The sequence below is a fragment of the Sinobaca qinghaiensis genome (genome assembly GCF_003610495.1).
Classification (GTDB): domain Bacteria; phylum Bacillota; class Bacilli; order Bacillales; family Marinococcaceae; genus Sinobaca; species Sinobaca qinghaiensis.
Map to the genome: position 1 here is coordinate 1 of NZ_RAPK01000010.1, position 55,830 is coordinate 55,830.

General features: G+C 43.5%; 61 protein-coding genes and 1 rRNA gene (1 of these 62 only partly in view). 15 read left to right on the forward strand and 47 right to left on the reverse strand.

Annotated elements, in window-relative coordinates; all coding sequences use genetic code 11:
* A 16S ribosomal RNA gene (locus ATL39_RS11990) occupies window positions 1-204 on the reverse strand; the annotation flags it as partial.
* A 417-nt stretch (window positions 205-621) separates the two neighbouring features.
* On the opposite strand from ATL39_RS11990, the gene ATL39_RS11995 reads away from it, so the two are divergent.
* Window positions 622-978, forward strand: a complete 357-nt coding sequence (locus ATL39_RS11995; protein ID WP_120193598.1) for a YgzB family protein — start codon at window positions 622-624, stop codon at window positions 976-978.
* Between the two features lie 30 nt (window positions 979-1,008).
* Here ATL39_RS11995 and perR read toward each other — a convergent pair whose 3' ends face one another.
* From perR to bcp, 4 genes are all read right to left on the reverse strand, one after another.
* Window positions 1,009-1,446: a peroxide-responsive transcriptional repressor PerR gene (perR, locus tag ATL39_RS12000; RefSeq protein WP_120193967.1), complete on the reverse strand. Its 438-nt coding sequence runs from the start codon at window positions 1,444-1,446 to the stop codon at window positions 1,009-1,011.
* A gap of 108 nt (window positions 1,447-1,554) precedes the next feature.
* The gene (locus ATL39_RS12005) at window positions 1,555-1,848 is read right to left on the reverse strand and encodes a cyclic-di-AMP receptor (protein ID WP_120193599.1); all 294 of its coding nucleotides are present in this window, start codon (window positions 1,846-1,848) and stop codon (window positions 1,555-1,557) included.
* An 11-nt stretch (window positions 1,849-1,859) separates the two neighbouring features.
* Window positions 1,860-2,822, reverse strand: coding sequence for a D-2-hydroxyacid dehydrogenase (locus ATL39_RS12010; protein WP_120193600.1), 963 nt, complete (start codon window positions 2,820-2,822; stop codon window positions 1,860-1,862).
* Complete coding sequence (bcp, locus tag ATL39_RS12015) at window positions 2,815-3,291, reverse strand: thioredoxin-dependent thiol peroxidase (RefSeq protein ID WP_120193601.1); 477 nt, start codon at window positions 3,289-3,291, stop codon at window positions 2,815-2,817. The genes ATL39_RS12010 and bcp overlap by 8 nt, the downstream gene beginning before the upstream one ends.
* A 206-nt stretch (window positions 3,292-3,497) precedes the next feature.
* Here bcp and ATL39_RS12020 point away from each other — a divergent pair, with 206 nt between their 5' ends.
* Both ATL39_RS12020 and ATL39_RS12025 read left to right on the forward strand, forming a co-directional pair.
* Window positions 3,498-4,793, forward strand: a complete 1,296-nt coding sequence (locus ATL39_RS12020) for a glutamate-1-semialdehyde 2,1-aminomutase (protein WP_120193602.1) — start codon at window positions 3,498-3,500, stop codon at window positions 4,791-4,793.
* 88 nt (window positions 4,794-4,881) lie between these two features.
* On the forward strand, window positions 4,882-5,970 hold the full coding sequence (locus tag ATL39_RS12025; protein ID WP_120193603.1) for an FUSC family protein: 1,089 nt from the start codon (window positions 4,882-4,884) through the stop codon (window positions 5,968-5,970).
* A gap of 31 nt (window positions 5,971-6,001) precedes the next feature.
* On the opposite strand, the gene ATL39_RS12030 is transcribed toward ATL39_RS12025, so the two are convergent.
* From ATL39_RS12030 to fabL, 3 genes are all read right to left on the reverse strand, one after another.
* Window positions 6,002-7,792: an ABC transporter ATP-binding protein gene (locus ATL39_RS12030; protein ID WP_120193604.1), complete on the reverse strand. Its 1,791-nt coding sequence runs from the start codon at window positions 7,790-7,792 to the stop codon at window positions 6,002-6,004.
* Window positions 7,789-8,316, reverse strand: a complete 528-nt coding sequence (gene ntdP / locus ATL39_RS12035) for a nucleoside tri-diphosphate phosphatase (RefSeq protein WP_120193605.1) — start codon at window positions 8,314-8,316, stop codon at window positions 7,789-7,791. The genes ATL39_RS12030 and ntdP overlap by 4 nt, the downstream gene beginning before the upstream one ends.
* 65 nt (window positions 8,317-8,381) lie before the next feature.
* Window positions 8,382-9,134, reverse strand: coding sequence for an enoyl-[acyl-carrier-protein] reductase FabL (fabL, locus tag ATL39_RS12040; RefSeq protein WP_120193606.1), 753 nt, complete (start codon window positions 9,132-9,134; stop codon window positions 8,382-8,384).
* 147 nt (window positions 9,135-9,281) lie between these two features.
* Here fabL and ATL39_RS12045 point away from each other — a divergent pair, with 147 nt between their 5' ends.
* Together ATL39_RS12045 and ATL39_RS12050 are read left to right on the forward strand one after the other, a co-directional pair.
* Window positions 9,282-10,436 carry an aminotransferase class I/II-fold pyridoxal phosphate-dependent enzyme gene (locus tag ATL39_RS12045; protein ID WP_120193607.1) on the forward strand — a complete coding sequence of 385 codons (1,155 nt, stop codon included), beginning with the start codon at window positions 9,282-9,284 and terminating at the stop codon, window positions 10,434-10,436.
* A 63-nt stretch (window positions 10,437-10,499) separates the two neighbouring features.
* Window positions 10,500-10,820, forward strand: a complete 321-nt coding sequence (locus ATL39_RS12050; protein WP_120193608.1) for a hypothetical protein — start codon at window positions 10,500-10,502, stop codon at window positions 10,818-10,820.
* Between the two features lie 110 nt (window positions 10,821-10,930).
* On the opposite strand, the gene ATL39_RS12055 is transcribed toward ATL39_RS12050, so the two are convergent.
* The 4 genes from ATL39_RS12055 to ATL39_RS12070 are packed head-to-tail and all read right to left on the reverse strand — an operon-like array spanning window position 10,931 to window position 14,747.
* Window positions 10,931-12,544, reverse strand: a complete 1,614-nt coding sequence (locus tag ATL39_RS12055; RefSeq protein ID WP_120193609.1) for a gamma-glutamyltransferase family protein — start codon at window positions 12,542-12,544, stop codon at window positions 10,931-10,933.
* 12 nt (window positions 12,545-12,556) lie between these two features.
* Window positions 12,557-13,315 carry an SDR family NAD(P)-dependent oxidoreductase gene (locus ATL39_RS12060; protein WP_120193610.1) on the reverse strand — a complete coding sequence of 253 codons (759 nt, stop codon included), beginning with the start codon at window positions 13,313-13,315 and terminating at the stop codon, window positions 12,557-12,559.
* A 1-nt stretch (window position 13,316) separates the two neighbouring features.
* Window positions 13,317-14,411, reverse strand: coding sequence for an A/G-specific adenine glycosylase (mutY, locus tag ATL39_RS12065; protein ID WP_120193611.1), 1,095 nt, complete (start codon window positions 14,409-14,411; stop codon window positions 13,317-13,319).
* 21 nt (window positions 14,412-14,432) lie between these two features.
* The gene (locus ATL39_RS12070) at window positions 14,433-14,747 is read right to left on the reverse strand and encodes a hypothetical protein (protein WP_147419357.1); all 315 of its coding nucleotides are present in this window, start codon (window positions 14,745-14,747) and stop codon (window positions 14,433-14,435) included.
* 123 nt (window positions 14,748-14,870) lie between these two features.
* Between ATL39_RS12070 and ATL39_RS12075 the strand changes: the two genes are divergently transcribed.
* A complete protein-coding gene (locus tag ATL39_RS12075; RefSeq protein WP_120193613.1) occupies window positions 14,871-15,857 on the forward strand; it encodes a metal-dependent hydrolase in 987 nt (328 codons plus the stop codon).
* Window positions 15,858-15,872: 15 nt separating this feature from the next.
* Here the strand turns inward: ATL39_RS12075 and ATL39_RS12080 are convergent, their stop codons facing one another.
* Genes ATL39_RS12080 through recX form a run of 3 tightly spaced genes read right to left on the reverse strand, consistent with a single transcriptional unit; the run spans window position 15,873 to window position 17,279 of the window.
* Window positions 15,873-16,142 (reverse strand): YfhJ family protein, encoded by a 270-nt coding sequence (locus tag ATL39_RS12080; RefSeq protein WP_120193614.1) that lies wholly within the window; start codon window positions 16,140-16,142, stop codon window positions 15,873-15,875.
* Complete coding sequence (locus ATL39_RS12085) at window positions 16,135-16,458, reverse strand: YfhH family protein (RefSeq protein ID WP_120193615.1); 324 nt, start codon at window positions 16,456-16,458, stop codon at window positions 16,135-16,137. The genes ATL39_RS12080 and ATL39_RS12085 overlap by 8 nt, the downstream gene beginning before the upstream one ends.
* A gap of 11 nt (window positions 16,459-16,469) precedes the next feature.
* Window positions 16,470-17,279: a recombination regulator RecX gene (recX, locus tag ATL39_RS12090; protein WP_120193616.1), complete on the reverse strand. Its 810-nt coding sequence runs from the start codon at window positions 17,277-17,279 to the stop codon at window positions 16,470-16,472.
* A gap of 107 nt (window positions 17,280-17,386) precedes the next feature.
* On the opposite strand from recX, the gene ATL39_RS12095 reads away from it, so the two are divergent.
* The 4 genes from ATL39_RS12095 to ATL39_RS12110 all read left to right on the forward strand — a co-directional run bounded on the left by ATL39_RS12095 (window position 17,387) and on the right by ATL39_RS12110 (window position 21,029).
* Window positions 17,387-18,292 carry a TIGR01777 family oxidoreductase gene (locus ATL39_RS12095; protein ID WP_120193617.1) on the forward strand — a complete coding sequence of 302 codons (906 nt, stop codon included), beginning with the start codon at window positions 17,387-17,389 and terminating at the stop codon, window positions 18,290-18,292.
* 376 nt (window positions 18,293-18,668) lie between these two features.
* Window positions 18,669-19,184, forward strand: coding sequence for a diaminobutyrate acetyltransferase (ectA, locus tag ATL39_RS12100; protein ID WP_245960984.1), 516 nt, complete (start codon window positions 18,669-18,671; stop codon window positions 19,182-19,184).
* Between the two features lie 116 nt (window positions 19,185-19,300).
* A complete protein-coding gene (ectB, locus tag ATL39_RS12105; protein ID WP_120193618.1) occupies window positions 19,301-20,587 on the forward strand; it encodes a diaminobutyrate--2-oxoglutarate transaminase in 1,287 nt (428 codons plus the stop codon).
* A gap of 55 nt (window positions 20,588-20,642) precedes the next feature.
* Window positions 20,643-21,029 carry an ectoine synthase gene (locus ATL39_RS12110; protein WP_120193619.1) on the forward strand — a complete coding sequence of 129 codons (387 nt, stop codon included), beginning with the start codon at window positions 20,643-20,645 and terminating at the stop codon, window positions 21,027-21,029.
* A gap of 387 nt (window positions 21,030-21,416) precedes the next feature.
* On the opposite strand, the gene ald is transcribed toward ATL39_RS12110, so the two are convergent.
* From ald to ATL39_RS12140, 5 genes are all read right to left on the reverse strand, one after another.
* A complete protein-coding gene (ald, locus tag ATL39_RS12120) occupies window positions 21,417-22,547 on the reverse strand; it encodes an alanine dehydrogenase (protein ID WP_120193621.1) in 1,131 nt (376 codons plus the stop codon).
* Between the two features lie 111 nt (window positions 22,548-22,658).
* Complete coding sequence (locus ATL39_RS12125) at window positions 22,659-23,882, reverse strand: PucR family transcriptional regulator (protein ID WP_120193622.1); 1,224 nt, start codon at window positions 23,880-23,882, stop codon at window positions 22,659-22,661.
* 12 nt (window positions 23,883-23,894) lie between these two features.
* Window positions 23,895-24,614, reverse strand: coding sequence for a hypothetical protein (locus ATL39_RS12130; RefSeq protein ID WP_120193623.1), 720 nt, complete (start codon window positions 24,612-24,614; stop codon window positions 23,895-23,897).
* Window positions 24,615-24,653: 39 nt separating this feature from the next.
* Window positions 24,654-26,057, reverse strand: a complete 1,404-nt coding sequence (rlmD, locus tag ATL39_RS12135; protein ID WP_120193624.1) for a 23S rRNA (uracil(1939)-C(5))-methyltransferase RlmD — start codon at window positions 26,055-26,057, stop codon at window positions 24,654-24,656.
* A 13-nt stretch (window positions 26,058-26,070) separates the two neighbouring features.
* Window positions 26,071-26,949 carry a DNA-3-methyladenine glycosylase family protein gene (locus ATL39_RS12140; RefSeq protein WP_170146917.1) on the reverse strand — a complete coding sequence of 293 codons (879 nt, stop codon included), beginning with the start codon at window positions 26,947-26,949 and terminating at the stop codon, window positions 26,071-26,073.
* 359 nt (window positions 26,950-27,308) lie between these two features.
* Here ATL39_RS12140 and ATL39_RS12145 point away from each other — a divergent pair, with 359 nt between their 5' ends.
* Window positions 27,309-28,844, forward strand: coding sequence for an AbgT family transporter (locus tag ATL39_RS12145; protein WP_120193626.1), 1,536 nt, complete (start codon window positions 27,309-27,311; stop codon window positions 28,842-28,844).
* A 64-nt stretch (window positions 28,845-28,908) separates the two neighbouring features.
* Here the strand turns inward: ATL39_RS12145 and ATL39_RS12150 are convergent, their stop codons facing one another.
* From ATL39_RS12150 to ATL39_RS12175, 6 genes are all read right to left on the reverse strand, one after another.
* Window positions 28,909-29,508 carry a histidine phosphatase family protein gene (locus ATL39_RS12150; RefSeq protein ID WP_120193627.1) on the reverse strand — a complete coding sequence of 200 codons (600 nt, stop codon included), beginning with the start codon at window positions 29,506-29,508 and terminating at the stop codon, window positions 28,909-28,911.
* On the reverse strand, window positions 29,508-29,708 hold the full coding sequence (locus ATL39_RS12155; protein WP_120193628.1) for an SE1561 family protein: 201 nt from the start codon (window positions 29,706-29,708) through the stop codon (window positions 29,508-29,510). Before ATL39_RS12155 ends, ATL39_RS12150 begins: the two co-directional genes overlap by 1 nt.
* A 25-nt stretch (window positions 29,709-29,733) precedes the next feature.
* On the reverse strand, window positions 29,734-31,098 hold the full coding sequence (locus ATL39_RS12160; protein ID WP_120193629.1) for an MATE family efflux transporter: 1,365 nt from the start codon (window positions 31,096-31,098) through the stop codon (window positions 29,734-29,736).
* A 32-nt stretch (window positions 31,099-31,130) separates the two neighbouring features.
* Window positions 31,131-31,517, reverse strand: a complete 387-nt coding sequence (locus ATL39_RS12165) for an OsmC family protein (protein ID WP_211326989.1) — start codon at window positions 31,515-31,517, stop codon at window positions 31,131-31,133.
* Window positions 31,518-31,655: 138 nt separating this feature from the next.
* Window positions 31,656-32,456: a VLRF1 family aeRF1-type release factor gene (locus tag ATL39_RS12170; protein ID WP_120193630.1), complete on the reverse strand. Its 801-nt coding sequence runs from the start codon at window positions 32,454-32,456 to the stop codon at window positions 31,656-31,658.
* 83 nt (window positions 32,457-32,539) lie between these two features.
* A complete protein-coding gene (locus ATL39_RS12175; protein ID WP_120193631.1) occupies window positions 32,540-33,010 on the reverse strand; it encodes a hypothetical protein in 471 nt (156 codons plus the stop codon).
* 489 nt (window positions 33,011-33,499) lie between these two features.
* Here ATL39_RS12175 and ATL39_RS12180 point away from each other — a divergent pair, with 489 nt between their 5' ends.
* A complete protein-coding gene (locus tag ATL39_RS12180; RefSeq protein ID WP_120193632.1) occupies window positions 33,500-33,649 on the forward strand; it encodes an FbpB family small basic protein in 150 nt (49 codons plus the stop codon).
* 52 nt (window positions 33,650-33,701) lie between these two features.
* Here ATL39_RS12180 and ATL39_RS12185 read toward each other — a convergent pair whose 3' ends face one another.
* The 20 genes from ATL39_RS12185 to ATL39_RS12275 all read right to left on the reverse strand — a co-directional run bounded on the left by ATL39_RS12185 (window position 33,702) and on the right by ATL39_RS12275 (window position 50,556).
* Window positions 33,702-34,136: a ferritin-like domain-containing protein gene (locus ATL39_RS12185; RefSeq protein ID WP_120193633.1), complete on the reverse strand. Its 435-nt coding sequence runs from the start codon at window positions 34,134-34,136 to the stop codon at window positions 33,702-33,704.
* A 121-nt stretch (window positions 34,137-34,257) separates the two neighbouring features.
* Entirely contained in the window at window positions 34,258-34,689 is a 432-nt protein-coding gene (gene msrB / locus ATL39_RS12190; protein WP_120193634.1) for a peptide-methionine (R)-S-oxide reductase MsrB, read from the reverse strand.
* Complete coding sequence (msrA, locus tag ATL39_RS12195; protein ID WP_120193635.1) at window positions 34,686-35,219, reverse strand: peptide-methionine (S)-S-oxide reductase MsrA; 534 nt, start codon at window positions 35,217-35,219, stop codon at window positions 34,686-34,688. Before msrA (ATL39_RS12195) ends, msrB begins: the two co-directional genes overlap by 4 nt.
* Before the next feature lie 125 nt (window positions 35,220-35,344).
* Window positions 35,345-35,857 (reverse strand): type 1 glutamine amidotransferase domain-containing protein, encoded by a 513-nt coding sequence (locus ATL39_RS12200; protein ID WP_120193636.1) that lies wholly within the window; start codon window positions 35,855-35,857, stop codon window positions 35,345-35,347.
* An 84-nt stretch (window positions 35,858-35,941) separates the two neighbouring features.
* A complete protein-coding gene (locus tag ATL39_RS12205) occupies window positions 35,942-36,940 on the reverse strand; it encodes an LLM class flavin-dependent oxidoreductase (RefSeq protein WP_120193637.1) in 999 nt (332 codons plus the stop codon).
* A 24-nt stretch (window positions 36,941-36,964) separates the two neighbouring features.
* A complete protein-coding gene (gene rnhA, locus ATL39_RS12210; protein ID WP_120193638.1) occupies window positions 36,965-37,558 on the reverse strand; it encodes a ribonuclease H in 594 nt (197 codons plus the stop codon).
* A 15-nt stretch (window positions 37,559-37,573) separates the two neighbouring features.
* Entirely contained in the window at window positions 37,574-37,957 is a 384-nt protein-coding gene (locus ATL39_RS12215; protein ID WP_120193639.1) for a hypothetical protein, read from the reverse strand.
* A gap of 139 nt (window positions 37,958-38,096) precedes the next feature.
* Window positions 38,097-38,240, reverse strand: a complete 144-nt coding sequence (locus tag ATL39_RS17440) for a hypothetical protein (RefSeq protein ID WP_170146918.1) — start codon at window positions 38,238-38,240, stop codon at window positions 38,097-38,099.
* 77 nt (window positions 38,241-38,317) lie between these two features.
* Window positions 38,318-39,622: a lysine N(6)-hydroxylase/L-ornithine N(5)-oxygenase family protein gene (locus ATL39_RS12220; RefSeq protein WP_120193640.1), complete on the reverse strand. Its 1,305-nt coding sequence runs from the start codon at window positions 39,620-39,622 to the stop codon at window positions 38,318-38,320.
* A 33-nt stretch (window positions 39,623-39,655) separates the two neighbouring features.
* Complete coding sequence (locus ATL39_RS12225; protein ID WP_120193641.1) at window positions 39,656-40,951, reverse strand: Na+/H+ antiporter family protein; 1,296 nt, start codon at window positions 40,949-40,951, stop codon at window positions 39,656-39,658.
* Between the two features lie 76 nt (window positions 40,952-41,027).
* Complete coding sequence (locus tag ATL39_RS12230) at window positions 41,028-41,258, reverse strand: hypothetical protein (protein ID WP_120193642.1); 231 nt, start codon at window positions 41,256-41,258, stop codon at window positions 41,028-41,030.
* A gap of 1 nt (window position 41,259) precedes the next feature.
* Window positions 41,260-42,015, reverse strand: coding sequence for a tryptophan-rich sensory protein (locus tag ATL39_RS12235; protein ID WP_120193643.1), 756 nt, complete (start codon window positions 42,013-42,015; stop codon window positions 41,260-41,262).
* A gap of 46 nt (window positions 42,016-42,061) precedes the next feature.
* Entirely contained in the window at window positions 42,062-43,426 is a 1,365-nt protein-coding gene (locus ATL39_RS12240) for an MATE family efflux transporter (RefSeq protein WP_120193644.1), read from the reverse strand.
* Between the two features lie 38 nt (window positions 43,427-43,464).
* Complete coding sequence (locus ATL39_RS12245) at window positions 43,465-45,150, reverse strand: M20/M25/M40 family metallo-hydrolase (protein WP_170146919.1); 1,686 nt, start codon at window positions 45,148-45,150, stop codon at window positions 43,465-43,467.
* Window positions 45,151-45,235: 85 nt separating this feature from the next.
* Window positions 45,236-45,694, reverse strand: coding sequence for a precorrin-2 dehydrogenase/sirohydrochlorin ferrochelatase family protein (locus ATL39_RS12250; protein WP_120193646.1), 459 nt, complete (start codon window positions 45,692-45,694; stop codon window positions 45,236-45,238).
* Window positions 45,687-46,457: a sirohydrochlorin chelatase gene (locus ATL39_RS12255; protein ID WP_120193647.1), complete on the reverse strand. Its 771-nt coding sequence runs from the start codon at window positions 46,455-46,457 to the stop codon at window positions 45,687-45,689. Before ATL39_RS12255 ends, ATL39_RS12250 begins: the two co-directional genes overlap by 8 nt.
* 23 nt (window positions 46,458-46,480) lie before the next feature.
* Window positions 46,481-47,914, reverse strand: coding sequence for a uroporphyrinogen-III C-methyltransferase (cobA, locus tag ATL39_RS12260; RefSeq protein WP_120193648.1), 1,434 nt, complete (start codon window positions 47,912-47,914; stop codon window positions 46,481-46,483).
* A gap of 127 nt (window positions 47,915-48,041) precedes the next feature.
* Window positions 48,042-48,650 carry an adenylyl-sulfate kinase gene (cysC, locus tag ATL39_RS12265; protein WP_120193649.1) on the reverse strand — a complete coding sequence of 203 codons (609 nt, stop codon included), beginning with the start codon at window positions 48,648-48,650 and terminating at the stop codon, window positions 48,042-48,044.
* 31 nt (window positions 48,651-48,681) lie between these two features.
* Window positions 48,682-49,827, reverse strand: a complete 1,146-nt coding sequence (sat, locus tag ATL39_RS12270; RefSeq protein WP_120193650.1) for a sulfate adenylyltransferase — start codon at window positions 49,825-49,827, stop codon at window positions 48,682-48,684.
* Window positions 49,828-49,851: 24 nt separating this feature from the next.
* Window positions 49,852-50,556 (reverse strand): phosphoadenylyl-sulfate reductase, encoded by a 705-nt coding sequence (locus ATL39_RS12275; RefSeq protein WP_120193651.1) that lies wholly within the window; start codon window positions 50,554-50,556, stop codon window positions 49,852-49,854.
* A 590-nt stretch (window positions 50,557-51,146) separates the two neighbouring features.
* Here ATL39_RS12275 and lplA point away from each other — a divergent pair.
* Together lplA and mreBH are read left to right on the forward strand one after the other, a co-directional pair.
* The gene (lplA, locus tag ATL39_RS12280; RefSeq protein ID WP_120193652.1) at window positions 51,147-52,142 is read left to right on the forward strand and encodes a lipoate--protein ligase; all 996 of its coding nucleotides are present in this window, start codon (window positions 51,147-51,149) and stop codon (window positions 52,140-52,142) included.
* Between the two features lie 137 nt (window positions 52,143-52,279).
* On the forward strand, window positions 52,280-53,287 hold the full coding sequence (mreBH, locus tag ATL39_RS12285; protein WP_120193653.1) for a rod-share determining protein MreBH: 1,008 nt from the start codon (window positions 52,280-52,282) through the stop codon (window positions 53,285-53,287).
* A 36-nt stretch (window positions 53,288-53,323) separates the two neighbouring features.
* Here the strand turns inward: mreBH and msrA (ATL39_RS12290) are convergent, their stop codons facing one another.
* Window positions 53,324-54,451 (reverse strand): peptide-methionine (S)-S-oxide reductase MsrA, encoded by a 1,128-nt coding sequence (gene msrA / locus ATL39_RS12290; RefSeq protein ID WP_120193654.1) that lies wholly within the window; start codon window positions 54,449-54,451, stop codon window positions 53,324-53,326.
* Window positions 54,452-54,708: 257 nt separating this feature from the next.
* Here msrA (ATL39_RS12290) and treP point away from each other — a divergent pair, with 257 nt between their 5' ends.
* Window positions 54,709-55,830: the 5' portion of a PTS system trehalose-specific EIIBC component gene (treP, locus tag ATL39_RS12295; RefSeq protein ID WP_120193655.1), read on the forward strand. Its footprint extends 297 nt past the window's final position; 1,122 of the gene's 1,419 nt are visible here — the first part of the coding sequence; its start codon is at window positions 54,709-54,711; the stop codon falls past the right edge of the window.

Genomic DNA, 55,830 nt, shown 5'->3' on the forward strand with positions numbered 1-55,830 from the left:
GATCTGCTTGATTATCGGGTATTAGCTCCGGTTTCCCGGAGTTATCCCCGTCTAGAGGGCAGGTTGCCCACGTGTTACTCACCCGTCCGCCGCTCAATTCCCCGGTTTCCCTCCGAAGAGGTCCGCCGGGTGCATGCGCTCGACTTGCATGTATTAGGCACGCCGCCAGCGTTCGTCCTGAGCCAAGATCAAACTCTCCATGAAAGTTGATGCTTAGTTCTTGCTGGTCTTACCTTGCGCAGCAGGCCTTGCCTGCCGCGACTTGTTGTTCGCGCGTTGTTTTCATTCCATTTTCAAAGGACACGTGTTTTGCTGCCGTCGTGTTTTGGCGACTTTTATAAGATACCATTTTCAATTGTTAATGTCAATGATATTTATAAAATTAATCTGCTGTGTTTCTTTAGAGCAGGAAGCCGTTCGGCGACAATGTGTAATATACCATTATATAAAATAGATAGTCAACAGATATCAATAAAATTATTATAGAAAAATGATTCTGAATAATCCACTTCTATTCGATTCACTATTTATTTCTATAACACAGCTTCTATTATCATGTGAGAAGACAGTTTTTGCAAGCACTTTCATGTGATATAATCATTATATCCGGGAGGTAATAAAATGGCGCTGAAGGCTTCAAATAAAATCAACCGCATTAGAACGTTTGCTTTATCACTAGTTTTCGTTGGTATTTTTATTATGTATATTGGTATCTTTTTCAGAACTTCTCCTATTATAATGACGATTGCTATGATATTAGGCTTTATTTTTGTTATTTCCAGCAGCGTGGTTTATTTCTGGATTGGAATGATTTCCACTAGTACTGTGCAGGTAACCTGCCCCAACTGCAATAAAACGACAAAGATTCTCGGCAGAGTGGATGCATGCATGTACTGTGATGAACCACTGACTCTTGATAAAACACTGGAAGGAAAAGAATTCGATTCGGCTTATAATAGAAAACACACAAAAAGCTGACCCAATAACGGGTCAGCTTTTTGTGTGTTATTAATGTCTTGAAATCGGCGCGCAGTCAGGACACTTACCGTAAATCTCCATACGGTGGGTGTTAATCTGAAAACCGGTAACATGTTCTGCCAATGACTCTACTTCGTCAAGACCGGGATAGTGAAAATCAACGATCTTTCCGCAGTCCGAGCAGACAACATGGTAATGATCAGACGTAACACAGTCAAAACGGCTTGAAGAGTCCCCGTAGGACAACTCTCTTACTATACCTACTTCTTTGAAAACACGAAGATTATTATAGACAGTAGCAACGCTCATATTCGGGAATTTTCCTTCGAGGGCCTTATATATATCATCTGCGGTCGGATGGCTCATCGAATCATATAAAAACTCCAAAATAGCATGACGTTGCGGAGTCATGCGAATCTTCGTACTCTTCAAAGAATGCACTACTTCCTGAAGACGTTCATTCGCCATCGTCATGCACCCCACTTTCTTTTATAAAACAATTCTTTAATTATAATTCTTATAATTAAATATTATCCGAATTATAGATTGGTTGTCAAACATTGTCCCTTTAAGGTTTTACAGCACCGGCAGTCCGGAGGCATTTTTCGCATCTATCAGGAAACTGATAAATCGATGCGTACGTTCCTCCTTTTTTCCTTTTTTCTTTTCATAGTCCAAACATATACTTTTTAAGGATTCAGTAAGTACATCTACTTCTTTTTCAGGTATTCCAAATAAAAATGTAGTACTTCCTTTTCGAAGAAAGCTTCCACTGCTGGACAGTTTTGTCATCCGGTAGCCTAATCTTTTGGTGCGGTTCTCAATTTCATCCGCATAAAAATCATCTGCAATACATATCATTAGTTTCATACAGCCGCCCCCTAATATCCTTTTTTAACGTCTACTGTATTAATCATAGATTCCGGGTGACGCAGAAATGCTTTTAGATTTTTTTCAAATATATCCATAGCTCTAGGTACGTATCCTGAAGAAATACCTGAAATGTGAGGAGTTACGGTAACATTCTCCATTTCCCAGAACGGATGGCTCTCACCGAGCGGCTCCTGATTGAATACGTCCAGAACCGCGTGATGAATGGCTCCCTTTTTCAGTGCATCTATAAGATCCTGTTCCTGCACAGTGGCACCTCGTCCTATATTAATAAACACCGCTTCTTCTTTCATTGCTTCAAATATATACTTGTCTATTACATTTTCCGTTTCTTCTGTTAAAGGGAGAACATTTACTACGTAATCCGCTGAAGCTACTGCTTCTTTAAGCTGAGAAGCATTGAACATCTCATCAAAAAAAGAGGCTGTCTCTCCTTTTGTGTTCACTCCTGTTGTATGCATATCAAACCGCTTAACCGCTTTTGCCGTTTCTGTTCCAATAGATCCTGCTCCGAGAATGGTTACGTTTCTGCCTTCTACTTCAACGGGCACAGCCCGGCGGCTCCATATCTTCTGCTGTTCCTGCTTGTAGTAATGTTTTCCCTGCCTTGCATGCTGGAGTATTGCAAAAATGGTGTATTCTGCCATCGGCTTCCCATGTATTCCTTTAACGTTAGTTACTTTTATTCCCTTTTGCTCTATTGCTTTAAACGGCATTTTATCCATTCCTGCTGATATCACCATGATCCATTGCAGCCGGGGAGCAGCGTCTATATCTTCTTCAGTCAAGTCCTCTCCATAAGTAAGCAGGATATCCGCCTCATGAAGGTGCCCCCTCGCCTCTTCGATTGATTTGGACCAGACAAATACAGCTTCCGGGAACGATTCGTTTAAATGTTCTTTAATAGCTGATTTCATTTTAGTTGTGGAAACGATAACTGGTTTATCATTCATGACCGGATGACTCCTTTAATGAGTTCAGTACCTGATCTGCGTGATTTTTCACACGGACATTTCTCCACTCTTTAATTAAGACGCCTTCTTTATTAATAAGAAAAGTAGAGCGTACGATTCCCATGTATTCTTTACCAAATGTTTTTTTCAGCTGCCAGACATTAAATGCTTCAGCCGCAGTTTTATCTTCATCGGACAGCAGAGGAAACGGAAGACCGTATTTCTCAATAAAAGCCTGATGTTTTTTTATCGGATCCGGGCTGATTCCCAGCACGACAGCATCGGCTTTCTCCCAATCTTCCGATAAATCCCTGAAATCGCAGGCTTCCGTTGTGCAGCCGGGCGTCATGTCTTTTGGATAAAAGTAGAGTACAATGTTTTTTCCTTTATAGTCTTCCAGGGATATTTCATTTCCACTGCTTGCAGGAAGCGTAATGGACGGCACTTTTTCTTCAATATGTATAGTCAATAGTGTTCCTCCTCTTAAGTCTTTGTATGTAAATTATTACAGCAACCTCCGTTTTTCGCAACATCAGGAAAAAGAATATGGAAAATTTTTCATTTATATATCCTTTTTCACTTATTATATAGATAAAAAGAGGAAAAGTAAGATAAAATAGAAAGTTGAACCGTATGACTGCAAACTAAAACCATTTATCAAAAGGATGAGTAAAAATGAAAGAACGCATAGAATCTGAAGCTTTATACAATGAAGCAAAAAACATTATACTGGGCGGAGTAAACAGCCCGTCCCGCTCTTTCAAAGGTGTTGGAGGAGGTACACCCGTTTTTATGAAAAACGGGAAAGGCGCCTATTTATATGATGAGGACGGAAACAAATACATCGATTATCTAGCAGCCTACGGTCCTATTATTACAGGGCACGGGCACCCAGCGATTACGCAGGCTATTACAGAGGCTGCTGAAAACGGCACGCTCATTGGTACACCAACAAAGCTGGAAAACCAGTTTGGAAACCTCCTCCGCGATGCCATCCCTTCCCTGGAAAGAGTGCGTTTTGTTAATTCCGGCACCGAAGCCGTTATGACCACCATCCGCGTAGCACGCGCCTACACCGGAAGAAATAAAATTATAAAATTTGAAGGGTGCTATCACGGACACTCTGACCTTGTACTGGTGGCTGCCGGATCCGGGCCCTCCACCCTTGGTTCTCCCGACTCCGCCGGCGTCACTAAAAACATCGCAGAAGAAGTCGTTACCGTGCCTTTTAACGATCTGGAGAGCCTCCAGGCCGCTTTGGATTATTGGAAAGATGAGATTGCTGCTGTAATGGTGGAGCCTATTGTAGGAAACTTCGGCATGGTTATGCCGGAACCAGGATTTTTGGAGGGCGTGAATGACTTAACCCACCAGGCTGGCGCTCTCGTTATTTATGATGAAGTGATTACAGCATTTCGCTTTATGTACGGCGGGGCCCAAAACCTGCTGGGTGTCACACCCGACATGACAGCGCTCGGAAAAATTATCGGCGGCGGCCTGCCAATCGGCGCATACGGAGGCAGACAGGATATTATGGAAGAGGTAGCTCCAATGGGTCCCGCTTATCAGGCAGGAACGATGTCCGGTAACCCCGCTTCCATGAGTTCAGGTATTGCCTGCCTGGAGCTGCTGAAACAGCCGGGTCTATATGATAATCTTGACCATCTTGGCGAAAAACTTGAAAAAGGACTTCAGGAAGCTATCGATCAATACAATATTCCAGCTTCCATCAATAGGATAAAAGGCGCTCTTACGCTTTACTTCACTCCCGATAAAGTGAAAAATTATCAGGATGCAAAAAAAGGGAACGATGTTTTATTCTCCGCCTTTTTTAAAGGTATGCTCGACAAAGGCATTCATCTGGCCCCCTCTAAATACGAAGCCTGGTTTTTAACAACAGCCCATACGGAAGCTGATATTGACGCTACTATAAAAGCTGCCAAAGAGGTTCTTGCTTCCCTTGCCCCTTGATGAAGCCTGAATTATTGTGTATAGTATCGAATGGCTGAAAGATAAGTCATCAAATACAGTTCTATAAAGAAAGGAATTATTCATTTCCATGAAATTAGGAGCACGTATTTTTAAAACCGGGCTCGCCATCGTTATTGCTATTTACATTGCTACATGGGCCGGTATTGAGCCTACATTTTTTGCAGCCATTTCGGCTACTTTTGCTATACAGCCTTCTGTTTTCCGATCCTACCAGACTATTCTCGAACAGATTCAGGCTAACATTATTGGAGCCGGGCTCGCCATCATTTTTGCACTTACTTTTGGGTTTGAACCGGTTATCATCGGCGTTACGGTAATGGTTACAATCGCCATCATTCTAAAGATAAAACTTGATGCTTCTTCTATTCCTATAGCTTTAGTTACTGTTATTATCATTATGGGAAATCCGGCTTCGCAGACGAACTTTCTTATCTTCGCCGGAGAGCGGTTTCTGCTTATTTTAATTGGAGTACTGTCGGCCTTCCTTGTGAATTTAATTTTTCTGCCGCCTAAGTATGAAACCAAGCTTTATCATAAAATATCTGACCATACTGTTGATATAATACGCTGGATTCGCTTAAAGACAAGATTTGAGACGAATCACTATTCCTTAAAAAAAGATCTGCCGGTCATGAACGAAACGTCATTAAAAATAGATAACTTATTTGCACTTTATAAAGAGGAACGGACGTACTTCTTAAAAAGCAAATGGAGCAAAGCACGAAAAATTGTCTTATTTAAAGAAATGATTTCCGCTCATCGAAAGGCTCTTTCCATATTAAAAGCGCTGGATAAACATGAACACCAGCTTCAGGGAATGCCTGAGGATATGCAGACTTTCATTCAAAGGCAGCTTGATCATTTAACAGAATACCACGACCGTATTTTAATGCGGTACGTAGGCAAAGTGAATGTGCAGCTGACAGACCGCATGGAAGAAGAAGTCGAATCAGGGGAAAACCGCCTGACTGACTCCTTTATGGATTTGTATGACCAGCAGTATGTAACAAGAGATGAATGGCTTCATCTACTGCCGGTCGTCTCGCACATTGTAGAATACAACGAGCAGCTTGATCACCTGGCTACATTAGTAGAGAGTTTCTTTAATTTTCACCAGAAAGAAAACACAGTAGCTATTAAAGATCCGGAAGAATAGGAAAAAGCACGCCCTCATAGAGGCGTGCTTTTTACGTATGCTGTACATTATACAGCTTGTGATAGGCTCCATGGGCATTCATAAGCTCCACATGAGAACCGCTTTCGCTCACTTTTCCATTTTCAATAACGACAATTCTGTCCGCATGGGTAATCGTAGATAAACGGTGCGCTACAATAAACGTTGTTCTATCTTTGGATAATAGGCCCATCGCTTCCTGGATAAGGTGTTCGCTTTCCAGATCAAGAGCTGATGTTGCCTCATCAAATATAAGCATGGGAGGATCTTTAAGAAAAACACGTGCAATAGCCACTCTCTGTTTTTGGCCCCCGGAGAGTTTAACACCGCGTTCTCCTACCGGCGTGTCATACCCCTGCGGCAGATTCATAATGAATTCATGAGCGTTTGCTGCTTTTGCCGCAGCAATCACTTCTTCATCTCCCGCATCCGGATTCCCCATCAGAATATTTAATTTGACAGAGTCGCTGAATAAAATATTATCCTGAAGCACGATGCCGATTTTATCGCGGAGCGAATGTATCGTATAGTCGCGGATGTCGGTGCCATCCAGCTTTATCGATCCGCTGCTCACATCGTAAAATCTTGGCAGCAGGCTGACCAGCGTGCTTTTGCCGCCGCCGCTCATTCCCACCAGAGCGATCGTCTCTCCCATTTTCACCTGAAGATTGATATCTTTTAATACTTCTTCTCCACCTTCTTCATAAGCGAAGGTCACATGGTCAAATTGAATTTTCCCATCTGTTCTGTGGAGGATTTCAGCATCTTTTTTATCTTTTATATCATATTTTTCATCTACAAATTCAAATACTCTATCCATAGAAGCAATAGACTGCGTAATGGTCGTTGAAGAGTTTACGAGTCTTCGCAGCGGGCCGTAAAGCCTTTCAATATAAGCGATAAAAGCTACCATTTCTCCTACCTGCAGCCCTCCGTTTATAACGAGATAACCAGCTGCCAGAATCACGATTAATGGAGCGATATCAGTAATTGTATTAACGACTGCAAACGTTTTTGCATTCCATTTGGAATGATCAATCGCTTTATCAAGAAAGTTTGAGTTCCGTCTGTTGAACTGGCCCTGCTCATAATCTTCCAGCCCAAAGCTTCTAATTACGTTCATGCCCTGCACCCGTTCGTGAAGGTGTCCCTGCACGTCCGCGAGCGCCTGGGACCTGACTTTTGTCAAATGGCGGAGTCTGGAGTAAAAATATTTAATGGAAATACCATAAAGCGGAAAAAGCGATATGGCAACAAGCGTCAGCCACCCGTTCATCGTAAGCATAATAATGATAACGATAATAATCGTAACCAGATCCAGCCATACGTTCATCAGCCCGGTGATTACAAAGTTTTTCGTCTGCTCCACATCATTAATTACTCTTGAAATCACTTCGCCTGCTTTTCTATTGGAATAAAAGCGGAGACTAAGCTTTTGAATATGTGCAAACAGTTGGTCCCGTATATCATAAAGCACCTTACTGCCGGTCCATTGGGCAAAATACTGGCGGTAGTACTCAACGGGAGGACGTATAATCAGAAAGACGACAATAGCTCCGCCCAAAAGCCATAAGAGCGTATTTGTTTTTTCTGCATTGCTTATGCCTTCTGCTAAAATTAAATCGTCAATAACATAAGCCATAATCAGAGGGGTTAGAAGAGGAATGCCAAATTTCAGTACTCCAATTAATATAGTAAACACAATGATCCATTTGTATGGCTTAACGAAAGTTAAATAACGGCTGATGCTTCCTTTGACTTTTTGCTTTTTTGGTATGTCCCTTTTGCGTGTTCCGGTTTTCATCGAAAGAATAGATACCTTTCATACCACTGCTCCACAAACTGCGGGGCAAATGGCCCTTTTCCCTGGTAAATCCAGGACTGCAGCTCTCTTACCCCATTCCAGACTTTTTCATCAACCATAGCGGGATAATTCATTATTCTGCTGTGTTCTTTATATTCTTCTTCATCAAGTAAATTATAGGTCATATCCGGCAGTACCTTAATATCCAGATCGTAATCAATATACTTTAATGCCTCTTCATCCCACACAAAAGGCGTGCCGACATTGCAGTAATAATGGATACCGTCCGAGCGGATCATTCCAATCACATTAAACCATTTTTCCCAGTGGAAGTAACAGATGGCCGGCTCTCTCGTCCGCCAGACCCTGCCGTCTGACTCATGCACTAGAATTCTATCATTACCGCCGATAATTTCTTTAGATGTGCCTTTTAAAATAAGGGTCTCTTCCCAGACACGATGAAGCGTTCCATTATGCTTATAGCTTTGTATTTCAATTGTTCTTCCGGTTGCGGGGAATTCCATGCATTTCTCCTTCCTATAGCTTCCATAAATATATTTGTCCTTTGTTGATTGATGGCCGAAGGACTTTATGTGAGCAGCGATATACCTCCATCAATAATAATGGTCTGCCCGCGGATCATTGAGGCCTCTGGTGAAAGCAGGAACATGACTCCGTTTGCAAGGTCTTCTTTATCTACCATCCGTCCGGCAGGTGTTCTTTTTTTGGCATCTTCAAGCATTTCCTCCTGATTGGGAAAATGATTTAATGCATCTGTATCGACTACGCCGCCGGATACAGCATTAACTACGATGTTTTTTGGAGCAAGCTCGACTGCCAGGTAACGGGTAAGCGATTCGACCGCTGCTTTGGATACACCAACCGCCGTATAGTTATCGAGCACTCTCTGCGCTCCCAGTGAACTAAGACTGACAATGGATCCGCCATCCTCTTTTTCCATCAGCTTTGCTGCTTCCTGGCCGCAGAATAAAAGGGCTTTGCTGTTAATTCCCATAGTCCAGTCCCAGTGGTTTTCTTCCAGCTCCATAAGCGGCTTTAGTACGCCGGAAGCTGCGTTGTTTACAAATACGTCCAGCCTTCCGAAATGCTGATCAATTTCCGCAAACAATTCTTTTATTTTCTCCACTTTACCGACGTTTGCTTTAACAACAAGTACTTCGACGCCTTTTGCACGCAGCTCTTCTGCCGTTTCTTCTGCCGCCTTCTTGCTTCGCGCATAATTAATGACTATATTATATCCTTTATCTGCCAGCTTATGGGCAATGTGCTTTCCAATTCCTCTGCTGCTCCCTGTTACTAACGCTACCTTATGACTGTTCATCTTTTCTCCTCCATTTTACAATAACACTTTATCCTTACACAGTATAACGTATTTCCTCTTCAAGCAAAAACACCCGTCTTTTTGCCTTTCCTCTTTTTACCGTTTTCTTTTATACTTAATGCAGTATGCAAAAGGAGGACATCTATTATGATTCAACCAGCTGAACGAACAAAATCGCTTGGAGCCAGCGTTTTCACTGAAATGGCCCGCCATAAGAAAAAAGCAGCCTCTAAGGGTAAGGATATGATTGATTTAAGCGTAGGAAGCCCCGATCTGCCGCCTCCGTCCGGAGTGCGTTCTATTTTGTCGGAAGAAACGCTGGAAAAAGACAATTACGGATATGCGCTGCAGGGTTTGGAAGCCTTTAATGAAGCTGCTTCCGGCTATTGCAGCGAACGCTTTAATATTTCCCTCGATTCTTCTGAAGTACTCCAGCTGCTGGGCTCCCAGGATGGCTTATCGCACCTGGCGCTGGCCTACTTAAATCCGGAGGATTATATTATCATTCCTGATCCCGGTTACCCAATCTATTCTGCCTGCGCTGATCTTGCCGGTGCCTATACATATCCTGTGTCCCTTAATGAAGAAAACCAGTTTATGCCTGATATAACCGCAGTACCCTCCCATGTGCTGGAACGGACAAAAATTCTTATTATGAATTATCCCGGCAACCCTGCCTCAGCCCGGGCAACTAAAGATTATTTTGAAAAGGTCGTCGCGCTTGCGCTGGAACACTCCATTCTTATAGTCCATGATTTTGCTTATGCAGAGCTCGATTTTACCGAAGATAAACCGCTCAGTATTTTCCATATAGACGGGGCAAAAGAAACGGCGCTTGAATTTCACTCTCTTTCGAAAAGCTTTAACATGGCTGGAGCACGCATAGGTTTTGTTACCGGCAGAGAAGATCTGTTAAAACCACTTGCCGATATTAAATCCAATATCGATTATGGTGTTTTTTACCCTGTTCAAAAAGCAGCCATTCATGCTCTCACATATGAGCAGCCTTTTCTGTCTACACAAAAGCAGACCTTTCGAAACCGGCGCGATGTGTTCTGCCAGTCACTTCATGAAAAAGGATGGCACGTTACCATCCCGGACGGGGGAATGTTTGTATGGGCAAAGCTTCCTCCTTCCTATACGTCGATGGGCTTTGCGTTAAAAGCACTCGAAGCTGGAGTCGTTGTGACTCCCGGCCATGCTTTTGGCCTGGAAGGAGAAGGCTATGTCCGGATTGCCCTGGTACAGGAGGAAGAAAGGCTTAAAGAAGCAGCCAATCGTCTGGCCTCTATTATTTTTTAGTGTACTTCTTCTGCGCAATGGGTAAAGAGAGAATAAAGCGCTTTACTTAAAGGAGAGAGATGAATGCAGAAAAAACGCTATTACGTGGACATGGAACAATCGGGCATGGGTATTTCTGAAGTACAGACCGGCGAAAACACTATCCAATACGCGGTGGACGTTACACCGGAAGAAAAAGAAGAGCTCGAAAAGCAAATCGATGAAGTAAAACACGAAGATGCTTCCGGCGGAGAAATTTTAGCCAGGGCAGTTGATGAAAGAAACGCTGATGCAGCCAAAGATAAAATGCAGGTAAAAATGGATAGCCTATATAAAAAAATCTTTGAAGTAGGCACGCCGGAAACGAAAGATTTCATCCGCGAAATTAGAAGCGACCTTGTTTAATTTGATTTTCAAAATAAAATAAATACTATTTGATCAGCAGATATATTTTCACTAAAAAACGGCCCCCTTTATTTTAAAGGGAGTCGTTTTTTTAAATCGGCAACTATCTGCTACCAGGCTGATATGCTGCCGTCCGTTCTTGATTCCGTACCAGCGGCATAAACTCCTGAGGCTTTATCCTTCCAGATAATCTGTCCGCGTCCAAAACTGCCGGAATGATGAGCGGTTTCCATTTGATGCCCGCGGGCTGCAAGCTGTTGAATGGTGGAAGACGGAAAAGCATGCTCTATACTTACCTTTTTTCCACTTATCCACTGCCATCTTGGGGCATCCAGCGCGGCCTGCGGATTCATATTAAAGTCGATTGTATTCATTACGACCTGCATATGCCCCTGCGGCTGCATAAATCCTCCCATTACTCCAAAGGGGCCAATCGCTTCCTTTCCCTTTGTGAGAAAGCCGGGAATAATTGTATGAAATGTTTTCCTGCCGCCTTCCAGCGCGTTATCATGACCGGGATCCATAGAAAAATTATGGCCTCTGTTCTGCAGAGCTATTCCTGTATCAGGAACAACCACTCCCGAACCGAATCCCATATAGTTACTTTGGATAAACGATACCATGTTTCCCTCATTATCTGCAGCTGCCAGATAAACGGTCCCTCCTTTTGGAGGAGTACCGGCCTGAGGATCCACAGCTTTTTCTCCAATAAGTTTCGTTCTTTCTTTTATATACTCTTCAGATAAAAGAGCGGCGGTGCTTTGTTTCATTTTGGCAGCGTCTGTAATATATTCCAGACCATCAGCAAATGCCAATTTTAACGCTTCTATTTGTTTGTGCAGGGTCTCTTCATTGTCTCTTTCTTTCAGAGAATGGCTTTCGATCATTTTTAAAGCCTGCAGCGCAACGAGCCCCTGGCCGTTTGGCGGAATTTCCCATACTTCATATCCTTTATAAGAAACGTGAATCGGCTCCACCCACTCCGCCCGGAAAGAGGCGAGGTCCTCTTTTGAAAGAAAACCGTCATGTGCAGCGGAAAAATCCGCTATCTCTTCGGCAATACTGCCTTCATAAAAAGAACGGTCCCCTTCTTCAGCCAGGCGTCTCAGCGTCCTCGCATGCCCCGGCGATTTCCATACTTCCCCGGCCCGGGGAGCTTTTCCTTCCGGCATAAAAATACGGAACCACTCTTCGAACACTTTGCCTTCCAGCTTTTGCTCAAAAGCGGCAGCTCCTTTATTCCAAAATTCTGCCAGCACCGGTGATAGTGGATATCCGTTTTCAGCATAATCGATTGCCGGCTGCAGCAGATCAGAGAACGGCAGCCTGCCAAAGCGCCGGGAGAGTTCTCCCCAGGCAGAAGGGGCGCCGGGAACGGTAACCGGAATCAGGCCGTGTACAGGAATTTCTGACAGCCCTCTTTTTTTCAATGCACCAATTGATAAAGAGGCAGGCGCCGGACCGCTTGCATTTAAACCGTGCAGCTTGTCTTTTATCCAAACCAGGGCAAAGGCATCCCCGCCAATTCCGTTTGAAGTCGGCTCCACAACAGTAAGGCACGCGGCTGTGGCAATAGCGGCATCAACTGCATTTCCGCCTTTTTTTAAAATATCCAGGCCGGCCTGGGAAGCAAGCGGCTGGGAGGTGGCTACTACGCCGTTTTTAGCATAAACTGTAGAACGTTTGGAAGCATATGGATTATAGCCCGCATCAAAAGTTAGCATATAAGTCTCCTTTTACATATTCATATTGGACTGCCCGCCGTCTACGTTAATACTTGCCCCTATAATCCAGGAGCTTTTTGGTGAAGCAAGAAATAACGCCGTGTTGGCAATTTCTTCAACCGTGCCGAAGCGGCCGGCCGGTATTTCCTGCTTTACAAATGCTTTCATTTTTTCCGGATCTGCGTCTATCCGCTTCTGCCAGTTTCCGCTTGGATGAAGGATCGATCCGGGAGCAATGGAATTAACGCGGATGCCCTTTTTCACTGCTTCATCTGCTAAAGATTTAGTAAAGCTTATTAAAGCCGCCTTTGCGTTATTATATGTAGGCTTTCCGCCTGATTCTCTTCCGAAAATGGAAGTAATCTGCAGAATGACCCCTTCCTGCTTTTTTATCATCTGCTCGTAGGCAAGCTTGCTTAAATGCACAGCTGAAAAATAATTCCATTCCATCGCATGATAGAAATCCTCCATATCGGTCTCCAGAACAGAAGTGCCGTTACTGCCTCCCAGATTGTTTACGAGAATATCAATGTCTCCTGCCTCGTCCAGAAAAGTCTGAAATACGGCTTCCCGCTGCTTCTCATCCGTTAAGTCGCCAGCTAAAGGAATAATGGCCTCCTGCTTTGCTGCCATTTCATTTAGGATATCCGTTGACCGGGCGGCTGCCCCGACTATGGCTCCCTCTGCAGCAAATGCCTCTGCAATACCGCGCCCGATTCCTTTGGAGGCTCCAGTGACGAGTACTTTTTTTCCTGTTAGTTCCAGATCCATATTACTTCCCCTCTCCTTTTTGCTGATGCAGTATTTTTTGATGCGATACTGGAAATGCGTACCTTTCCGCCTCTTCAAGCGTCATCCATTTCCAGACACCCTCCTGAGGGGTGGATACATCGGTACTTACGGTCTCTGCTTCATATACGGTAATATTCCAGATTAAGTGGGAAAATGCGTGCTCCACATACTGAACAGGTTCTATATTAACTGCCTTTTCTCCTATGTGTTCATGAATAAACACCTGCACCTGTTCAGCCTGCGATTCTTCCTGTTTTGTTCCTGCATTTGGGAATTCCCACATTTTAGCGAGAAGTCCCTTTTCTTCTCTTTGATGAAAAAGAAAACGTCCATCCGGGGATTTTAGCACTACAGCCGCCATTTCACGGGCTTTGGCAGCTTTCTTTTTTTCTTTAATCGGAAGCATCTGTTCTTTTCCCTGCATACGTGCTTCACAGAATTCCTGCACCGGGCAGAGGAGACATCCGGGTGACCTTGGCGTACAAACCATCGCCCCAAGTTCCATAACAGCCTGATTAAACTGGGAAGGCGGCACGTTTTCCAAAAACGTAGGAAGAGCGGCTTCGAATGTTTTTCTTGTTTTTGCTTTGCCAATATCCTCTTCAATACATAAAAGCCTGGAGAATACCCTCATTACATTACCGTCCACCGCCGGTTCCGGCAGTTCGTAGGCTATGCTCATCACGGCGCCTGAGGTATAGGGACCTACTCCTTTTAATGAAGAAAATAACTTCGGGTCTGCAGGTACTCTGCCTTCGTATTTCTCATGTACTTCTTTTACCGCATGCTGTAGATTCCGCACCCTCGAATAATAACCGAGTCCCTCCCAGGCTTTAAGCACCTTTTCTTCTTCCGCTTCCGCCAGATCTTTAATAGAAGGAAATTTCTCCATGAAGTTATTAAAATAAGGGATGACCGTGTCTACTTTCGTCTGCTGAAGCATCACTTCAGAGACCCATATTCGATAAGGATCCTGGTTTTCCCGCCATGGAAGGATTCTTTGATTGTGACTGTACCACTCGAGCAGCTGCTCCTGAAAATTTTCTATATCTGTACTATTCCATTTCTCTGTCATTATATCCTCCTGCTGTTGCCGTTACTTTTTATTAAGCCGGGAAAATGCCCAGCAGTTCATCCCCGCTGTCCCTTTTTCAAGTAAAGGCAGAAGCCCGCCAAATGCTGCATCAGCTGGATCGCTCCGCCTTTCTTTTATGTATTCATACTGCTTCATGGAAGAAACTTCTATCATTTCCACATAAAGCCCTTTCTGATCAGCGGCTTCATACCATTCAACAGGTCCGGCTTCCAAAGCCTCCATTTCTTCTATCACTTTTTTCATTTTAGTCAGATAGGTTTCGGTGCTTTCTTCCTTTACTTTATACTCCATGAAAATTACGATAGGTTTCTGCATAAACCCCTGTCCTTTCTGCATGCTGAGGCATGTTATCTATAAAAGATCATGTTATAATTCTAAATAGACTTTTTTATATTACAATGAACGTTCTAGAAGGAACCGTTCCTGAAGGAGGTACCCTTGGATACTGCAACGCACGTTGTTATGGGTGTGGGGATCGGCGGGCTCGCTACCATGGATCCTGTAATTGCTGAAAATCCAGCTGCTCTTCAAACCGTAATGGCAGCCGTCATTATAGGGTCGCAGGCTCCTGATTTCGACACCATACTTAAGCTGAAAAATAACGCGGTTTATATTAGATACCACCGCGGGCCTACTCATTCTATTCCGGCCGTTTTAACCTGGCCGCTTCTTATATCCGGATTCTTTTATATGTTTAATCCGGAGATTTCCTTTTTGCATTTATGGCTGTGGACGTTTTTAGCAGTATTTCTGCATGTATTTGTGGATATTTTTAATGCCTACGGCACACAGGCACTCTCCCCTTTTAACAAAAAGTGGATCGGGCTCGGCGTTATCAACATATTCGATCCATTTATTTTCTTTGCCCATATTTTCGGATTTATCGCCTGGAGCTACGGCCTGGACCCTGGATGGACCTTTCTAACCGTTTACGCCATTTTAATTATTTATTACATTTGGCGCTATAAAGTACGAAATGATGTGCTGAAAAAAGCTGCCTATTTTCATCCGGACGCTACACACTTTTTCATATCCCCTACCTATAATTGGAAAAATTTCCATTTGGTTGTGCGGACAAAAGAAAAGCTGCACGTTACTGAATCAAAAAATAAAGTCGTTCGTTATCTGGAAAGTTATCCATTTGAGCCGATTCCGTCTGACCCTGTCATTGATGCGGCGCTTCACGACCACAACTTGTCTTCCTTCTTATCTTTTTCACCAACCTATCGATGGCTGGTCAGAGAACTTGATAATGGGTGGGAAGTAAAGTTTATTGATCTGAGGTACCGGAGTAAGGGGTTCTATCCTTTTGTAGCCGTCGTGCGGATGAACAAAGATTTAGCACCGTATACGTCTTATACCGGCTGGATTTTCTCTACAGAAACACTTGAAAAAAAATTAAAACAGGGAGAGCGGCTACGCTAGCATGCCGCTCTTTTTTTAATGTTTTGGCTCGTCAGGTTCATTCATCATTCCGGAAAACTTCTCGTTTGTCGGATTATAGTTATGAAGATGAGGGCCGTATTGGCTGATCCACTGCAGCACGATTTTTTCCGTCATTTCTTTTCCCTGGTATTCTCTGCCGGACTTCGCGCGCGTTGCTTCAAAATCTTCCCACAAATACTCCACCCACATTTTTGCTTTTGCAGTCGACAACTTATCGTTTCTGCTTAGCAGCACATTTGTCAGCCTCATGATGTGATCATCCATTTTGTTCCACCTCGTTTCCAAGAAGAGACAAAGGAAGTGCCTCTAATTCCTCACTGCCTTTACGGAAGCCCCACGCAAACACCCCGTTAAAGTAATCAATATAAAACGTCGTGTCTTCATTCTTTACTTCATAAGCACTTCCTTTGGAAAATGCTTCCGGATTCACCATATACGCTTCTGCCAGTGTTTTTTTGCGTTCGTACACGGCAAGTTCACTGACCATCCCCATCTGCTCTGCTTTTTTTGCTTTTTCATTCAACTCGGCTATCGCCGTTCTAATTTCATGTTCTGTCATTTGGCTGTATCGTTTTTCCACTATTCATTCTCCTATTCCCCGGACACTTTTTGGTCCAGAAACCGCTGAATAAGCTGCATGTTAAAGCCTTTTCTATACAGCTGTTCTTTTACTTTCTGCTGGAGGGTCCGTCCTTCTGCTTTCTTTTCCCACTTACGCAGAATCTTATCTCCATGTGCTTCGAGCCTTTCCCACTCTTCCTCTTCATCGGGAACGATAGCTGCCTCTTCCCAGGCAATGGTGAAAATCTCCGTGTCATAGCCTTTTTGGCGGAGCGCATCCATCATCTTCTTTTTAAAAATAGTATGAGCATCCTTTTGGCGGTCTGCTTTTTTTTGAATAATTTTTACGCCTTTATCAATCTGCCGTTCTTTCGTAAATTGCAGCAGTGCCTTTTCAGCCAGATCCGGACCGATTCCTTTTTGTCTCAAATCACCGGTAATAATTTTCGGTCCTTTATCCGTTGTGTTTATTTTGGTGCGTACGAATGCTTCCGCAAAAGCGGCATCATCCAGAAACTTGTAGTCCAGTGCGCGATTTACTGCTTCTTCCACCGCAGCCGGTGCATATTCTTTTTCAAGCAGATACTGCTCCACCTGCCATTTGGTCCGCATGGAAAACGACAGATAATGAAGAACCGCGTTCCAGGCCCTGCGCTTTTGATCAAACGCTTCGATCGCTTCAAGCTCTGTATCACTGAGCTCCAGTCCTTTTTTCAGACCAAATTCGACAATAGCCGATTCATCCACGCTGAAGGCATATTTATCTTTTCCCTGTTCTTCCGAAAAGATATTGTACCGCTGGCTGTTCTTCTGCTGGGTAGTAATTTTTGCAACTTTCATTTTCCACCTCCACTGCCTTTATAGTGATTAATCTATTTCATTAAAGGGTAACTGTTGTGTAATATCCTTTTCATTTACTATAAACGATCAAGAAATGAGGGTTCCACATGAATATTGCGATAAGCGGCGGAACCGGATTGGTCGGGTCTGCTTTGACCGGCTACTTTACCGCCCAGGGACACCATGTATATATCTTAACAAGAAATACTGAAAACAAACAAAATAAAGAGCGTATTACTTTCGTAGAATGGCTGGGCTCCTCAAGCGCCCCTGAAAAAGAGCTGCCCAACCTTGATGCTGTCATTAACCTGGCAGGCGCGTCCATTCAAAAACGCTGGACGGATGACCATAAAAAGGCCATTCTTCAAAGCAGGCTGTCCGCTACCGAAGAAATAGAACGTATCATCGGCGCGGTGCCTTCCAAACCTGAAGTGCTCATAAACGCCTCTGCTGTCGGCTATTATGGTATATCTGAAGAAGCTGTATTTACAGAATCAAGCCAGCCGGCCGAACGGAACTTTCTGCAGGAAGTCTCCGAGCAGTGGGAAGAAAAAGCACGCAGCGTCGAAAAACATGGAGTTCGTCTGGTGCTGGCAAGATTCGGCCTCATTTTAGACGGGGAAGAAGGAGCATTTCCCATGATGATGCTTCCTTATAAGCTATTTGCAGGCGGACCAATTGGCAACGGCCGGCAGTGGTATTCCTGGATACATCTGCGAGATGTAGTGGAAATGACGGCTTTTGCTATTGAAACAAAGAAAGTAACAGGACCTATGAACGTGACTGCGCCAGAGCCTATGCGCATGGATGAATTCGGCCGGACTCTCGGAACCGTTATGAAAAGACCCCATTGGCTCCCGGTACCGGGCACCGCTCTTCAGAAAACACTTGGTGAAATGAGCGTGCTTATTGTAAACGGTCAGAAAGCCCTTCCGGAAAAAGCTCTGGAAGCCGGCTATACCTTTTCCTACTCCAAACTAAAACCAGCTCTCGAAGATCTCGTTAATAAATAAGATAAGAAAGCTTCTCTTTGAAGAGAGGCTTTTTAATTTGTCCATTTCTCCGTATATTCCTCTGTAAGGCATACTATACTGAAGGAATCTATAAGCGCAGTACGTCCTATACTCTTCTATCCCTTATAAGCCGGATTAATACCGTTTAATCGCATCCATTGCCGTTTGATCTTTGCAGAAAACATCCGTATGATGAAAATATACTAATAGAGACGGTTAATATCGCATTGTGGCTTGGCCCCGCCAAGTCATATTTTGTGAGATTTCCTGCTGAACACCTCCAAAAAATAACCATTTAAAACAAGGTTTATGTTTGAAATAATCAAGGTATAGAAATATAAGGCAACTACTAACTTTAATAAGGGTGGTATACGAGATGGAAGCTAAAATGACGGAGACGACTAATGTGATTGATTCATTAACTTTTGATAAACCCATGGTCGAAGACGGAGCAGACATGTGGGAATTAGTTAAAAACTCTACACTTGATCTAAACTCTTCTTATAAATACATTATGATGTGCGAGTTTTTCGCTGAAACCTGCGTGGTGGCAAAAGAAAATGATGAATTAGTTGGGTTTGTAACTGCTTTTATCCCGCCTGAAAAGCAAGATACAGTTTTTGTATGGCAGGTTGGCGTTGATCCTTCCCAAAGAGGAAAGGGCCTTGCTGTCAGACTTCTTGATGCTGTGCTCGAAAGAGAAGCATGTAAAGACGTGAAATATATGGAAGCTACAGTAACTCCTTCCAATGAAGCATCTAAAGGATTGTTCAAAAAAGTAGCCAGAACACATGAAACTGAATGTGAGGTTTTTGAAACATTCGCTGAAGACTTATTTCCGGATGATGAACATGAAGCTGAGCTTACGTTTAAAGTAGGACCGCTTAAATAACAGGTGTTTTCCTTCTGCCATTCCTTGAATGCAGAAGGCGGTATATATAGATGTTTCTGAATAATAAGTTAATACTAATCTAATTGATACCCTTTTAAGGAGGAGTAATAAAAAGCATGAATACAAATGACTTGAGCAGTTTTAATAATTATGAATCTGAAGTAAGAAGCTATGTTAGAGGATTTCCTACTGTGTTTCACAAAGCAAAAGGCTACAAGCTCTGGGATATGGATGGAAAAGAGTATGTAGACTTTTTCTCCGGTGCAGGTGCTTTAAATTATGGACATAATGACGAAAAAATGAAGCAGAAGGTTATTGAATATATTCAGGAAGACGGCGTTATTCATTCGCTGGATATGGCTTCAAAAGCAAAAGCTGAATTTCTGGAAGCTTTTCACGATATTATTCTTAAACCACGCAGCCTGGATTATAAAATAATGTTTCCAGGGCCAACCGGCACAAACACAGTGGAAGCTGCACTGAAGCTTGCACGCAAAGTTACCGGCAGAACAAATGTGGTCAGCTTTACCAACGGTTTCCACGGTATGACAATCGGTGCCCTTTCCGTAACAGGTAATGCATTTAAGCGTAAAGGCGCAGGAATTCCGTTAAATCATACTGTATCTATGCCTTACGATAAATACCTTGGTGCAAATGACCTTGGTCTTGAATATTTTGAGCGTTTCCTCGAAGACGGTGGAAGCGGGCTTGATAAGCCTGCAGCGGTTATTCTGGAAACGGTACAGGGTGAAGGCGGCCTTAACGCTGCACGCATGGAATGGATCAAAGAAGTAGACCGCATATGTAAAGCACATGATATCCTTCTTATTATTGATGACGTTCAGGCAGGTGTTGGAAGAACCGGTACGTTCTTCAGCTTTGAGCCGGCCGGCATTAAACCGGATATTATCTGCCTTTCCAAATCTATTGGAGGAAACGGTTCTCCGCTTGCTCTTACTCTTATTAAACCGGAATACGATAAGTTTGCTCCAGGTGAGCATAACGGAACATTCCGCGGAAATAACCTGGCATTTGTAGCTGCTACGCAGTCGTTCCAATACTGGAAAGATGATGCGCTGGAGAAAAATGTTCAGACAAAAGCAGAGCGTATTCATGCTTTTCTGGAAAAAATGATAAGCGAATATCCTGAATTAAAAGGCTCCCATAGAGGACGCGGCTTTATGCAGGGCGTATTCTGTAACGTCGAAGGACTGGCTGATAAAATTACGGACAAATGCTTTGAACATGGCTTAATTATGGAAACAGCCGGACCGAACGATGAAGTATTTAAACTCTTCCCGCCGATTACTATTGACGACGAAGGGCTTGAAACAGGATTAAAGCTGCTTGAACAATCTATTAAAGATACGGTATCTTCAGAGAAAGATGCTGTTACCTCTTAATAAACAGTCCACAGCTTTATCATAACTAATACCAATATTAATGGAGGCACTAAACATGAAAGTAGTAAAACTAGAAGACGTTCTTGGAACAGATCAAGAAGTAGATGATGGCAACTGGGTCAGCCGCAGACTCATTTTTAAAAATGATAATATGGGCTATTCTATTAACGACACGATCATTCGTGCCGGCACTGAAACACACATCTGGTACCAGAATCACCTCGAATCTGTATACTGCATCGAAGGCGAAGGTGAAGTAGAAACTATCGCTGACGGTAAAGTTCACCCTATCAAAGCAGATACGCTATATGTTCTTGATAAAAATGATGAACATCTGCTTCGTGCAACTTCCGATATGAGAATGGTATGCGTGTTTAATCCTCCGCTTACCGGACGTGAAGTACACGATGAAAATGGTGTATACCCTGTAGACAACAGCTAATTATAATGCAAAAGAGACTTCCTCTATGGAAGTCTCTTTTTTTTAGAGTGTTGAGAAAGACAAAAAATAGGTATTTTTATACAAAACCCTTACAGGAGTGCTTTCCGCAGGCCATGCCTCAGCTAAAAAGGAAAAAAACAACTTCTTTAGCTTCACCGATGGCTGTTCTGCTGGAGTCACTCCTGTTTGTTTTTCTTCTTTTCATACAAGAATTTAAAAATATGCGAGATCATGCCATGTATAGGTATACAAAATGGAATAGTTTATCGGCAATCTACAAAAAAAGACTTCCTCTATGGAAGTCTTTTTTTTGCTTGTAAAAGCTCATTATTATATATCTTCACATCATACATTTTTGCAGCTTTTGTTCTTTTATTAACTGTTTGTTTATGAATGGGTCTGCAGATTTAAAGCTTCGTAAGGGTCGGCATATTCGTAGCCTAGATCTTTAGCTACCGCTTCATAGGTCACATACCCATTAGCTGTATTAACACCTTTTTTCAAGGCATCGTTTTCTTTGACTGCCCCGGCAATTCCTTTAGAAGCAATTTGAAGCGCGTAAGGCATTGTCACATTGGTAAGCGCCTGGGTGGACGTTCTCGGAACAGCACCCGGCATATTCGCTACTGCGTAATGAACCACGCCATGTTTAATATACGTCGGGTCATCATGGGTGGTAATTTTGTCGGCTGTTTCAATAATACCGCCTTGATCCACCGCTACGTCCACAACAACGGAGCCTTCACTCATCGATTGAATCATTGCTTCCGTTACGAGTTTAGGTGCTTTTGCGCCGGGAATAAGCACTGCGCCAATTACTAAGTCAGAGCTTTTTACTGCTTCCATGATGTTTAATGGATTGGACATTAGTGTCTGAATTTCCCTGCCGTACAAATCATCAATTTCACGCAGCCTCACCGGACTCAAATCGATAATCGTAACATCAGCTCCTAGCCCTACAGCTACCCTGGCTGCATTCAACCCGACGATCCCGCCGCCGATCACGGTAACTTTTGCACGCTGCACCCCTGGAACACCGGAAAGAAGAATGCCTTTCCCGCCTTTTGTTTTTTCAAGAAACTGGGCCCCAATTTGAGTAGCCATTCTGCCTGCTACTTCACTCATTGGCGTTAAAAGAGGAAGCGTCCTGTTCGTTTCCACCGTTTCATAGGCAACTGCCGTTACTTCATGCTTTACCAGCGCTTCTGCAAGTTCCGGTTCTGCGGCAAGATGAAGATACGTAAAAAGCAGAAGACCTTTCCGGAAATACTGGTATTCCTCCTCCAGCGGTTCTTTTACCTTCATCACCATTTCTGCCTTGTTCCATGCTTCTGCTGCTGAATGAACGATTTCCGCTCCTGCTTCCCGGTAATCAATATCTGTAAATCCACTGCCTTCTCCGGCAGATACTTCAATTAATATGCTGTGGCCACTTTTCGTTAAACTCATAACTCCTGCCGGCGTAATGGCTACTCTGTTTTCATTGTTCTTAATTTCTCTAGGTACACCGATAATCATAAAAATGACCCCCTAAGATATATTTGTACAACCAGTATATCTATTCATTTATGAAAAATCTTCGTGTACTTTTGAAAAGAAAAAGCCGCCTGTTTGTGAAAAAACACAAACTTAGCTGCTTATGTACTCCCGCAAAGTAAATTCCATTAATAAGGAGAGTTGTTCATGAGGGTTTTTCGTGTTCATTTCAGTAATTTCTTCAATTCGCTTTATTCGATAGGCCATTGTATTGGCATGAATATGCATATGTTCTGCAGCCTTATTCACGCTCACAGACTGAAGAAAAACATATAATGTATTTAAAAGATCTGTATTATTTTTATTGTCATACACGATTAATTTGTTAATTACCGGATGAGGCAGAACATGAGATGCTTCATTCTCTGCCGCTGCTTCCAGGTATTTCAAATAGCCAAGCTGTTCAAACGTATATAAATGCTGCCGGGTCCACGTCAGCCGCCTCTGCATTCTTATAACCATCTGGGCTTCTTCATAGCTTTTTTTTATATGGGTCAGGGAAACCTCTCTGCCGCTTCCGATAAACTGCCGGGAAGAAAAACGTTCTTTAAGCAGCTGCAGCAGTTCGTCCATAAAGTGTTTCTCCGTATACCGTGAGGAATCGGCGGATGGTTCAACCAGCATAATCACCTGATCGGCTGTCCTCGTTTGCAGCCACAGCTTAATTTTTTGAGATCCACGGGCTAAATACATAATGGACCGAAACATAATATCATCAATCGCTTCCTCTGATTCGAGTACGACGATTAATGATCGTCCCGGGGCTTTACCATGCCAGCGTTCAAATTGTTTCGTAATAGCGGGAAGGTCTTTAATATCATCAGTTAACAGTCTCCAGAAGAACTCTTCTTTACTTTTTTCCTGCTGCTTATTCTGCATATGCCGCTGCTGCAGTTCTTTTGCTGCTTTATCAGCCGCACTCTTGAGCAGTTCTTCCTGAACCGTTGAAAACGGGCTGTTTCCTTCGATAACCCAGATATATCCCATGATTTCCTGTTTCCGTCTGATGGCTATTGCCATTCTGTTGCCTAACCCTATGTCCTTGATCCGGGGAATAACGACCGGATCCACCTGTTTGTGAAGCGCCGGAATCACTCCATCTTTCCAGAGCCTGCTTATAACATTCTCCGGCACACGTCTGCTCATAATGGTGGAAACCCTTGCTTCGTCTGAATAATCACTGTGCGTGCTGTAGGCCAGCAGCCTGTGGCCGGCATCTTCAATCGTCACAGGGCCGCCTAATATTCCGCTTATATAATCCGCAAACTCTTCAAGAGACTGAAATTTTTTTTGAAATAAAGAAGCATTGTCTTTCATCCTGGTCCTCCTTTACGTCTGGATAGGATGAAAATGAGAACCGCACAGCTGGTAAATTTCATCTTCTTTGTGCTTGTCATAGCTTATAAGGATTGCTGATGAAGGTCCGCAGGATACGTATAAATTAACAGTGGAAAACGGAATATCTTCCGGAACCGTTCCTTCTCTTTCAATGAGTCTCTGCCAGTCATAGGCGATACCTTTGGAGCCGCCAGGTACGATATCCCACACATGGTCGTGTTCAACGAGTACTTTAAACATGTGGAGAGGAACCATGTGATCGCTCAGTTCTAGTACGTCGTCTCCAGAAAGCGGCTCTCCAATAACAGCAAAGCCAAGGTGATCAATCGATGGCCTTTCGCGCCCTGCCATCCGGCTGTTGCCTTCTCCTATTACAGTAATGCCAAGAGAAGATTCCTGAAGCTCTATATTGGATTCCGTACTACCCGTTACCACTATATCCGGGTATCCGAGGGCCGTTGATGTTCTTGTTACTTCTTTTTCAATAGTACCCCAGGTGTTTTCATAACACCCGTTTGCTATCGTGACGGCAAAAGGAGAGCCTCCCCCGCTGAGCATTTCCATAAAAACCACTCGCATAGTCATGGATGCCAGCATGTCATAGGAACATTTAACTTTATCGCCTTCTTTTTCCCCGATTCCGGCGGCAAAGTCTGAACTGATCGCTATCTTCTGGCCTGCCGGGGTATCTGCATATTGAAAATTTCTCATGATAAGCCCTCCTTGTATATCTCTATTATACTCTTTCTCTTACTCATTTGAAGAGGAATAAAAAGTCGTTACTGCTTCTACCTGCGCTGTCTGCGGGAACATATCCACGGGCTGTACTTCCCCTATAGAAAAACCTTTTTCAAGAAGTACGCCGGCATCTTTTGCCAGTGTCGACGGATTGCAGGAAATATACACTAGTTTTTTAGGTTTTATTTGAGCAATCGTATCGAGAAAAACATCATCACAGCCTGTTCGCGGCGGGTCCACAAACACTACATCCGGCTGCCAGCCTTCCTGCTTCCATTGAGGCAGAAGTTTTTCAGCAGCCCCCTCATAAAATGTTAAATGGCTGAAGCCGTATGCGGCTGCATTTTCAGAGGCATTGTTGATGCTCGCTTTTTCAATATCCATTCCCCGGCCTTCTTTGGCCTGATCAGCCATCCATATTCCAATTGTTCCGCTCCCGCAGTAGGCATCTACAATCCGTTCTTCACCGGTCAGTCCGGCTGCCTTTTTTGCTTCATTATAAAGAACTATAGTCTGGGAAGGATTCAACTGAAAAAAAGCCTGAGGGGAAAGCGAATAAGAATAGCTTTCCAGCGTTTCGGTAATAATTTTACTTCCCCATAGATGTTCTGTTTTCTCTCCAAACACTGTAGAGGTTCTGGAAGGCTGAACATTCAGGAAAATCGATACTACTTCAGGAATCTCCTGTTTGATTCGGGAAATAACTTTTTTCTTATTGGGCAGGTCATCGCTTGAAGAAATAAATGTGAGCTGCGCCGTGTTTTCCGCTGTAGAAATACGGACCGCGATAGTACGAAGTCCATTTTTCTTTCGTTTGGCATCATATATAGGCAGATCCAGCTCTTTAATGACCGCTGCCGTTTTTTGGTTGATTCTTTCCACCAGCGGATGCTCCACCATACACCCCGTGCCGGTCAGATCAACCAGGCGGTGACTGTCAAGCGAGTACAGGCCGGCCGCTGTTTTCCCTTCTTTTTTTTGAAGCTGCCATTGGCTTTTATTCCGATAATGCCATGGGTCTTTCATTCCCTTTACTTCCTTAACCGTAACCTTATATTTTTTCGTATAGCGTTCAAATGCCTGGGCTACGATATCGCGTTTGTTTTCCAGCTGGCCTTTGTAGGAGATATGCTGAATCTGGCAGCCGCCGCATTGATCATAAACCGGACATGGCGGCGATACCCGCTCTGGAGATGCTTTCCTGATTTTTTTCACTACTGCTTCCGTATAGTTTGGCTTCACCACGCTGATAGACGCTACTATTTCTTCCCCGGGGAGAGCCCCTGCAACAAATACGGCCTTTCGTTTAAAAAAGCCAATACCTTCTCCATTGATACCTAATTTTTTTATAGTCAACGGGATTTCCTCATGCTTTTTCAAAAGCACATCTTTGGATGTTCGATTATGTTGTTTCATACGTTTCACTCCATTAAGTCACTGATTCGGTACTCAGCCATAAATATAAAGCTGCATAGCTTTCATAGGGGGCCCATCTCAATGCTTTTTTTCTAATCTCTTCTTCTGAAGGCTTGCTTTCCAATTCCAGCAGTTTTTTAAGCCCGTTTTGTATCCCAACGTCTTTAGCAGGCATTAAGTTAAGCCGGCCCAATCCAAATAAAAGAAAACATTCCGCAGTCCAGGGACCAATCCCCCGTAATGCGGTCAGGGTTTTAAACACTTCTTCAGACGTTTCTGTTTCCATACGCTCCAGATTTAACGATCCTTCAGCAATCTGTCTCGAGGTATCTATTACATATTCTGCTTTACGTCTGCTGAACTGCAGCTTCATCAGATCTGCTGTAGAGAGAGAAGCTGTTTTTTCAGGAGAGGGGTAAAACCATGCCCCGTCTGATCTTTCTCCATAACGCTCAACAAACCTTGTCGACAACGTATAAGCAAATGCCATATTAAGCTGCTGATGAATGATTGTTTTCATTAAACAGCCGTAAAGCTCAGGCTCTCTTACGAGCGGAACCCCTTTATAGGTTTCAAATAAAGAAGCAAGTTCTGTCCCTTCAAAATGGCGGGCCACATGTTCTAATGCTGTGTTAAGCGCAAAAGCCTTATATACAGCTTCCACTGCATTATCCTTTTTTTTCGCTGCTCCACTGATCATTATCCAATTTTCATTCTTCACTGTTTGAAAAGATATATCGAGTACTTCCTGCCTTCCTTCTTCTTTATAAGGGAAAAGAATCCTATTATTATGCTGATCCACAAAATGAACAGGATCAGCTCCTGTTCTCTGCAGCATTCTTTTGTAATTGTATACAGGTTCAATTGCTGCTTCATATACCCATTGGTTCATTATAAATCCTCCAAAAATCCATCGTTCTATATTATAACATTTATACTGGTCTGCTAAGTTATTTGAACAAAGCATTTTAACTTAATATCTTTAATACTTTATACTAATAAAGTAATTTGACAATTCATTTTTTTCTAATTTTTTAACCTTTTTTTCAATAAAACGCTTACTATGCTGGTATTAAACGATATTTTTTTTTGTAATTATTATCTTTGTAAGAAAATTAGTCATAATTTTTAAGATTAAATGTTTCAATTATAATAAATAGCCGCTATAATGTACGTTGTGTGTTATGAAACATGCACTAATTCTGAATATTTCTATATATTCAATAATTACTTATTAGGAGGATACTACATATGGCAGACTCTGCTAAAAAACGCGGGCTGCTGCAGCGCTTTCTCGATATTGTTGAAAAATCAGGAAACAGGCTGCCGCACCCTATTACTCTTTTCGCCATTCTGGCTGTAATTGTCGTTTTTCTTTCAGCTATTCTATCAGCTACTGGAATTTCTGTTGAAGATCCGGCCGCTCCGGGAGAAACGATTGGTATTACAAGTCTTTTATCCAGTTCGGGAATTGTTTATTTATTTGAAAGCATGGTTGATAACTTTATTAACTTTGCTCCCTTAGGCGTCGTGCTTGCTACCATGATTGGTATAGGTATTGCCGAGAGAACCGGGTTAATCAGCGTGCTCCTTCGTTCCTTTGTTTTCTCTGTCCCAACAAGACTGCTGACGGCAGCTTTAGTATTCGCCGGGATCATGTCGAGTGTAGCATCTGACGCAGGCTATGTGGTGCTTCCGCCACTGGGAGCTATGCTGTTTGCTGCATTGGGACGTCATCCATTAGCCGGCCTCGCAGCAGCCTTTGCCGGGGTATCGGCAGGCTTCAGTGCCAACCTGCTTTTATCCGCTACAGATCCAATGCTTGGAGAGTTAACTATGCAGGCAGCGGCAACAATTGATCCTGCTTATGCAGATACGATGAACAATGCAATGAATTATTACTTCATCATCGTTTCTACTTTTTTCCTGACTATCGTTGGTACGATTGTCAGTGAGAAGATTGTTGAACCCCGCCTTGGAGAATACAAGGGAGACTACCGCGAAACGATTGGCAAAGCAACATCTGAAGAGAAAAAAGGCATGATCTGGGCCGGTGTTTCTTTTCTTATAACAGCTGTTCTGCTCGCTTTTCTCGTGGTACCGCAGAACTCGCCGCTTCACGGTGAACCCGGCGATTTCGTTGCCACTTCTCCATTCATGAGTTCCCTTGTTGTAGCGATTTTAATTCTTTTCTTTATTCCCGGAGTGGTTTATGGAATTGTTACTAAATCCATCCGCAACGATAAAGACGTAGCCAACCAACTCTCTGAGACGATGGCTTCCATGGGGATGTTTATTGTTCTCGCGTTTACTGCCGGACAATTTGTCGCCTATTTTAATGAAACCAACATGGGACTGGTCTTAAGTGTATATGGCGCCGAGTTTCTGCAAAGCATTAACCTGCAGGGAATTCCGCTTTTAATTATGTTTATATTAATTACCGGGTTTATTAACTTATTTATTGGAAGCGCGTCTGCGAAGTGGGCTATTATGGCTCCCGTATTTGTTCCGATCATGATGCAGCTCGGCTATTCTCCCGAATTAACCCAGATGGCCTATCGTGTTGCTGATTCATCAACAAATATTATTACTCCGCTTATGACGTATTTTGCCATTATTATCGCATTTGCTCAAAAGTATGATAAGAAAATGGGAATCGGTTCGCTTATCTCTGTTATGCTGCCGTACTCGCTCGTTTTCCTTGTCACCTGGTCCATCCTTCTCATCGTATGGATGCTGCTCGGTCTTGACTTAGGACCCGGCTCGCCTATAAATTACGACGGTTAATTATTTATCTATCAGACATATTCATATTAAAAAGGAGCAGTCCATCGCGGACTGCTCCTTTTTTTTATAGTAAATGAGGACGGTTATTTAAATAAACAACATGCAGCTTATTTTCCCGGCGCACAAGCTTTGTAATACCGGTATTATCCATATGAAACGGTCTTTCCACCCGGTGCCAGTCTTCTCCAAGAATAAGGTACATAAGGAAAATTGTTAGAAATCCCCCGTGCGATACAATGGCCGCTTTTTCAAACTCTGCTGCCAGGAGCATTGCTCTTAGCTTCTCACACCGTTTCGTAATATCCTCCACCGTTTCCGCACCATCAAGCCCGCTGCAAAGCAGGTCTTTTTCTTTCACTTCCGGAAATTCTTCATATATTTTTTCTTTTGTTTTGCCTTCCATAGGTCCCAGGTTGATTTCCCTGAACAGCTCTTTCGTCTGCACGGAAAGGCGTTGTTCTGTCCCGATTGCTTTCGCTGTTTCATGCGCCCTCGTCAGGTCACTGCTGAAAATTTCATCCAGCGTATGGCGTCCGGACCAGAAGCCCCCAAGTTTTGCTGCCTGGTTTCTGCCTTTATCCGTCAGGTCAAAATTCATACAACCCTGCAGCGTTTTTAGCCGGTTGCCCTCTGATTCCCCATGGCGGACGAGAAAAACTTCCATTACGATTCCCCCTGCTCTTTCCAATCCGGCTTGAACTGCTGAATTTTAATCATAAGATTATCGAGCATTTTTTCAAGGCGCTCTAAATCTTCTATGTCCGCCTGATCCGAAGGCAGACCGGAAACCATCTGCTGTATTAAACCAAACTGCTTTTGTAAATAATCAAGATGCTGTTCTTTCGTGTGAATGGGAGTGCTCATATTTTAGTGGTTCCTTTCTGTTTTATCATTTAGCGGATGCTTCTTTTTCTTCTTTAAAAATATCAATTTTATTCCATTTTCCGAATTTGTAGTAGCCCGCAGCGAACAAGCTGCTTATTAAAAAGCTCAATCCAATTCCCATGCCAATGCCGATTTCTCCATACATGGAAGAAAAAAGCCAGGCCAGCGGAAAGCGGAGAAGCCAAAACGAGATAATATTAAGCGCCAGCACCTGCATAACGGCACCGGATGCACGGACAATTCCATTCAGTACAAAATTTATGCCCAGGAAGGGATAACAAAACGCAACGATCCGCAGGTATTGTGCCCCGAATTCAATCGTTCCCGGATCACTTACAAACAGCCCCATCAAAAATTCAGCCATAATAAACACAATGGTGCTGATGACAAGAGATACAGAAAAAATGAGAATAAGTCCGCTTTTAGCGATTTCTTTTATTCTGTCCCATCTATCTGCTCCAATGTTCTGGCCGGCAATGCTTGTAATAGCGGAGCCCAGCGTAAGCGAAGGAAGCATAATAACGCTGTCCAGCCGCTGAGCAGCCCCAAATCCGGAAACAGCTGTTTCACCGAAGGAATTGACTACGGTCATTACGGCAAGCACACCGCCTGAAATAGCAACCATAGAAAAACCGGAAGGCAGCCCTATTGTCACAATGCGTCTGCATTCCTCTATCGCAGGAATGTAGGGAATGGAGAACGGTACTCCTTTTTTTACAATGGAGTAAATGATTCCAAATAAAAACGCAATTCCCTGCGAAATCACTGTCGCATAAGCAGCACCGCTGATGCCCAGGTCAAACACATGAATAAATAATGGATCAAGGACAATGTTCAATGCTACCGCCAGCATAATAAAACGAAGAGGCGTTTTGCTGTCCCCTAAGGATCGAAGCACGGTGCCAATGAAGTTGTAACCAAACAAAAATAAAATACCAATAAAGTTGATTCGCAGGTACGTCGAAGCCATCGGCATAATCGACTCCGGCGTTCCCATCAGCTGAAGAATATAAGGAGACATAAAAAAGCCTACAACGCCCAGCCCTACGGCCAATATACCAAGAACCGTAACGAATGCGTTTAAGGACCTTTTCAGCCCTTCATTATCGCCTGCTCCTATACGCTGCGACAAAATAGTCAGCGTAGCGCTGTTTATACCTATAATAAAAGATAAAATTGTAAAAATGACGGTACTCGAAAGCGTTACTGCTCCCAGAGCCTGTGCTCCAAGAAGGTTACCAACCCAAAGACTGTCTACAATTTGGTAAGAGCTTTGCAGCACGTTGCCCAAAAAAATAGGCCAGGAAAAGAGAATCATCTTTCTCATTATGCTGCCTTCTGTAAAATCCATACGGGTACTTGCTGCCATTTGTTTCTCCTCTTCTTGCTGTCCAGCCTATTTTATTTCCATTCATACGTTTCTTCTACTTGTATGCTGTCTTTGACAGACTGCACCATTGAGCAGTATTTCCTTGTTAACTCCATGTTTTTCAGCATTTTTTTATCGTTTTTATCATGAGAGTCAATAACAAAATGAATGGATACTTTTGTAATTTCATCCGCTTCTGTTCCGCTTCGTTCTACGTTTGTCCGTATTTCTATATCCTGTACATCCATTCGCTGTTTTTTCATGATTTTTTTCAGAACCCCGCCGCTGCATACAGCAAGCGATGCGGTCATAAGCTGATACGGACGAAATCCATGCTCTTCATCACTTGAAATATGAAGTGTCCCATAGTTTGTCTCGGTTATAAATCCGTGTTCTGTCATTGAAAAATTCACATACATGCACCCTTTCCATCAAACGTCTCTTCTGCATTTTAATCTAGTGTCGACGCTTCGTCCACTCTCCAAGCTTTCACTTTACAAAGATAGTACTCGAGAACAGCAAAAAAAATCTGCTGATAAGTTATCAGCAGATTTTTCTTAGCGGACAATTTCGCCGTATACTTCATTTACAATTTCATGAGCAGGTTTGGATATTAAGTTTTTCGGAATCGTATCAATAATCTTTGCACCTAAATGCTGTTCCAAATCTCTCACATACTCTTTGCTTCCGACAAGGTATACACCTTCGAGACCGCGTTTCTTAACTTCTTTGTCCAGCGTTGGCGCCAGCTTTTTGTACCATCTCTGCTGGTTCTCTTCAAAACGCTGCTGCAGCTCGTCCACATGCGTTGATCCTGAAGCTGTTTTAGCACGTGCTGCCGTTCCCTGATACTGCTTCCAGTCTTCAGATTCAAGCTCCCAGCTGAATTTCCGCTGATCCCGGATTTCTCCTAATGCGGTGTCTAAAAGAATAACATCTCTTTGCTGCACCAGCAGAATGCCGGCAGCTGGATAATCTTTCTGCAGAAAATCAAGCTGGTCTACAACCGGGTGCTTTTCCCATTGAAAATCCGTTTCGATAGGCACCTGCAGGATTTTTTCCAGCAGGATACTGCCTTTTGAATCTACAATGAGTACGAGACCCTTCTGCATGTCAGCCTGCAGATCATGTATACGCTGATCGGCTTTTTCAGCTGTTTTTTTATATGTTTTAAGCTGTTCTTTTGATTCACTTGCCTCAGCATATTCCTTCAGCTTTTTTAATCCGTTTTTCAGCCGGATTTTCCATTCGCCGCCCTGCTGGCTTCCTTCTGTAAAATCGGTGTTCAAGTAAATGGAAAGTATCCCGTTTTCGTCCTGTACATTGGATAGCTTTTTTATATTTTCTACTTCACTCATGATGAATCCCCCTTGGAAAAGTCTTCTTAAAAATTGTTTTTCCTAAATCGGGTCGTAGTAAACATAAAATTTTATCATTTAACCTAGATAGATTCTTTACCTCTTGGAAGCGGGTGTACATTATCTGCATCAGCTGAAGTTTCACCGTTTGAATCAGAGGCCTCTGGCATGGAAGGAACTTCTTCAGACAGCTTGGAAACTGTTTCTTCTTTAATTTCCTTCATTTCCTGGGCTGTTTTCTTCGTAGTATCTTTAATATTCATTGTTGTCTCTTTTAGATTACCTGCGGTTTCAGAGATTTTCTGTACGTCTTTGTTTGCTGCTTCCAGGAGCTCTGAAATCTGGTTTGATGCTTTCTTCAAAGTATCGATGATTTCTTCTCTGTTTTGTGAAATATATTGAGTTGCCCCATTCACTTTTGATGCAGTTGTTTTAGTGCCGCTTGTCACTTTTTCTCTTGATGTCTTATTGCCAAGCACTACTGCTAAAAGAGCTGCAATCCCGATCCCTAAACCTATTCCTAATCCTTTTTTGCTTTTATTCTGTTCTGTCATTGATACATCCACCTTTCAGGCATTTTATTTGATATAACATTAACATACCACTTTTTCCTGCTGTTTACTCCTCTTTGTAAAGAAAAAATCTACCGCAGCGGTTTTTACTGTATTAAAAAAGAGAGCTGAACGTATCAGCCCTCTTTTTACTATTAATCAGCCATTGTAGACTTCTGTCATAAATACATCTGTTTCCAGCATTTCAAATCCTTCTTCTTCTAAAGAAAACTGAAATTCTGCTTCTTCTCTCTCTCCCGTCATCTCCCGCACTCCTTTAATAAAATATTCTGAAAATACTTAGTGAGCGTTTGCTCACTCTCTCTGTAAAATGAATTGATACAAAGTCTAGCAGGAAAAAATGAGTTTGTAAAGCAAATAGTCTATTTTTTTAGATAATACAAAGTTTTCAAAAAATAGTAACAATTTAAGCATCTTTTTCAACTAAAACGCTATTATAATGAATATAGAGAAGAGAAAAGGAGAGAATAAATGAGAAAACCAAACAGATCAACTTTAGAAGAGCTGATAAATAAAAATCGTGAAGCCCTGCTGAACGATCCTGAAGCTATGAAAGCAATAGAAGACCGAATAGATGATAAGACATCACAGAGTGCCCAGTCTTCTGCTTCCGCTTTATAAGTAAAAAGACAAAAAAGACCAAAGCCAGGCGGCTTTGGTCTTTTTATTTTATTTAATGCATGCGTGGATCAGCTAGTAGTCTTTCGATTTCTTCCATATGACCCGTTTCGTCGGAAATTAAGTCTTCAAGTTTAAGCTGCAGTTCAATCAAACCAAGCTCTTCTGCCTGCTTTGCCCGCACTTTATAACGGTCAATGGTGTCTTTTTCAGACTGCTTTGCGTTCTCAAGCATTTCTTTTACATTACTTGTCTGCTGTACTTTGGCAGGAACCGTAGTAGGTGTGCCGCCAAGTATGCTGATTTTTTCTGCAAGATAGATCGCATGACCCTGCTCGTCGGCTACTTCGCCTTCAAAAAACGGCTTTAGTACCTGACGGTATAATCCGGATACAACAGCTGCGTTATTGCTGTACATAATCATAGCTGCGTATTCATTTGCGAGATCTGTGTTTAGTCCTTCTACTAGTTCTTGTGTTTTTGAATCCATAGAAACGTCCTCCTTGATAGCATTTAGTGTTATAACATGTGCCCGCAGACCTACTGCCTGCTCCATAGGCATTTAATTCGTACACTATATATTATTCCCTGTTCTGCTCTGCTTAAACCTCTTATTTAAACAGATCTGCGTATTCGCTGTACCCTTCGTCTTCGAGCTTGTCTTTCGGAATAAAGCGAAGGGAAGCTGAATTAATGCAATACCGGAGACCCGTCGGTTTAGGACCGTCGTTAAATACATGCCCCAGATGGGAATCTGAATTTTTTGCTCTTACTTCTGTACGTCTCATTCCGAAAGTAGTATCAAAATGCTCTGCTACTTCCTCTTCTTTTAAAGGCGCCGTGAAGCTCGGCCAGCCGCAGCTTGATTCAAATTTTTCTTTTGATGAAAATAACGGCCGGCCCGAAATAACATCAACGTACAGCCCGTCTTCCATTAGATTCCAGTATTCATTTTCAAATGGACGCTCCGTTCCGTTATTCTGAGTTACTTCAAATTGGATCGGCGTCAGCTTCTTTTTTAATTCTTCTTTGTTTGCCATTATGCATTCCCCCAGTGAGTTTCTATAAATCCGGCTCTGCCGGATCCTCTTTTATACATATTATAATGATAACTGTTTTTTTTGTGATATTCCTGATGCCCTTCTTCAGCTCTGTAAAACGTTTTTGCAGGACGAACAGGTGTAACAATTCTTCCTTTAAAAGGCCCTTCATTCTGCATTTTCTCTTTCGATGCTTCGGCCTGCTCCTGCTGGCTCTCATTGTGGTAAAAAATAGCTGTTCCGTAAGATTCACCGCGGTCATTAAACTGTCCGCCTGCATCTGTTGGATCGATTTGGCGCCAGAAAATCTCCAGCAGTTTGTCATACGTTACTTTGTCCGGATCAAACTCTATCTGCACTGCTTCCACATGCCCGGTAGTATCCGAGCATACTTCCTGATAGGTTGGGTTTTCCGTGTGTCCCCCGGTATAGCCTGAGATGATCGTATGCACTCCCTCTTCCTGTTCAAAGGGACCTACCATACACCAAAAGCAGCCGCCGGCAAACGTAGCTAATTCTGTTTTTTCACTCATCCAAATCAACTCCTCGCTTTTTATTATATCACTGTAATTTGCGGCCTTCTTCTTATCTGCTCAGACAAATTATCTTTTGCATTAATTAAAAAAAGGCAGATCCGGCTGGATCTGCCTTTTGCTTATTATTGAAGCTGCTTTAACGATTCTCTGTTAAATGCAGGAAGGTCATCTGGTGTTCTGCTCGTTACCAGATTGCCGCAGACAACAACTTCTTTATCATGCACTTTAGCTTTGGCATATTCCATATCCACCTGAATGGATGTAAATCCGGTTGCATTTCTTCCTTCCAGTGCTTTTGCGGTAATCAAAAGCTGCGGACCGTGGCAGATAGCAAATACCGGTTTGTCTTCATCCATAAAGGATTTTGCGAAGGAAACAAATTTCTCGTCTCCGCGGAGAAGATCCGGGGAAAATCCACCAGGAATAAACAGTGCGTCAAAGTCAGAAGGTTTCACATCATCGATAGATGCATCTACCGTTACTTTTGCTTCTCCCTGCTTTCCTTCGATCGTTTTTCCTTTTTCCGATTCAATTACGGTTAGTTCATGGCCTTCTTTTTCGAAAGCCTGTTTCGGATCTGTATATTCAACATCTTCAAACATGTCTGTCATTACTACGGCAATTTTTTTAGCCAATTCGATTCACTCCTTCAATCTAATTTCATCTACAATGATAAGTTTACCCGCTGTGCGGATACATCTAAACATAATATGAAAAATTTATGAAAAAGCGTCCGCAATCAGGCGCAGGGAATTAATCTTCTGGGAAGAGGCTGGAGCAAGGGACACAACCATTACTTCTTCTGCAAGGTATCTGTTTCCTATATTCATCAGCGCAGAAACAGTTTCTTCAGGAGTCCCTACTGCCATTCTCGCGCGGTTGTAATCTATACGCTTTTGTTCATACGATTCGTATGTAACCGAGGCAATAGATTCAAAAGAAGGAATTCCGCTTAATGGTTTTCCCTGTTCTCCGGATAAAAGCACGTGATCCATGACGCGTCCCATTTCTTCGGCCTCTTCGACGGTTGGGGCCGAAGCGGCAAAAACAGCCGTAATCACTTTCGGTTTTTTCAAAAAAGCAGATGGCTTGAAATGCTCCCGGTACAGCCTGGTGGCTTCTTCTCCGTCTTCTGCATTAATAAAATGCGCATAGCAGTAAGGCATGCCGTACTCTGCTGCAAGAGAGGCACTGGACGCGCTGGAGCCCAGCATCCAGATCTCCGGCGGCGACTCTGTCTGAGGCGTGACGCAGAGGTCTTTAAAGAAATGATCTTCCGGCAGCGAATGATGAAGGTAGCCTATTAAATCTTTTACCTGTTCCGGATACCGGTGCGTATCCCGTTTTCTTCTATCATGAAGCGCCATAGTTGCAAGCGGCATCCCGCCCGGCGCCCGGCCGATGCCCAGGTCTATACGTCCTGGATAGAGATTTTCCAAAACGCTGAAATTCTCTGCTGTTTTGAAAGCACTGTAATGGGACAGCATAATCCCGCCGGAACCCACTTTTATATTTTTGGTACGTGAAGCAATGTGCGGAATGAGGACTTCCGGGCTTGCTCCTGCTAAATTGGGGGCTGCGTGGTGCTCGGACACCCAAAATCTGGAGAGACCCAGCCGATCTGCTTCTTCTGCCAGCGCGACTGTGTCCTGAAGTGCTTCTGCATGTGTTTTTCCTTCTATCACCGGGGACTGATCAAGTACGCCTAGTTTCATTATTTTAGACCGGCCTTTCTTGTATATTTATTTTCTTCCATAATCGGCTTTGATTTCGCCCCATTGTTTCGTTTCCCATTTCATCAGCGGGTTGTTCCAGCTGTTTTCCTGCAGCCATGTTTCTGCACGATCCACCGCATTCCATATTGGTTCTGTATTTTTGTCACATGTTAGAGTAGACTTTATTTTTTTATCTTTCACCCATTTTAAGGCCGTCATCGAATCGGAGTATATGGGTATCGAACTGTTTTTTTCTTTTAAATACTGAAGGGCGTGAACAATCGCCAGAAACTCCCCCATGTTGTTCGTCCCCTTAGGAAACCCGGCATGCTCAAATACTATTTCGCCTGTTTTTGTATACACGCCTTTATATTCGACTGGACCCGGGTTCCCCCTTGAGCCGACATCAACAGACAGGCTCTCTTCTATATAGCTTTCGGTCTTTGTATTTGATATTGCTTCGGATTCCCCGTGAAAAGCCTGTTCTGCTTCCGCTTTTGCAGGAAAAGATTTAAAACGGGCGCCGGGATAGCCCTTTACCTGCTTCTGGCACTCCGGCCAGGTGTTATAAATACCCGGTTTTCTGCCTTTCCATACCACGTAGAATTTCGTTTTCGCCACTGTACTCCCTCTTTCTTATCGAAACAAACCGCTTCTTCTTTTTAAATAAATAATATTGTCCGTCTGGCTGCTGACCGGATATATCCAGGATCGAAACAGCCGGGAAGCTGCTGTATACAGCAGCAGAATCACAGGAAGCGGATACACATAAGCATACATCGTCATTGTCATCCAGCCGGTTTCCGTAATTTTTTCCAGAACAAGCCCGTAGAAAACAATGCTGGTCGTCCCCCACATCATAATAGTAAACGCGATGTTTACAAAATGAAAAACCGAATACTCTTTTCGGTTATTTACCTCTTTTTCCAGCAGCCACTTCATAATGAGGCTGACTACTATTGTTATTGAAGCAATCGTGACAGGCAGCAGTATTAAAAAAGCAAGAGTCAGCAAAAGCATAATCTCTCCTCTTTTCTTTTAAGCTGAGGCTTCCCGGACGGTTATTATAGTAGTGATATTTTATCATGGCAGCTCTCTGCTTCAAAGATAACCGCATTACATAACAAAAGAACTCTCCGTATCAGGAGAGTTCTTCGTATTACATGTCGCCTTCTTCCATATCTTCTCCCATCGGATCTTCCTCCGGCGGAGGCTCTTCTTCCGAGTCCGTCTCCCCGCAGGATGCCAGCACGCCTACAGTCAATATTCCGGAAAGAGCTGCGTAAAGCATTTTTCTGCTCATTTACGTACCTCCTTTAAGAAATAGTTTAATTAACTATTTCCTGAAAAGGCTTACTTAAAACAGATTTTTTCTTTTTTTCACTCCGGGAAAAACTGCTGGAATACTGTGTCTTTCTGTATGGGAAAGCGTTCATAGCTGCAGACTGCATTAATAATAGCTTGGTTTCGGAGAACAGACAGCGTCAGATTGGTCGCTGCCGTTCCGTGAGAATGGTCAATATTAACGAGCGTAAATAAAGAATGCTCCCTATTGTCCTTGAACTTAATCCGGTAATGATCATCCACTTCAAAGTGCGTGTCATCTTCCCAGGAAAGCTCCTCTTTCATGTCTTCCAGCCAATCCGGAAGACTTGGCTTGTATCCTGTTCCAAGCACTAATTTATCTGTGGGATGATAAAAGGTTTTTTCTTTCTGCCACTGGAAGCATTCCACTATATACGAATATTCCTCGGCTTCGGTGATACCTTTCATTTCCGTCATCGCCTGAAGCGTAACTTTTGGATCCTCCCGTTCTATCGACCGGTGATAAAGCAGGTCATAGATTTTGTAGAGAATGTCCTGCTCTATTCCTTTTCTTGCCTGGTCAAGGTTGGGAAGTCCTTTCATTCTTGTATCAAAATCAAGCGAACGGAAATAGTCGACATAATCAGGCGAGAAGATTTCACGAGCTACTTTGGCATTCTCTGCCTGGAAAAACTGTGGAGACCTTGTAAACCAGGAGAGACGGTAGTCGAAATATTTCTGATCCTGAAGCAGATCATAAAATACCTCTGCTGCACTCTGTCCGGATCCGATAATAGTAACGGCTTTGGCATCACGGAGCGTTTCTTTATTAAAGCTGTAGTTTTCTGTGTGATAAATGTCCTCCTGATTGGTGCCTTCCAATCCAGGTGGAACGATCGGAGTATTTCCAACACCGAGGACTACATGTTTTGCATAGTAAATTTCTGTTCTATCTTCATCGACCTGCTTCACTTTTACTTTGTAGCAGCCTTTTTCTTTTACTTCTTCTACATTGCTAACCTCATACCCGAACCGGCAGGAAGCAAGCTGTCCTGACACCCATTTGCCGTAGGAATCATACTCCCGGCGGGGCACCTGCATTTTCTCATTAAAGTAAAATTGAAACATCCGGTTATGCTTGTGAAAATAATTAAGCATGCTGTAGGGACTTGTAGGATCAGCAAACGTAACAAGGTCAGCCAGGAAGGAGGAATTAAGCACTGTGCCTTCAATCAGCATACCGGGATGCCACTCAAATTGGCTTTTCTGCTCAAAAAATATTTCCTCTACTTCCTCCACCTGATCGAGCAGCGCGGCTAACCCTAAGTTAAAAGGACCGATACCTATGCCGATAACATCATAAATCTTTTCAGTATTCATCTGCACACTCTTTTCTTTCCGAAAGTTGCCTTTTTAAAGAACCATAGCTGCGATCAGCCCGAAGATAAACAAAGGAATGTTGTAATGAAGGAACGTCGGCACGCATGTATCCCAAATATGATTATGACGGCCGTCCGCATTCAAACCGGAAGTTGGTCCAAGCGTCGAATCGGAAGCGGGTGAACCGGCATCTCCCATAGCTCCAGCCGTACCGACAATAGCAGCTGTAGCAAGAGGAGAAAATCCTACACTTAAACAAAAAGGCACAAACAGCGCCGCTAAAATAGGGATCGTACCAAAAGAAGTACCAATGCCCATAGTAATAATCAAGCCGGTTAAAAGCATGACTGCTGCTGTCAGTAAAGTAGCACCGGCAGAGTATTGAATAGTCTGGTCCACCATCTGCTCCACAGCACCTGTTTCCTGAAGCACGTTGGCAAAACCAGACGCGATCAGCATAACAAAAGCAATCATTCCCATTAATTTAATTCCTTCGTTTACAACACTGTCACCATTTTTAAAAGGCACGACAACAAACAAGAACATTAATACAATCCCGGTAAGTGCTCCGAGAATCAGCGAGTCAAAATAAATCTGCGAACCGAGCGCTGCTGCAATGGCAATAATAGTAAGCAGATGCTGTTTTGTAAATGAAACAGTGCCTGCAGCAGGTTCTTCTTCCGGAACACTCTCCGGATTAGTGTTTCTTGGCTTTCTGTAAGTAATAAATAAAGCTATGAATAATCCAATAATCATGCCGATACCCGGAAGCAGCATCGCTTTCCAAATTTCAGTATGTGTCATATCCATGCCGCCTGAAGTCATTTCGACCGCTATCGTATTATGAAAAATATATCCATAACCAACAGGAAGCATAACGTAAGGTGCTTTCAGCCCAAAAGTCAAAGCTGCCGCAACCGCACGGCGGTCTACTCTCATTCGGTCAAATAAAGATAAGAGCGGCGGAATAAGAATAGGAATAAATGCAATATGCACCGGCACCACATTCTGCGAAAGACAGGCCACACCTGCAATTGTAAGCAGAAGCACGCCCCGCTTACCTTTTAGTGTTTTAATTAAGTACTGCACCAATACATTTGTTATGCCGGAATAACCGATCATAATCGCAAATACTCCCAGCATGATATAGCTCAGAGCTGTATTAGCCTGGCCGCCCATTCCTTCCACGAGCAGTTCAAGTGAAGCGGTAATATCAAGTCCTGCGAGCATTCCGCCTGCAATACCGGCGATAAGTATAGCCAGCACCACGTTTACCCGGAGCAGGCTTAAAATAATCATAATGAGTACAGAAGAAATAACAATTAACATATAGAATCCCCTTTATTATATTAGCACTCTGCCAAAGTAAAGTATAAAGGGGATCAATTGTTTATTCAACGCCGAATTAAAGGTTTCTTCCTTTCGGCGGTTTTTCGAGTCCGGCCGGATCATCATCCGGATTGATTTCTCCTTCTTCCAGGTAGGCTTCCTGATCGTAAAGACCGTTTACCTGCCCTTCTGAAAGCTCCTCTTCTTCAAGCTCCTGCAGTTCTTTAATGTACGTGTACACGGCGTCCGCTTCTTCGTCTGTTAAGTGATCAACCATTTGATGAAGCTCATCTCTTGTTACTGCCATCCTATCTCACTGCCTTTCCTTTACTTTTCCAAATTTCCCACACACCAAATGCCAGAATACCAAGCGCTGCAATAAACGCAACGGCAGCTAGAAATGGATATGCTTCGTTTCTCTCTGCAAAAATCCCAAAATATGCCCATACAAAAACAAGCAGATAAATAATATCTTTTTGTTTTCTCATCACATAGGCAGGTATAGCGGTTCCTATGATTACAACCAGTCCTGTCCAAAAGGAACCTGGAAAGATCAGGCCATCAATACCCAGCGTCACAAACACAATACCGACGTTGACGATAAAAGCAACCGTTACCCAGCCTGTATAGAGGGAAAAGGGCAATTTCTGCAGAAAAGATGCTCCCTGCATGCTAAGACGTCTGTAAATTACCAGCAGGCTTGCCAAAAGCCCTGTCATTGCGACAAACGTGAGCAGGAATTGTTCGTAATGAAACATAAAAAGCCAGAAAATATTAAAGAAACTGCTGATTAGAAACCATGGGCCTATAGCCGTAAAAATATACTGCTGTTTTCTTTTTACAAGAAAGGATGCAACAATCCATCCTAAAAGTGCGAGGTAGATAACCCCCCAAATGGAAAACACATAACCCGCAGGTGTAAACAGTACATTCAGCCTGTCGGACAGAGCCCCTGTGCTGTTATTGTTCAAAGGAAGAGCATTAGCAAGTCCATTCATAATAATAACGAGCACAAAAGCTGCCGCATTGGCTATTCTAAGTGTGTTTGGTTCCAGCTTATTCAAGTAATCCCCCCATTTCTATACGGGTATAATACCCGTTATACGAACGTTATACACGTTCGGGATGGAGTTTTTCTTTTTTATTCTGAATATTTCTCAGCCGTACAGCAAGCGTTGAAGCAATAACCGCTAGAGCTGCAATCAATCCTACCCAGTAGCCGAACGGCCCGAGCGCACTGAACCTGGCAAGGACAATTCCTAGAGGAAGCCCGATAATCCAAAACGCAATAAAAGCATATAAAAATGGAATATTAACGTCTTTATGGCCGCGCAGTATGCCCTGTATCGGAGTCGCGATCGCATCCGAAAGCTGAAAGAAAATAGCATAAATCAAAAATACATTCATCCACTCTGCCACGGTGCTGTCTGTCGTATACAAAAATATGACAGGCCCTCTGGTGGCGTAAATAATAATAGACGCTGCTACTCCCATCGCCAGTGCTGTCAGCATGCCCAGCTTTGCATAGCTTCTCGCATGGCTGTAACGCCCTGCCCCTACTTCATGTCCAACGACAATCGTTAATGCGAAAGCAATACTGAGGGGAAGCATATAAAGAAGGGAAGCAAAATTTAAAGCCGCCTGATGTGCGGCAATTACAGCGGTGCTGAATTCGCTCATTAAAAGCGTGACTGCTGCAAAAATACTCGTTTCAAAGAAAATGGTGCAGCCGATAGGCAGGCCGATGAATAATATTTCTTTCCAAATACCGGGAAGCACACGATAGCTCGTACGGAAAATCCGGTATTCCCGAAAAGGCGTTACCTTTGCTACAAAATAAATAGTAATAAACAGTATGAACCAGTAAGTAACAGCTGAAGCATAGCCTGCGCCTATTCCGCCAAGCTCTGGAAAACCGAAATGCCCAAAGATTAAGACATAGTTCAATACAACATTGACCGGCAGCGCAAGCAGCGTAATCACCATCGTGACTCTTGTATGGCCGAGCGAGTCAATAAACCCTCTTAGTGCCTGTTGGATAAATAAAGGAAGAATGCCAAACGAAAGGCCGATCAAATAATGTTTGGCGACCTGGGCGACCTGGGGCTCGAGTTCCATCAATCCAATAATAGGATTAAGCGTAAAGGCTCCTGCAGCCAGAATCACAAGAGACAAAGCAACGGCCAGATAGGCACCCTGTATCACCTTCATGGAGACCACGTCTTCTTCTTTTGCACCGATATGCTGTGATAAAATGGGCGGCAGCGCCATCATGATTCCCATAATACCTGTCGACACAGGAAGCCAGATGCTTGACCCAATGGCAACACCGGCCAGCTCTGAAGCCCCTGCCCGTCCCGACATCATCGTATCGACCAGGTTCATGCCGAATAAACCAAACTGTGTAATAAGAATCGGCATCATAATAAAAATAAATAAACGGAATTTCTCCCTGGTGGATTTTGTTTCATACATAGTTTTCCCTCTGTTTCATGCACACTTTTTCCGTGCTCTTATAAAAATTCCCGTACGACCCTCCTGATAAAATAAGGCAGGATCTCAAAACTATAAGGCTTATACAGCCGCTCTGTATACTGGTGGGCATCCCGTCCATAAACTCCGAGATTAACGGCCGGAACCGCAAGTTCTTTCATAGCCTGCAGAGGCAGCTGATGTGACTTAAATCCTCCCGGCATATGAGGAACCACAGCTCGTTCTCCTCCCGGCAGAAACTTATTTTCCAAAGATAAAAAACTGCTGTCGGATATAAAAGGAAAGTACTGCCTGGCAGCAATGCGGAGCTGATATGTTTTCTGCACGGCCTCCAGTGCTGTTTGAAGCTTTTCCTGAATATCTGATTTTTTAACCGCCACCGGAGGAATAAGAGGAGCACTAAGAAACAAAAGAATTAAAGGAGACTTATCCGGATCTTCACGTTTTACAGCCTCTGCTATGTAAAAGCTTTTTTCTCTTGCATCCAGCGTTTCTGATTCTTTCTCCGCTTTTTCTACTGCGGCCCTGACATCTATTCCTTTTCTTTCAAGCCGTCCGCAGTAAGTGTCCCATTTTTCTATGCGTATCTCCCATGAAGGCGGAGTGCCGGCTTGCTTTCCGGTTTTTTCCAGAAATGTGTCGTATCTCTTTTTCATATCTTCGGCAATCTCTGCTGCTGCCTTCTCTGCTGCGTCATAAAGCTTCTGAACGGCGCCTTCGATTGACTCTTCATACAGAAAATAATTAAAATACATGCGGGCATTTTCTGCTGTCTGTACATTATATCCCTGCTTGGAATCCTTCTGCTGCAGACAGACAGGCGGAAGCGTAAATTCGCCGGGAATGGTTTCCATAAATTCCGTATTGTAGCTGACCGCCTGATTCAGTGCCGAAGAGATAAAGGTAGGATCTAGTCCTTCCATTACTTCCCCTGCATGAACCGGACGCCCGAAGATAGAGAAACAGGCGAGCATTTTTCCAGCCGATCCCAAATAAGCATAGTAATTGGGATCCCCTTCATATAAAGAAGTGGTGTAATCATTGTTAACCGCCAGGCTGTAATGAAGATTTCTTTCCCTGCGCAGCCTTAGAAACTCTTCTACAGCCGCCTTCATTCCACTGTGATCATTTTCTTCTCCCGCATTCAATAACAGCAGGATATTTCCTTTCCACTCGTTACCATGCGTGCTGTAATAAAGAAAATTTAAAAGGTGGACGGCAATACCACTTTTCATATCTACTGAACCGCGGCCAAAAAGCCAGTCGTCTCCCAATGCATCCTCTGCTGCACCCGTATGGGAATTTTGACTGAAAAAGTACTCTTTCAATCTTTCCGGGGCGCCGGCTATAGACTGGAGATTTCCATAATCGGTTATTCCTACAGTATCGTAATGCGCATGAAATATCACCGTATCCGGGGACGGTTCTGCACTTGAGACAAACGCAAAAATATTTTTCCGCTGCAGATCATCTCCAGGAATAGTCTGCTTCCATACATCTCCGGGATTTGTTTTGAAACAGGGAAACTGCTGTAAAAATTGATACAAAAACGAAGAAATATCATTCTCTCCTTTTGTATCTGTTACGCTCGTTATCTCTATCAGCCTCTTCGTAACCAGTTCCAGCTGTTCTGCGAACGATCTTCCATTAAGCTGGTTGTACAGCTGTTCTGGAGAAAGGCCTGTATTATTTTCCGGCAGCTGCATATGTTCCTTCCTCCTTTTGTTTTCTTTATTGTATCGCATGATCGTATTTTTACAAAAATAGAAAAGCATCTTTAAGCTGGAATGCTCAAAGATGCCGAAGCTGGTTTTTTATGGAATAAAGATGGTTTTTTATCGCTTTTGCCAGGCGGGGGGAACGGCCTCCTGTAGAAACAGCTATATGAAACTCTTTTTCTTTAAGGACAGCTGGAAAAGCCGTATTTCCAAATGTCTTATCGTCTGCCCCATTAATAAGCTGATTCGGGCTGTGATGTGCTTTTAGCATGTTGATTGCTTCCCTGCTTCCGGAAGCTGAAATAATGAGAAAGGCACCGCTTATATGTTCCGGGCGGGCTTTGTCTTTTATCATCGTGATTTTTTTCCCTGGAGCCCACTGTTCAAAATCAGCATGAAATTCCGGCGCTACTACCGTAATATCAGCCCCTGACGGTTCCAGCTTCACTGCTTTGCGAAAAGCAATCTTACCTCCGCCTATTATAACAACAGGCATATCGGAAAGAGAGAGAAAAACCGGAAAATCATACATAAGGAATAACTTCTCCAGTAAATATCGGCCGGGACTTTGTATCTTCTACTCTTTCGCAGAGAATCCGTACCAGATCCTTATCAAATCCCAGCGGATCGCATAATATAATGGGAATGTTTATTTCACGTGATTTTGCAGCAATTTTTTCGTTAAGTTCTTTCATAAGCATGCCCGTAAAAAGCAAGTATGGCAGAACATAAATAGCCTGTGCTTCTGAAGAGGAAATCGACTCCAGTCCTTCATCAAACGTAGGAAGCGCTGCTGCCAGATAGGCTTTTTCCACCCGTTTGGCTTTTGTTCTATTCTGGAGGTGGGTACACATTGCACTGAAGTCGCGGAGCGCGCCGATATCACTGCTTCCTCTCCCCACCATAAGGAAATCTGCATCGTCTCCCTGCTTCCATCCTGCTGCGCTAAGTCTTTTTTCGAGAACATTCAATATTTCTTCATGTACACCAAATGGCTTTCCAAATCTAACGGGTACATCCGGGTAATGTTCCATTGCTTTAACCAGTTCTTCTGGGATATCAACTTTCATGTGGCCGGCTGAAAATAACAGCACGGGAACCGCTAAAATAGAAGTTGCTCCCCTTTCCACACAGCGTTTCATTCCTTCGGTAATGTCAGGTGCGGCTAACTCCAAAAAACAGATCTCCTGAATATCACAGTCTACGGCCTGTTTGGCTTTTTCTACAAAATCCTTCATCTGTTCATTACCGGCTTTAACGCGGCTGCCATGGCCTACATACAATATCGCTTCCATGAAAACGACCTCCTTATAACCTTTTAAATGTAATGCAGTGCCTGAATAAGGTGGGCAATGTCGGGCTCGTCCAGGGTTTTATCACTATACCAGCCATTTTCTCTGAGGGCTGTTTCGGCTGCCGGTCCAAAGCAGATAATTTCTCTTTGCTTCAGCCAGTTCCCGCTTTGTACTCCCGCCCGTTTTAATTCCTCTGCCAGAACAGCTACGGATTGGGCCGAAGGTAAAATAACTGTATTAATATATTCTTCTTCAAAAATGTGGCCTGCCACTTCCTCTGCAGATGCAGATCGTTCAATAGTGTGAGTGAGCCACTTTCCTGCTGCTTTATCCGGAAGGCTTTTCAGCTTTTCCTTTGGTCCGGAATGAAAAATCTGCTGTGGCTGCAGTCCTTCAAGAAATGCTGGAATAATTCCATAGTTTTTAAGCTGTTCGTTTGTCCGTCTGCTTTCGCTTCCAAGAGAGCAGTTGATGGAGCGGATATCTTTCCCTGCCTGTTTAAGAGCCTGAAAGAATATACGCACACTGTCCGGGGAATGGAAAAGAATCTGCTCGACCGCTTCTGGTATTTCAGGAAATTCTGTATTCTCCCATTCTATCGTGTACCTGGGATATTCCAATACTTCCGCTCCGTATTCTCTTAATTCTGAAGCAAACCTGCCTCCACCCGGGGCTGTTTTTACAATCCAGGCATATCTTCCATGCAGGTACTTCTTTTCAAACCAGTTCAGCTTCTCGTATAAAGAAGAGACATTACCTACCAGGGTAATGGCAGGGTTATGAACGTTGTATTTCTCCGCTTCTTCTACGATCGTAGCCAGGGTGCCGGACACCGTTTTCTGCCTTGCAGTTGTGCCCCATTCAACGATAAGCACAGAAGTCGTTTCCGGCTTACCGTGATCGATAAGTTTTTCTACAATATGCGGAAGGTTTTTTACTCCCATATAAAAAGAAATCGTATCAATTTTGGCAAAGGCACCCCAGTCTACCTCAGGCTCCCCGGTCGTTGATTTGGAATGGGCCGTTACCGCGGCGAAGCTTCCGGAATAATCCCGGTGGGTCACCGGAACTCCCGCGTAAAGAGGTGCAGCAATTCCGGAAGTAATACCAGGTATTACTTCATACGTAATGCCGTGTTCCACCAGGGCCGCAGCTTCCTCCCCGGACCGGCCGAACATGCCGGGATCGCCACCTTTAAGACGGACGACTGTTTTATTTTCCTTTGCTTTCTGCACCATCAGTTCCTGAATAGCTTCCTGCCTCAGATGATGGCGGTCGGGCAGCTTGCCGCAGTAAATTGTTTCAGCGCCTGCTTTTGCAGAAGATAGTATAAGCGGGTTCACAAGGCGGTCATATAAAACGACATCTGCTTTCTCCAGGCACTCTCTGCCCCTTATCGTCATAAGCCCTACATCCCCGGGACCTGCCCCGACTAAATATACTGTACCTGTTTCCATGGGGGTTCCTCCATTTACGCTTGCCTGCTTTTTTGCGTTAGTGTTTATTATATAAAAAAATGCTTATGTATGCAGGGAAGGTGCTCCTGCAAGAGGAGCACCTTTCCGTGTTGTTTATTGGTTTGTCTTATTGAGAGCGGATCAGATTTCTTTTCTCGAGCTCTTGAATGACAAGATCCGCCGCTTCTTCAATACTGTTATTTTCCGTATCTACTACGAGCTCCGGAGCTGCCGGCTCTTCGTATGGGGAAGTAATCCCGGTAAATTCCGGAATCTCCCCGCTTCTTGCTTTTTTATACAGACCTTTAGGGTCTCTTTCTTCACAGACAGCAAGGCTTGCTTTTACAAACACTTCCATAAACTCGCCTTCCTCCAGCAGTCCGCGGACCTGATCTCTATCTGCCTGGAATGGGGAAATGAAGGCTGTACTTACAATGTGTCCTGCGTCTACAAACAGCTTGGCCACTTCACCGATTCGTCTAATATTTTCTGTTCTGTCCTCATCGGAAAACCCGAGATCTTTATTCAGGCCGTGACGGACATTATCTCCATCCAGAACATACGTATTTTTTCCTGCTTCAAACAGTTTCCGGGAAACAACGTTTGCTACCGTTGACTTGCCGGAACCGGATAAGCCGGTAAACCAGAGTACCAGGCTTTTATTACCTGTTTCTTTCTCCCGCTCCTGTTTGGAAACGGATGCCTGATGCCATACAATATTTTGATTTTCACTCATTTTTCCATCATACCCCTTCCGCGCTTTTTGATTATTTAGGTGCCGGCTCCTGCATGCCTTCGATCAGAACCGCTACTACTTCCGGACGGCTGAACTCTGCAGGAGGCATATCTCCGTTTTTAAGCATCGCGCGTACTTTTGTTCCGGATAAAATGACGTGATCCTCTTTGTCATGCGGACATGTTTTTGCCGAAGCCATGTTTTCGCATTTTTTACAGTAAAAGCTGTGTTCAAAAAACAGCGGCTTAATGCCAAGCTCTTCTTCTGTAAAATTCTTAAAGATGTGCTGGGCGTCATACGTACCGTAATAATCAGCTACACCAGCGTGGTCCCGTCCGACAATAAAGTGGGTGCAGCCGTAGTTTTTGCGCACCATTGCATGAAAAATGGCTTCTCTTGGTCCTGCATATCTCATAGCTGCCGGGAAAACAGCAAGATACGTGCGGTCTTCCGGATAATAGTCTTTCAGCAGAACTTCATAGCTTTTCATCCGGACGTCTGCTGGAATATCATCAGATTTGGTTGCTCCGACAAGCGGATTAAGGAAAAGGCCGTCTACTGTTTCAAGTGCTGTTTTTTGAATATATTCGTGCGCACGGTGAACCGGGTTTCTCGTTTGGAATCCAACGACCGTTTCCCATTTTCTTTTATCAAATTCCGCTCTTGTTTCGGAAGGATCCAGATAATACGTATCAAACTGCGGATGAACAATTTCTTCCACCTGGGTGATTTCTCCTGCTACGTACAGAGCCGGACGGTCGTACACTTTTTTAACTCCCGGATGTTCGCTGTCTGTTGTTCTATATACGTTTTCTGCTTCTTTTTCTTTATCGGGCGAGTATACTTGTTCTATTTCAATAACGCCGTACGTTTTCCCGTCAAACGTAAGCAGGGCTTTTTCGCCGGGCTGCAGGTTTGCTGCAAACTCGTCTTCGACTGGAAGCGTAATAGGAATACTCCACACTGTGCCGTCGGCCAGCCTCGTATTTTCTACTACGGACTGATAATCCGCTTCATTTAAAAATCCAGTCAGCGGGCTGAAAGCGCCGTTGGCAATAAGTTCCAGATCGGATAAAGCCGTTTCGTCCAGTGGAATACTGTGGGTAATTGAGCTTGTATCCATTCCAATTTCTTTTTTGTTAATTAATGTTCCACCGTGCGGGATACTCTTTGGCATGTTATTAACTCCTTTGATTTTTCATTATTTGTGCAGGCCGCATTCTGTTTTGCCTGTCTGGGACCAGCGTCCGCTGCGTAAATCTTCTCCATCCTTAACCTTTGCCGTGCACTGTACACAGCCGATGCTTGGATATTCCTGATCGTGGAGTGGATTGTACGGAAGGTTGAAGCCCTTAATATACATCCATACGTCATCCCATGACCAATGGATCAGCGGACAGATTTTCACGGAAGAAAAACGCTTGTCTTTATTAACGAACTGAGTGTCTTTTCTTGTTAAAGACTGGGAACGCCTTAATCCGGATAACCAAGCTGTGTGCTGATTTAAAGCTCCTTCAAGCGGAACCAGTTTCCGGATCGAACAGCATTTGTCAGGATTCGTTTTCCAAAGCTCCGGTCCTTCCTGTTCCTCCTGCTCAGCAGGTGTAATCGGCTGCAGCATATCCACTCTAAGCTTTGGGTAGCGCTCTTTCACTTCTTCAATTAAATCATATGTCTCTTTAAAATGAAAATTGGTATCGAGAAAAATAATTTTAGCATCCGGTTTGACGCGTGTAATTAAATCGATGAGCACCATACCCTCCGCTCCGAAGCTGCACGCATAAACCAGCTCATCGCCGTACTCGGCATAGGCCCACTTGATAACGTCTAAAGCATCTTTACCAGCCAGCGTTTCTTTATTCACCTGATCAAGCTGTTCTTGATCGAGCGTAGGGAATGTTATCATGCTCTACCGTCTCCTTTTTTAATCGTATCTATTTGAAATATTTTTTAATCCTCAGTAAGTTTATCGATATTATATGTTTACTCGTTAACGTCATTTTAGTGAGTATTTGCAAAAATGTCAATCTTCCTGTTAGTCTTATTCTTTTTTTCTCTGCTGCCTGCTGAAATTGACCTGGACTATTTTATATACGAAAGAAGCAGAGCCGGATAAAGGCTCTGCTTTCTGCTTATATACGCCATACTTCTACTGTTGTTTTTCCGGAATCATCCTCGGATCATCCTGAAGCTGCTTAATAAAACTTATACATATTGCACAAGGAATAAGAGCCGTCTTTTCATGGCTGTTCCTGCCTGTCCATTATGTCTTCCTCTATTATATAACGTTACCTGTTCCGGACCAATACGCTGTTCCTGCGGTAAGAAAGGGTATTCAGCAGAAAATTACTGATCAGCGCGTTTAATGGCTGTCTAATGTATATATACTGGCTGTATGTAAGTCAGGTACACCCATCCATATTTCATGCGCGATATCCGCCTGGGAATGTAGTAAAATAAAAGAATACTACTTATTATAAAGGCAGGAGGCATTTCATGAAATTTATCAATAACGAAGGTATTACCAACCCACGCATCAATCTCGCCATTGAGGAGTATGCCTTAAAAACAATGGATCTTGAAGAAGATAACATCTATTTGCTTTTTTATGTGAATGAGCCTTCTATTATTATTGGAAAAAACCAGAATACAATAGAAGAAATTAATACAGATTATGTAGAGAAAAACAATATTCACGTAGTACGCAGGCTTTCCGGCGGCGGCGCCGTCTACCATGATCAGGGAAACCTGAACTTCAGCTTTCTTACAAAAGACGACGGCGACAGCTTTCATAATTTCAAAAAATTTGCCCAGCCTGTTATTGAAGCCCTTCATGAGCTTGGAGTCCCGGCCGAAATGTCCGGCAGGAACGATATTCAAATAGATGGAAAGAAAATATCAGGAAACGCTCAATTTGCAACAAAGGGCCGTATGTTCAGCCACGGCACGCTGATGCTTGATTCAGAAATTGAAAATGTCGTTTCCGCCTTAAAAGTACGAGACGAAAAAATAAAATCCAAAGGGATAAAATCCATCCGAAGCCGGGTCGGCAACATCAATGATTATCTTGAAAACAAGCTTACTGTAGAAGAGTTTAAAGAAGTCATTCTTCAGCACATTTTCTCCGGCCTGGATAACATTCCTTCCTATAAGCTGACGGATGAAGACTGGAAAGAAATACATGCCATATCAGAAGAACGCTACGGAAACTGGGACTGGAATTACGGCAGATCTCCTTCGTTTGACGTGGAAAAGTCTCATAAATTCCCCTCTGGTCTAATTGACGTACGTTTTAATGTTAAAAAAGGGACTATTCAGGAATGCAGAATTTTCGGGGATTTTTTCGGTACCGAAGAGATTAATGATATAGAGAATGCACTCGCAGGTTCGAAATATTCAAGAGAGTCTCTCGAAGAAGCTCTCGATGACTATGACTTGACGAAATATTTCGGGCAGGTCGACCGCTCCGAATTTATTTCCATGCTGCTTTAAGTAATCATTTCCTAAAGGAGAGGCGTTCAGGCTGCCTCTCTTTCAGGCTTTAATAGTAATTGTTCCTCCTCAGTGAACATGGTATTATAAATTGTAGCAATTTTTACATAACGAAATAATATAAGAAGGTGAAAAAAATGTTTTCTTCTACTGAAATTGGCATTGATTTAGGCACAGCTAACATTTTAGTCTATATAAAAGACAAAGGAATTGTGTTAAACGAGCCTTCTGTCGTTGCTTTGAATACAGAGACCAACGAAGTGCTTGCTGTCGGTCAGGAAGCAAAAGATATGGCCGGTAAAACGCCGGGCAAGATTGTGGTTATACGTCCTTTAAAAGAAGGCGTTATTGCTGATTTCGATATTACGGCTACCATGCTGAAACACGTAATGAAAAAAATCAGCCGGACATCCGGGGTTTCCATGAGAAAACCTAAAGTTATCATCTGTACACCATGCGGATCCACTTCCGTTGAACGCAGAGCCATCCGTGATGCTGTCCTTGCCTTTGGCGCAAAAACGGTTCACCTTATTGAAGAACCGGTAGCAGCTGCCATTGGTGCAGACCTCCCCGTAGAAGAACCCGTCGCTAATGTTATCGTTGATATCGGCGGCGGCACAACAGAAGTCGGTATTATTTCCTACGGCGGCGTCGTGTCCTCCCAGTCCATCCGGCGGGGCGGCGATCATTTCGACGAAGATATTATCCAGCACGTCCGCAAGAAGCATAACCTTCTTATTGGAGAGCGTACGGCCGAGCAGATAAAAATAAAAGTCGGCAGTGCCAAAGCAAATCTTCGCGAAGAAACTCTTGAAATTAGAGGCCGCGATCTGGTGTCCGGCCTGCCAAAGCCTATTACGGTGTCTACTGAAGAAATTCACCAGGCCATTAATGAAACGCTCCAGCAGATTCTCGAAACGATCCGCAGCACACTTGAAAACTGTCCGGCTGAACTCAGCGGTGATATCGTCGATCAGGGAATTGTTCTCACAGGCGGAGGCTCTCTTCTGCACGGTATGGAAGAATGGCTGAACGAAGAAATTATTGTCCCTGTTCATCTTGCAGATTCCCCGCTCGAAGCGGTGGTTATCGGTACCGGCAAATCACTAAAAATTATTGACCGCCTGCAAAAGGCAAATATATAAGAAAACTCCCGGCTGCAAAAACAGCCGGGAGTTTTCTTATTCAAAATCAGCCGCATAGGCTTCGTATTCGGTTCCTTCCAGCTCATCGGCGGGGATGAATTCCATAGCTGCTGAATTCATGCAGTACCTGAGACCCGTCGGTTCCGGACCGTCCTGAAAAACATGGCCCAAATGGGAATCAGCATGTTTGCTCCGTACTTCCACACTTGTCCCAAATACACCGCTGTCTTCTTCATAGGTGATATTCGTCAGTTCCAGCGGTCTGGTAAAACTCGGCCAGCCCGTACCAGAATCGTATTGGTCCAGCGAGCTGAATAAAGGCTCTCCTGATACAATGTCAACGTATATTCCCTCTTCCGTATTGTCATGATACACATTATCGTAAGCCGGTTCCGTACCGTCTTCCTGCGTTACTTCATACTGCATGCTGCTTAATTCCGAAACAGCCGCCTCTTTGTCTTCCACCGTATACGGAGATGCGTTACTTACCTCGTACTCTTTATCATCGCCCCATACTTCATCAAGATAGGCGTCACGTCCGGAGTTGTTTCTGTAAAATTCGTACCTTCCTTCATTTTTCTTATAATAGTCCTGATGATACTCCTCAGCTTCATAAAAAGTATCGAATTCTTCAATGGAAGTAACAATATCCCCGTCAAACCTGCCGGATTCTTCCATTTCCATTAACGATGATTCCGCTGCCTGTCTTTGTGCTTCATCATGATAAAACACTGCTGATAAATAAGGTTCTCCTTTATCCACAAACTGTCCCTCATCGTCTGTCGGGTCAATCTGGCGCCAGAAAATCTGCAGAAGGTCTTCGTAGCTGATCTGTTCCGGGTCATACGTCACCTGCACCGCTTCCTGATGACCCGTCTGCTTACCCGCTACCTCTTCGTAGGTAGGGTCTTCTTCTTCACCGCCGGTATATCCGGAAATAACGCTTATTACTCCGGGCTGCGACTCAAACGGCGGTTCCATGCACCAGAAACATCCACCTGCAAACGTAGCCTGTTCCAGTCCTTCCAGATCTCCCTGCACCTCCGACTGTTCTGTTGCAAGTACTTCTTCATATTCAGAGTCTGTCAGCGATTGATACAAAAACCATCCGCCCGCCAGTAGAATAACTGCCGTTATACTAACCAGCCATCGTTTTTTATTCATATTGTCCCCCTTTTACTATCTCTTCTTTCATTATAACGAAAAGTAACCAGCTTTAAAATCATTACAGCTTTTTGCTGTCTGCCTATATAAAGTATACGTATATATAACCTAAACAGTTCATTATTTTTATTTTTAATTACTGATTGACTAATTTGTATATACAAGCTAATATAAATGTAAGCGCATTACTTGTATATACAAGCTACTGCAATTTTATTTTTTTCTAAAAAATGAGAACGTTTTCCAGGAGGGATCTTATGGCAAAAGTAACAAAAAAGTCCGTAGAAGAAATTGTTTCAACGGTAGGCGGCACCGATAACATCGAATCCGTTACCCACTGTGTTACGAGACTTCGTTTTATTCTTCATGATGAATCGAAAGTGGACCAGGAAACCCTTGAGAATATTGACATTGTAAGAGGCTCCTTTTCATCAAGCGGTCAGTACCAGGTTATTATCGGACAGGGAGCTGTCGAAAAAGCCTACGCTTTTCTGCAGGAGATCACCGGGAAAGAAGGATCTTCCAAAGATGAAGTAAAAGAAAAAGCCGGCAAAAAGCAAAATGCGTTTCAACGGTTTATCCGCATGCTCGCGGACATCTTTATCCCTATTCTTCCAGCCATCGTAACCGCCGGTCTTCTGCTTGGTATTAACAACATTCTGACAGGTCCGGGGATTTTCTTTGACGAACAGTCTCTTATTGACGTTTATCCGCAGTGGTCCGGTATTGCTGCCATGATCAGCGTCATCGCCAGTGCAGCCTTTGTGTTTCTGCCGGCATTGATCGGCTGGTCTGCTGTGACTAAATTCGGCGGCAGTCCGCTTCTTGGTATTGTACTTGGTTTAATTCTCGTGCACCCTGACCTTCTGAGCGCATATGCTTATGCAGATGCAAGTTCCGCCGGTGAAGTGCCGGTCTGGAATTTATTTGGACTTGATGTAGAAAGTATCGGCTACCAGGGCCAGGTTCTTCCAGTATTATTAGCATCCTATGTTCTCGCTAAAATAGAGCTTTACTTAAAAAAACGGGTACCGGATGTCATTTCCATGCTCGTCGTAGCGCCCGGTGCGCTTCTTATCACCGGCCTGCTTTCTTTTATTATCATCGGCCCCGTTACGTTTGCCATTGGTAATGCAATTACGGACTTCTTTGTCGCAACATTTGATTCATTCGCGCTGCTGGGCGGTCTGTTGTACGGCCTGCTGTACGCGCCGATGGTTGTAACCGGCCTGCACCACACGTTCCTTGCAGTCGACCTGCAGCTGATTGGTTCTACCGGCGGCACCTTCCTTTGGCCGATCCTGGCTTTGTCCAATATTGCCCAGGGTGCTGCTGCGTTTGCGATGATTCTTGCTACTAAAGACCAGAACCTCCGCGGG

What these genes read in the sequence shown, in the direction of transcription:
- ATL39_RS11995 (WP_120193598.1), top strand. Translation starts at nt 622, where the DNA reads ATGGCGCTGAAGGCTTCAAATAAAATCAACCGCATTAGAACGTTTGCT.
- perR (WP_120193967.1), bottom strand. Translation starts at nt 1,446, where the DNA reads ATGGCGAATGAACGTCTTCAGGAAGTAGTGCATTCTTTGAAGAGTACG.
- ATL39_RS12005 (WP_120193599.1), bottom strand. Translation starts at nt 1,848, where the DNA reads ATGAAACTAATGATATGTATTGCAGATGATTTTTATGCGGATGAAATT.
- ATL39_RS12010 (WP_120193600.1), bottom strand. Translation starts at nt 2,822, where the DNA reads ATGAATGATAAACCAGTTATCGTTTCCACAACTAAAATGAAATCAGCT.
- ATL39_RS12020 (WP_120193602.1), top strand. Translation starts at nt 3,498, where the DNA reads ATGAAAGAACGCATAGAATCTGAAGCTTTATACAATGAAGCAAAAAAC.
- ATL39_RS12025 (WP_120193603.1), top strand. Translation starts at nt 4,882, where the DNA reads ATGAAATTAGGAGCACGTATTTTTAAAACCGGGCTCGCCATCGTTATT.
- ATL39_RS12030 (WP_120193604.1), bottom strand. Translation starts at nt 7,792, where the DNA reads ATGAAAACCGGAACACGCAAAAGGGACATACCAAAAAAGCAAAAAGTC.
- ntdP (WP_120193605.1), bottom strand. Translation starts at nt 8,316, where the DNA reads ATGGAATTCCCCGCAACCGGAAGAACAATTGAAATACAAAGCTATAAG.
- fabL (WP_120193606.1), bottom strand. Translation starts at nt 9,134, where the DNA reads ATGAACAGTCATAAGGTAGCGTTAGTAACAGGGAGCAGCAGAGGAATT.
- ATL39_RS12045 (WP_120193607.1), top strand. Translation starts at nt 9,282, where the DNA reads ATGATTCAACCAGCTGAACGAACAAAATCGCTTGGAGCCAGCGTTTTC.
- ATL39_RS12050 (WP_120193608.1), top strand. Translation starts at nt 10,500, where the DNA reads ATGCAGAAAAAACGCTATTACGTGGACATGGAACAATCGGGCATGGGT.
- ATL39_RS12055 (WP_120193609.1), bottom strand. Translation starts at nt 12,544, where the DNA reads ATGCTAACTTTTGATGCGGGCTATAATCCATATGCTTCCAAACGTTCT.
- ATL39_RS12060 (WP_120193610.1), bottom strand. Translation starts at nt 13,315, where the DNA reads ATGGATCTGGAACTAACAGGAAAAAAAGTACTCGTCACTGGAGCCTCC.
- mutY (WP_120193611.1), bottom strand. Translation starts at nt 14,411, where the DNA reads ATGACAGAGAAATGGAATAGTACAGATATAGAAAATTTTCAGGAGCAG.
- ATL39_RS12070 (WP_147419357.1), bottom strand. Translation starts at nt 14,747, where the DNA reads ATGCAGAAACCTATCGTAATTTTCATGGAGTATAAAGTAAAGGAAGAA.
- ATL39_RS12080 (WP_120193614.1), bottom strand. Translation starts at nt 16,142, where the DNA reads ATGGATGATCACATCATGAGGCTGACAAATGTGCTGCTAAGCAGAAAC.
- recX (WP_120193616.1), bottom strand. Translation starts at nt 17,279, where the DNA reads ATGAAAGTTGCAAAAATTACTACCCAGCAGAAGAACAGCCAGCGGTAC.
- ATL39_RS12095 (WP_120193617.1), top strand. Translation starts at nt 17,387, where the DNA reads ATGAATATTGCGATAAGCGGCGGAACCGGATTGGTCGGGTCTGCTTTG.
- ectA (WP_245960984.1), top strand. Translation starts at nt 18,669, where the DNA reads ATGGAAGCTAAAATGACGGAGACGACTAATGTGATTGATTCATTAACT.
- ectB (WP_120193618.1), top strand. Translation starts at nt 19,301, where the DNA reads ATGAATACAAATGACTTGAGCAGTTTTAATAATTATGAATCTGAAGTA.
- ATL39_RS12110 (WP_120193619.1), top strand. Translation starts at nt 20,643, where the DNA reads ATGAAAGTAGTAAAACTAGAAGACGTTCTTGGAACAGATCAAGAAGTA.
- ald (WP_120193621.1), bottom strand. Translation starts at nt 22,547, where the DNA reads ATGATTATCGGTGTACCTAGAGAAATTAAGAACAATGAAAACAGAGTA.
- ATL39_RS12125 (WP_120193622.1), bottom strand. Translation starts at nt 23,882, where the DNA reads ATGAAAGACAATGCTTCTTTATTTCAAAAAAAATTTCAGTCTCTTGAA.
- ATL39_RS12130 (WP_120193623.1), bottom strand. Translation starts at nt 24,614, where the DNA reads ATGAGAAATTTTCAATATGCAGATACCCCGGCAGGCCAGAAGATAGCG.
- rlmD (WP_120193624.1), bottom strand. Translation starts at nt 26,057, where the DNA reads ATGAAACAACATAATCGAACATCCAAAGATGTGCTTTTGAAAAAGCAT.
- ATL39_RS12140 (WP_170146917.1), bottom strand. Translation starts at nt 26,949, where the DNA reads ATGAACCAATGGGTATATGAAGCAGCAATTGAACCTGTATACAATTAC.
- ATL39_RS12145 (WP_120193626.1), top strand. Translation starts at nt 27,309, where the DNA reads ATGGCAGACTCTGCTAAAAAACGCGGGCTGCTGCAGCGCTTTCTCGAT.
- ATL39_RS12150 (WP_120193627.1), bottom strand. Translation starts at nt 29,508, where the DNA reads ATGGAAGTTTTTCTCGTCCGCCATGGGGAATCAGAGGGCAACCGGCTA.
- ATL39_RS12155 (WP_120193628.1), bottom strand. Translation starts at nt 29,708, where the DNA reads ATGAGCACTCCCATTCACACGAAAGAACAGCATCTTGATTATTTACAA.
- ATL39_RS12160 (WP_120193629.1), bottom strand. Translation starts at nt 31,098, where the DNA reads ATGGCAGCAAGTACCCGTATGGATTTTACAGAAGGCAGCATAATGAGA.
- ATL39_RS12165 (WP_211326989.1), bottom strand. Translation starts at nt 31,517, where the DNA reads ATGTATGTGAATTTTTCAATGACAGAACACGGATTTATAACCGAGACA.
- ATL39_RS12170 (WP_120193630.1), bottom strand. Translation starts at nt 32,456, where the DNA reads ATGAGTGAAGTAGAAAATATAAAAAAGCTATCCAATGTACAGGACGAA.
- ATL39_RS12175 (WP_120193631.1), bottom strand. Translation starts at nt 33,010, where the DNA reads ATGACAGAACAGAATAAAAGCAAAAAAGGATTAGGAATAGGTTTAGGG.
- ATL39_RS12180 (WP_120193632.1), top strand. Translation starts at nt 33,500, where the DNA reads ATGAGAAAACCAAACAGATCAACTTTAGAAGAGCTGATAAATAAAAAT.
- ATL39_RS12185 (WP_120193633.1), bottom strand. Translation starts at nt 34,136, where the DNA reads ATGGATTCAAAAACACAAGAACTAGTAGAAGGACTAAACACAGATCTC.
- msrA (WP_120193635.1), bottom strand. Translation starts at nt 35,219, where the DNA reads ATGAGTGAAAAAACAGAATTAGCTACGTTTGCCGGCGGCTGCTTTTGG.
- ATL39_RS12215 (WP_120193639.1), bottom strand. Translation starts at nt 37,957, where the DNA reads ATGCTTTTGCTGACTCTTGCTTTTTTAATACTGCTGCCTGTCACGATT.
- ATL39_RS17440 (WP_170146918.1), bottom strand. Translation starts at nt 38,240, where the DNA reads ATGAGCAGAAAAATGCTTTACGCAGCTCTTTCCGGAATATTGACTGTA.
- ATL39_RS12220 (WP_120193640.1), bottom strand. Translation starts at nt 39,622, where the DNA reads ATGAATACTGAAAAGATTTATGATGTTATCGGCATAGGTATCGGTCCT.
- ATL39_RS12225 (WP_120193641.1), bottom strand. Translation starts at nt 40,951, where the DNA reads ATGTTAATTGTTATTTCTTCTGTACTCATTATGATTATTTTAAGCCTG.
- ATL39_RS12230 (WP_120193642.1), bottom strand. Translation starts at nt 41,258, where the DNA reads ATGGCAGTAACAAGAGATGAGCTTCATCAAATGGTTGATCACTTAACA.
- ATL39_RS12240 (WP_120193644.1), bottom strand. Translation starts at nt 43,426, where the DNA reads ATGTATGAAACAAAATCCACCAGGGAGAAATTCCGTTTATTTATTTTT.
- ATL39_RS12245 (WP_170146919.1), bottom strand. Translation starts at nt 45,150, where the DNA reads ATGCAGCTGCCGGAAAATAATACAGGCCTTTCTCCAGAACAGCTGTAC.
- ATL39_RS12250 (WP_120193646.1), bottom strand. Translation starts at nt 45,694, where the DNA reads ATGTATGATTTTCCGGTTTTTCTCTCTCTTTCCGATATGCCTGTTGTT.
- ATL39_RS12255 (WP_120193647.1), bottom strand. Translation starts at nt 46,457, where the DNA reads ATGGAAGCGATATTGTATGTAGGCCATGGCAGCCGCGTTAAAGCCGGT.
- cobA (WP_120193648.1), bottom strand. Translation starts at nt 47,914, where the DNA reads ATGGAAACAGGTACAGTATATTTAGTCGGGGCAGGTCCCGGGGATGTA.
- cysC (WP_120193649.1), bottom strand. Translation starts at nt 48,650, where the DNA reads ATGAGTGAAAATCAAAATATTGTATGGCATCAGGCATCCGTTTCCAAA.
- sat (WP_120193650.1), bottom strand. Translation starts at nt 49,827, where the DNA reads ATGCCAAAGAGTATCCCGCACGGTGGAACATTAATTAACAAAAAAGAA.
- ATL39_RS12275 (WP_120193651.1), bottom strand. Translation starts at nt 50,556, where the DNA reads ATGATAACATTCCCTACGCTCGATCAAGAACAGCTTGATCAGGTGAAT.
- lplA (WP_120193652.1), top strand. Translation starts at nt 51,147, where the DNA reads ATGAAATTTATCAATAACGAAGGTATTACCAACCCACGCATCAATCTC.
- mreBH (WP_120193653.1), top strand. Translation starts at nt 52,280, where the DNA reads ATGTTTTCTTCTACTGAAATTGGCATTGATTTAGGCACAGCTAACATT.
- msrA (WP_120193654.1), bottom strand. Translation starts at nt 54,451, where the DNA reads ATGAATAAAAAACGATGGCTGGTTAGTATAACGGCAGTTATTCTACTG.